58 protein-coding genes and 2 pseudogenes (2 of these 60 only partly in view) are annotated in these 55977 nt (G+C 55.1%); 42 read left to right on the top strand and 18 right to left on the bottom strand.

The features are described 5' to 3' along the window. The 12 genes and pseudogenes from ACQG1K_RS10200 to ACQG1K_RS10145 all read left to right on the top strand — a co-directional run. Positions 1-281, top strand: partial view of a hypothetical protein gene (locus ACQG1K_RS10200; protein ID WP_367075154.1) — the 3' portion only. 172 nt of this gene lie to the left of the window's left edge; the window shows 281 of its 453 coding nt (coding positions 173-453); the start codon falls outside the window, past its left edge; the stop codon is at positions 279-281. 346 nt (positions 282-627) lie between these two features. Beyond that, positions 628-903 (top strand): hypothetical protein, encoded by a 276-nt coding sequence (locus tag ACQG1K_RS10195; RefSeq protein WP_367075156.1) that lies wholly within the window; start codon positions 628-630, stop codon positions 901-903. A gap of 14 nt (positions 904-917) precedes the next feature. Next, complete coding sequence (locus ACQG1K_RS10190; protein WP_367075157.1) at positions 918-1172, top strand: hypothetical protein; 255 nt, start codon at positions 918-920, stop codon at positions 1170-1172. 30 nt (positions 1173-1202) lie between these two features. Then, the gene (locus tag ACQG1K_RS10185) at positions 1203-1613 is read left to right on the top strand and encodes a hypothetical protein (protein WP_367075159.1); all 411 of its coding nucleotides are present in this window, start codon (positions 1203-1205) and stop codon (positions 1611-1613) included. Positions 1614-1692: 79 nt separating this feature from the next. Continuing rightward, the gene (locus tag ACQG1K_RS10180) at positions 1693-2901 is read left to right on the top strand and encodes a hypothetical protein (RefSeq protein WP_367075161.1); all 1209 of its coding nucleotides are present in this window, start codon (positions 1693-1695) and stop codon (positions 2899-2901) included. A gap of 89 nt (positions 2902-2990) precedes the next feature. Continuing rightward, positions 2991-3176: a hypothetical protein gene (locus ACQG1K_RS10175; protein ID WP_367075163.1), complete on the top strand. Its 186-nt coding sequence runs from the start codon at positions 2991-2993 to the stop codon at positions 3174-3176. After that, a complete protein-coding gene (locus tag ACQG1K_RS10170) occupies positions 3169-3441 on the top strand; it encodes a hypothetical protein (protein ID WP_367075165.1) in 273 nt (90 codons plus the stop codon). The genes ACQG1K_RS10175 and ACQG1K_RS10170 overlap by 8 nt, the downstream gene beginning before the upstream one ends. 242 nt (positions 3442-3683) lie before the next feature. Then, positions 3684-4712 (top strand): annotated as a pseudogene (locus ACQG1K_RS10165) (molybdopterin dinucleotide binding domain-containing protein); the annotation flags it as partial. A gap of 10 nt (positions 4713-4722) precedes the next feature. After that, entirely contained in the window at positions 4723-5340 is a 618-nt protein-coding gene (locus ACQG1K_RS10160; RefSeq protein WP_063929058.1) for a DMSO/selenate family reductase complex B subunit, read from the top strand. A gap of 1 nt (position 5341) precedes the next feature. Then, positions 5342-6196, top strand: a complete 855-nt coding sequence (locus ACQG1K_RS10155; protein ID WP_096217039.1) for a dimethyl sulfoxide reductase anchor subunit family protein — start codon at positions 5342-5344, stop codon at positions 6194-6196. 45 nt (positions 6197-6241) lie between these two features. After that, positions 6242-6856, top strand: a complete 615-nt coding sequence (gene dmsD, locus ACQG1K_RS10150) for a Tat proofreading chaperone DmsD (RefSeq protein WP_032624331.1) — start codon at positions 6242-6244, stop codon at positions 6854-6856. A gap of 108 nt (positions 6857-6964) precedes the next feature. After that, entirely contained in the window at positions 6965-7276 is a 312-nt protein-coding gene (locus tag ACQG1K_RS10145) for a YebG family protein (RefSeq protein WP_022647976.1), read from the top strand. A 56-nt stretch (positions 7277-7332) separates the two neighbouring features. Here ACQG1K_RS10145 and catA read toward each other — a convergent pair whose 3' ends face one another. Together catA and ACQG1K_RS10135 are read right to left on the bottom strand one after the other, a co-directional pair. Beyond that, on the bottom strand, positions 7333-7992 hold the full coding sequence (gene catA / locus ACQG1K_RS10140) for a type A chloramphenicol O-acetyltransferase (protein ID WP_023300000.1): 660 nt from the start codon (positions 7990-7992) through the stop codon (positions 7333-7335). 86 nt (positions 7993-8078) lie between these two features. Continuing rightward, the gene (locus tag ACQG1K_RS10135; RefSeq protein ID WP_367075168.1) at positions 8079-8963 is read right to left on the bottom strand and encodes a LysR family transcriptional regulator; all 885 of its coding nucleotides are present in this window, start codon (positions 8961-8963) and stop codon (positions 8079-8081) included. 114 nt (positions 8964-9077) lie between these two features. Between ACQG1K_RS10135 and ACQG1K_RS10130 the strand changes: the two genes are divergently transcribed. The 7 genes from ACQG1K_RS10130 (at position 9078) to clcB (ending at position 16357) form a co-directional block, all read left to right on the top strand. Further along, positions 9078-10205 (top strand): alpha/beta hydrolase, encoded by a 1128-nt coding sequence (locus ACQG1K_RS10130; RefSeq protein WP_367075170.1) that lies wholly within the window; start codon positions 9078-9080, stop codon positions 10203-10205. A gap of 299 nt (positions 10206-10504) precedes the next feature. Then, positions 10505-11248: a YoaK family protein gene (locus tag ACQG1K_RS10125; protein ID WP_063849261.1), complete on the top strand. Its 744-nt coding sequence runs from the start codon at positions 10505-10507 to the stop codon at positions 11246-11248. Between the two features lie 261 nt (positions 11249-11509). Then, positions 11510-12220: an osmoprotectant ABC transporter permease OsmY gene (gene osmY / locus ACQG1K_RS10120; protein ID WP_022647971.1), complete on the top strand. Its 711-nt coding sequence runs from the start codon at positions 11510-11512 to the stop codon at positions 12218-12220. 18 nt (positions 12221-12238) lie between these two features. Further along, the gene (osmX, locus tag ACQG1K_RS10115; protein WP_017694085.1) at positions 12239-13138 is read left to right on the top strand and encodes an osmoprotectant ABC transporter substrate-binding protein OsmX; all 900 of its coding nucleotides are present in this window, start codon (positions 12239-12241) and stop codon (positions 13136-13138) included. Positions 13139-13146: 8 nt separating this feature from the next. Further along, the gene (gene osmW, locus ACQG1K_RS10110; protein ID WP_063148135.1) at positions 13147-13794 is read left to right on the top strand and encodes an osmoprotectant ABC transporter permease OsmW; all 648 of its coding nucleotides are present in this window, start codon (positions 13147-13149) and stop codon (positions 13792-13794) included. Further along, a complete protein-coding gene (gene osmV / locus ACQG1K_RS10105; protein ID WP_022647969.1) occupies positions 13794-14942 on the top strand; it encodes an osmoprotectant ABC transporter ATP-binding protein OsmV in 1149 nt (382 codons plus the stop codon). Before osmW ends, osmV begins: the two co-directional genes overlap by 1 nt. 104 nt (positions 14943-15046) lie before the next feature. Then, positions 15047-16357 carry a voltage-gated ClC-type chloride channel ClcB gene (gene clcB, locus ACQG1K_RS10100; RefSeq protein ID WP_367075172.1) on the top strand — a complete coding sequence of 437 codons (1311 nt, stop codon included), beginning with the start codon at positions 15047-15049 and terminating at the stop codon, positions 16355-16357. Here the strand turns inward: clcB and bioD are convergent. From bioD to ACQG1K_RS10085, 3 genes are all read right to left on the bottom strand, one after another. Next, positions 16292-16987 (bottom strand): dethiobiotin synthase, encoded by a 696-nt coding sequence (bioD, locus tag ACQG1K_RS10095; protein ID WP_426760322.1) that lies wholly within the window; start codon positions 16985-16987, stop codon positions 16292-16294. The genes clcB and bioD overlap by 66 nt on opposite strands. A 131-nt stretch (positions 16988-17118) precedes the next feature. Continuing rightward, positions 17119-18339 carry a sugar metabolism global transcriptional regulator Mlc gene (mlc, locus tag ACQG1K_RS10090; protein WP_367075176.1) on the bottom strand — a complete coding sequence of 407 codons (1221 nt, stop codon included), beginning with the start codon at positions 18337-18339 and terminating at the stop codon, positions 17119-17121. 121 nt (positions 18340-18460) lie between these two features. Continuing rightward, positions 18461-19366, bottom strand: a complete 906-nt coding sequence (locus ACQG1K_RS10085) for a LysR family transcriptional regulator (RefSeq protein WP_367075178.1) — start codon at positions 19364-19366, stop codon at positions 18461-18463. A gap of 121 nt (positions 19367-19487) precedes the next feature. On the opposite strand from ACQG1K_RS10085, the gene ACQG1K_RS10080 reads away from it, so the two are divergent. The 5 genes from ACQG1K_RS10080 to ACQG1K_RS10060 all read left to right on the top strand — a co-directional run bounded on the left by ACQG1K_RS10080 (position 19488) and on the right by ACQG1K_RS10060 (position 23854). Beyond that, complete coding sequence (locus ACQG1K_RS10080; protein WP_022647964.1) at positions 19488-20741, top strand: MFS transporter; 1254 nt, start codon at positions 19488-19490, stop codon at positions 20739-20741. A 74-nt stretch (positions 20742-20815) separates the two neighbouring features. After that, positions 20816-22300, top strand: a complete 1485-nt coding sequence (locus tag ACQG1K_RS10075; RefSeq protein ID WP_023299993.1) for a carboxypeptidase M32 — start codon at positions 20816-20818, stop codon at positions 22298-22300. Between the two features lie 148 nt (positions 22301-22448). Continuing rightward, positions 22449-22754 (top strand): acid resistance repetitive basic protein Asr, encoded by a 306-nt coding sequence (asr, locus tag ACQG1K_RS10070; protein WP_022647962.1) that lies wholly within the window; start codon positions 22449-22451, stop codon positions 22752-22754. 92 nt (positions 22755-22846) lie between these two features. Then, positions 22847-22930, top strand: coding sequence for a hypothetical protein (locus tag ACQG1K_RS10065; RefSeq protein WP_057979992.1), 84 nt, complete (start codon positions 22847-22849; stop codon positions 22928-22930). A gap of 102 nt (positions 22931-23032) precedes the next feature. Further along, positions 23033-23854: a trypsin-like serine peptidase gene (locus ACQG1K_RS10060; RefSeq protein WP_426720868.1), complete on the top strand. Its 822-nt coding sequence runs from the start codon at positions 23033-23035 to the stop codon at positions 23852-23854. A 5-nt stretch (positions 23855-23859) separates the two neighbouring features. Here the strand turns inward: ACQG1K_RS10060 and mdtI are convergent, their stop codons facing one another. From mdtI to ACQG1K_RS10045, 3 genes and pseudogenes are all read right to left on the bottom strand, one after another. Beyond that, positions 23860-24189 (bottom strand): multidrug/spermidine efflux SMR transporter subunit MdtI, encoded by a 330-nt coding sequence (gene mdtI / locus ACQG1K_RS10055; RefSeq protein ID WP_022647960.1) that lies wholly within the window; start codon positions 24187-24189, stop codon positions 23860-23862. Then, a complete protein-coding gene (mdtJ, locus tag ACQG1K_RS10050) occupies positions 24176-24538 on the bottom strand; it encodes a multidrug/spermidine efflux SMR transporter subunit MdtJ (RefSeq protein WP_032622197.1) in 363 nt (120 codons plus the stop codon). The genes mdtI and mdtJ overlap by 14 nt, the downstream gene beginning before the upstream one ends. A 117-nt stretch (positions 24539-24655) precedes the next feature. Then, a pseudogene (locus ACQG1K_RS10045) lies at positions 24656-24826 on the bottom strand (hypothetical protein). Between the two features lie 132 nt (positions 24827-24958). Between ACQG1K_RS10045 and ACQG1K_RS10040 the strand changes: the two are divergent. Beyond that, positions 24959-25999 carry an AI-2E family transporter gene (locus ACQG1K_RS10040; RefSeq protein WP_367075181.1) on the top strand — a complete coding sequence of 347 codons (1041 nt, stop codon included), beginning with the start codon at positions 24959-24961 and terminating at the stop codon, positions 25997-25999. Here ACQG1K_RS10040 and ACQG1K_RS10035 read toward each other — a convergent pair. Both ACQG1K_RS10035 and ACQG1K_RS10030 read right to left on the bottom strand, forming a co-directional pair. After that, on the bottom strand, positions 25996-26943 hold the full coding sequence (locus tag ACQG1K_RS10035; RefSeq protein WP_367075183.1) for a zinc-dependent alcohol dehydrogenase family protein: 948 nt from the start codon (positions 26941-26943) through the stop codon (positions 25996-25998). The two genes, ACQG1K_RS10040 and ACQG1K_RS10035, sit on opposite strands and share 4 nt — an antisense overlap. Continuing rightward, entirely contained in the window at positions 26936-27970 is a 1035-nt protein-coding gene (locus ACQG1K_RS10030; protein ID WP_023299989.1) for an LLM class flavin-dependent oxidoreductase, read from the bottom strand. The genes ACQG1K_RS10035 and ACQG1K_RS10030 overlap by 8 nt, the downstream gene beginning before the upstream one ends. 208 nt (positions 27971-28178) lie before the next feature. On the opposite strand from ACQG1K_RS10030, the gene yajD reads away from it, so the two are divergent. After that, positions 28179-28526 carry an HNH nuclease YajD gene (gene yajD, locus ACQG1K_RS10025; protein ID WP_426720869.1) on the top strand — a complete coding sequence of 116 codons (348 nt, stop codon included), beginning with the start codon at positions 28179-28181 and terminating at the stop codon, positions 28524-28526. A 67-nt stretch (positions 28527-28593) separates the two neighbouring features. Here the strand turns inward: yajD and ACQG1K_RS10020 are convergent, their stop codons facing one another. After that, positions 28594-29040 (bottom strand): hypothetical protein, encoded by a 447-nt coding sequence (locus ACQG1K_RS10020; protein ID WP_367075185.1) that lies wholly within the window; start codon positions 29038-29040, stop codon positions 28594-28596. A gap of 255 nt (positions 29041-29295) precedes the next feature. Between ACQG1K_RS10020 and ACQG1K_RS10015 the strand changes: the two genes are divergently transcribed. From ACQG1K_RS10015 to pqqF, 7 genes are all read left to right on the top strand, one after another. Beyond that, positions 29296-30315, top strand: a complete 1020-nt coding sequence (locus ACQG1K_RS10015) for a dipeptidase (protein WP_038415974.1) — start codon at positions 29296-29298, stop codon at positions 30313-30315. A gap of 138 nt (positions 30316-30453) precedes the next feature. After that, the gene (pqqA, locus tag ACQG1K_RS10010; protein ID WP_002905689.1) at positions 30454-30525 is read left to right on the top strand and encodes a pyrroloquinoline quinone precursor peptide PqqA; all 72 of its coding nucleotides are present in this window, start codon (positions 30454-30456) and stop codon (positions 30523-30525) included. 55 nt (positions 30526-30580) lie between these two features. Beyond that, positions 30581-31498 (top strand): pyrroloquinoline quinone biosynthesis protein PqqB, encoded by a 918-nt coding sequence (gene pqqB, locus ACQG1K_RS10005; protein ID WP_038415973.1) that lies wholly within the window; start codon positions 30581-30583, stop codon positions 31496-31498. A 2-nt stretch (positions 31499-31500) separates the two neighbouring features. Next, the gene (pqqC, locus tag ACQG1K_RS10000) at positions 31501-32256 is read left to right on the top strand and encodes a pyrroloquinoline-quinone synthase PqqC (RefSeq protein WP_023306095.1); all 756 of its coding nucleotides are present in this window, start codon (positions 31501-31503) and stop codon (positions 32254-32256) included. 2 nt (positions 32257-32258) lie between these two features. After that, positions 32259-32537 (top strand): pyrroloquinoline quinone biosynthesis peptide chaperone PqqD, encoded by a 279-nt coding sequence (pqqD, locus tag ACQG1K_RS09995; protein ID WP_003857508.1) that lies wholly within the window; start codon positions 32259-32261, stop codon positions 32535-32537. Further along, positions 32524-33666: a pyrroloquinoline quinone biosynthesis protein PqqE gene (gene pqqE / locus ACQG1K_RS09990; RefSeq protein ID WP_367075189.1), complete on the top strand. Its 1143-nt coding sequence runs from the start codon at positions 32524-32526 to the stop codon at positions 33664-33666. Before pqqD ends, pqqE begins: the two co-directional genes overlap by 14 nt. A 5-nt stretch (positions 33667-33671) precedes the next feature. Then, on the top strand, positions 33672-35948 hold the full coding sequence (gene pqqF / locus ACQG1K_RS09985; RefSeq protein ID WP_367075191.1) for a pyrroloquinoline quinone biosynthesis protein PqqF: 2277 nt from the start codon (positions 33672-33674) through the stop codon (positions 35946-35948). A gap of 85 nt (positions 35949-36033) precedes the next feature. On the opposite strand, the gene ACQG1K_RS09980 is transcribed toward pqqF, so the two are convergent. Beyond that, positions 36034-38463 (bottom strand): glucose/quinate/shikimate family membrane-bound PQQ-dependent dehydrogenase, encoded by a 2430-nt coding sequence (locus ACQG1K_RS09980; protein ID WP_367075193.1) that lies wholly within the window; start codon positions 38461-38463, stop codon positions 36034-36036. A 634-nt stretch (positions 38464-39097) separates the two neighbouring features. Between ACQG1K_RS09980 and ACQG1K_RS09975 the strand changes: the two genes are divergently transcribed. Further along, on the top strand, positions 39098-39298 hold the full coding sequence (locus ACQG1K_RS09975; RefSeq protein ID WP_022647949.1) for a hypothetical protein: 201 nt from the start codon (positions 39098-39100) through the stop codon (positions 39296-39298). 46 nt (positions 39299-39344) lie between these two features. Here the strand turns inward: ACQG1K_RS09975 and ACQG1K_RS09970 are convergent, their stop codons facing one another. Continuing rightward, on the bottom strand, positions 39345-40211 hold the full coding sequence (locus ACQG1K_RS09970) for an aldo/keto reductase family oxidoreductase (RefSeq protein WP_023299981.1): 867 nt from the start codon (positions 40209-40211) through the stop codon (positions 39345-39347). Between the two features lie 144 nt (positions 40212-40355). Between ACQG1K_RS09970 and tcp the strand changes: the two genes are divergently transcribed. Then, positions 40356-42014, top strand: coding sequence for a methyl-accepting chemotaxis citrate transducer (tcp, locus tag ACQG1K_RS09965; protein WP_367075195.1), 1659 nt, complete (start codon positions 40356-40358; stop codon positions 42012-42014). A gap of 9 nt (positions 42015-42023) precedes the next feature. Here the strand turns inward: tcp and smrA are convergent, their stop codons facing one another. Continuing rightward, on the bottom strand, positions 42024-42587 hold the full coding sequence (gene smrA, locus ACQG1K_RS09960) for a DNA endonuclease SmrA (RefSeq protein WP_023299979.1): 564 nt from the start codon (positions 42585-42587) through the stop codon (positions 42024-42026). A gap of 350 nt (positions 42588-42937) precedes the next feature. Beyond that, positions 42938-43849 (bottom strand): LysR family transcriptional regulator, encoded by a 912-nt coding sequence (locus ACQG1K_RS09955; protein WP_046620072.1) that lies wholly within the window; start codon positions 43847-43849, stop codon positions 42938-42940. A gap of 175 nt (positions 43850-44024) precedes the next feature. On the opposite strand from ACQG1K_RS09955, the gene ACQG1K_RS09950 reads away from it, so the two are divergent. From ACQG1K_RS09950 to uspE, 6 genes are all read left to right on the top strand, one after another. Continuing rightward, positions 44025-45335 (top strand): M20 family metallo-hydrolase, encoded by a 1311-nt coding sequence (locus tag ACQG1K_RS09950; RefSeq protein ID WP_367075197.1) that lies wholly within the window; start codon positions 44025-44027, stop codon positions 45333-45335. Then, positions 45335-46780, top strand: a complete 1446-nt coding sequence (locus tag ACQG1K_RS09945) for a M20 family metallopeptidase (protein ID WP_154051202.1) — start codon at positions 45335-45337, stop codon at positions 46778-46780. Before ACQG1K_RS09950 ends, ACQG1K_RS09945 begins: the two co-directional genes overlap by 1 nt. Before the next feature lie 52 nt (positions 46781-46832). Next, a complete protein-coding gene (gene abgT / locus ACQG1K_RS09940) occupies positions 46833-48359 on the top strand; it encodes a p-aminobenzoyl-glutamate transporter (protein WP_367075199.1) in 1527 nt (508 codons plus the stop codon). 9 nt (positions 48360-48368) lie between these two features. Then, positions 48369-48884 carry a methylated-DNA--[protein]-cysteine S-methyltransferase gene (gene ogt, locus ACQG1K_RS09935; RefSeq protein ID WP_032622192.1) on the top strand — a complete coding sequence of 172 codons (516 nt, stop codon included), beginning with the start codon at positions 48369-48371 and terminating at the stop codon, positions 48882-48884. A gap of 183 nt (positions 48885-49067) precedes the next feature. Continuing rightward, the gene (fnr, locus tag ACQG1K_RS09930; RefSeq protein WP_000611906.1) at positions 49068-49820 is read left to right on the top strand and encodes a fumarate/nitrate reduction transcriptional regulator Fnr; all 753 of its coding nucleotides are present in this window, start codon (positions 49068-49070) and stop codon (positions 49818-49820) included. A 137-nt stretch (positions 49821-49957) separates the two neighbouring features. After that, the gene (uspE, locus tag ACQG1K_RS09925; RefSeq protein WP_003857535.1) at positions 49958-50908 is read left to right on the top strand and encodes a universal stress protein UspE; all 951 of its coding nucleotides are present in this window, start codon (positions 49958-49960) and stop codon (positions 50906-50908) included. 38 nt (positions 50909-50946) lie between these two features. Here the strand turns inward: uspE and ACQG1K_RS09920 are convergent, their stop codons facing one another. From ACQG1K_RS09920 to pntA, 3 genes are all read right to left on the bottom strand, one after another. After that, the gene (locus tag ACQG1K_RS09920) at positions 50947-52059 is read right to left on the bottom strand and encodes a mechanosensitive ion channel family protein (protein ID WP_022647940.1); all 1113 of its coding nucleotides are present in this window, start codon (positions 52057-52059) and stop codon (positions 50947-50949) included. 107 nt (positions 52060-52166) lie between these two features. Further along, positions 52167-53555, bottom strand: coding sequence for a Re/Si-specific NAD(P)(+) transhydrogenase subunit beta (gene pntB / locus ACQG1K_RS09915; protein WP_022647939.1), 1389 nt, complete (start codon positions 53553-53555; stop codon positions 52167-52169). 10 nt (positions 53556-53565) lie between these two features. Then, the gene (pntA, locus tag ACQG1K_RS09910; protein ID WP_367075203.1) at positions 53566-55095 is read right to left on the bottom strand and encodes a Re/Si-specific NAD(P)(+) transhydrogenase subunit alpha; all 1530 of its coding nucleotides are present in this window, start codon (positions 55093-55095) and stop codon (positions 53566-53568) included. 535 nt (positions 55096-55630) lie between these two features. Here pntA and ydgH point away from each other — a divergent pair. Next, positions 55631-55977, top strand: partial view of a DUF1471 family protein YdgH gene (ydgH, locus tag ACQG1K_RS09905; protein ID WP_022647937.1) — the start only. The gene runs 598 nt beyond the window's last position; only the first 347 of its 945 coding nucleotides appear in the window; the start codon lies at positions 55631-55633; its stop codon lies off the right edge, out of view.

Genomic DNA, 55977 nt, shown 5'->3' with positions numbered 1-55977 from the left:
ATAAAGATGAAATTCGTCTTATTCGAATGGGTGAATTAGGTTCCTCATGGCTGGCATCTCCTGCTGCTGCCTGTAACTTTGCCTCATGGTTAGATTTTGAGTATGGAATCTCTGTATCAAAAGCATTTATGGAAATGACCAATCTTGAAGCTGTCCAAGTGGCAGTTGCTGAGTCTGTTATTGAAGAGAATATTAAGACCTTTATAGCTGACCATAAAGAACGGGAGAAAGATAACCGCCAATATGCCCATTCTCGGTTAAAGAGACGTAATTGGAGTTAAAGCTCTGCGTTCCAGCGGTGAAATTTGCACGCTGAAAGTGGGTTAATCCGGGTAATCATTATGGGTCGATAGTTGGCCCTTAAACTCAAAGGACTATCAAAAGATGTGCTCAGTTTTGAGCGTATCTAATTTAATTGTCATCACTATTGGGAGACCATGAGAAAAACATTAAGATTACAGACATAGCCTTAACTCCTTCACTACTCATGGTCTCCTCCTTAAAATACTCTTGGCAATCGTCAGGAGTTCTTTAGCAATAAACGAACTAAAAGAACTTAATGAGCCTTAGAGTAAATCTCTGGGCTTCTTTCTGCATAAACGAATTAATCGAATAAGGAGGCTCTGAATGAAGACGCCACGTAGATATGACAATAAGAAACTTAGCATGGCGCTCCGCTCAGGCCGTGTCTCTGAAGCTCAAGTGATTGCAGCCTTCAACACCCTACACGGTGAGTCTGTCATGGTCGGAAAGCTCGTAGCTGACGCCCTGACCCACCTGGAGATTATCTCAGTCAAGACCATGCGTGACCTACACGGTGTTATTGCGACTGACCGTTATTACCAACAACTTTCCAAGATAACCCGTGAGACCGCCCAGGCTCTCAAAGTATCCATTAATTAAAAGGAGATAAATATATGTCCACCACTTTACGATTCAAAGTCAAGTCTTTTGTTAATAAAGACAAGACGACAGCTTACCGCTATTACTTCATTGATGATATATGTGCCATTACTGGTCTGACACCTCGCCAGATATTTCTCGCCTTCCCAACAAAGGGAATGACCAATATGGGCGGCATACAGACCCTCACCGAGGCATCCGTAAATCAATTGAAGCATGAACACCCCGAACTTATTGAAGCCTGCGAGAGCGCCTTGCAGGTTGACTAATAAACATCAATCAATAGAAGGAGAAATACTATGAAATACGGAATCACATTAGGTATTACAGAAGTAAACAAAGAGAAAGGCTCAATGATTGCTCATGGAATGAAATGGACTATCAAGGCTTTTGATGAACTGGTCATTGTTCCCATGCTCAACTCTATGACACCTGCCGATTCTGTGTGGGTGTTAAAGCAACTCGTGGATGCTGGCTTGCCTGTCCGTTGCTACAGCCAACATGTTCACGCTCTGGGTGAATACGTTCAGGAGAAAGCTGAGGCTGACCGCAAGGCCGCTCTGGAAGCTGACCGTGAGGCTCAACGTATCGCTGACCAGTTCGCTACACCTGAGCAAATCGCTAAGGCTAACGCTGAGCGTGAGGCTAATCGTCAGGCTGAAATTAAACGCGCTCGCTCTGTGATGGGTGGTGCTGGCGGCCTCTTTTAATAGCTGACCACTAAGAAACTTTAAGGCTCTGAGGGTGTTCCTCAGGGTCTCAATCAATTGAATAGAAGGAGAATAAATTATGGGTAACTTAAACGATGCAATGCCGGGTTCACAGTCTATGGGTATCAATCAGGGTAAAGGCAATAACACCACTGGAGACCGTCAGGCCGCTTTCCTGACCTCAGAGGCTGCTGCTCGTCAGGCTGCTAATCTGTCTCAGGGTCTCTCTTATGAAATCTCTGAGCATAACACTGGCGGCTCTATCAACTTTTCTACTCGTGACGGTCAAGGTGATGGCCTGATGGGTGACGCTCCGGCTCTGGTGACTGAAGACTACGTGAATGCTCTGGTAGAGTCACTGGATGACACCTTTAACTCTGATGACTGGAAAGATGCGCTGCTGTCTACTGGTATCAATTGTGAATGGCGTGAGATGAGAACTCAGCCTACCCCAATCACTAAGCACCAACTGAAACAGCGTACCGTTCATTTTGATTCCACTAAGCGATTCGTGGACGCTTCCAGTGCTCCCGCTGGTTCTGTGGGTTCCGGTAAGCTGGAAGCTGGTCAGGCCATTATGATGACCCCTGTTACCGATGGCATCCAGTTTAGTGCTGTGTCTCGTATCTATGACACCTTCCAGATGTCTGCTGGCTTCACTACTGGCTCACTGCTGACCGCCGTTAAGCTGGCCTGCGATGACATGAATGAGGCGATGTGTTCCGGTATCGTTGAGGTGCTGGATAAGTCACCGTCCCTGAAGACCATCAAGACACCTGTCCTGACTGGCTCTGACATGGCGGCTAAAGCTGATGCCATTCTCGACCTGATTGCTGAGAACATCCGGGCTACTGGCTTTACTGACCATATGTCTGATGCGGCTATCATCATTCCGAAAAACCTTGCGCCGTGTCTGGAGCGTCTTGCTCAACGTGCTGGCTACGGTTCCGGCCCTGAGGCTCTCAATGCGCTGATTGGTGGCACTTGTATGACCTATGACACCACTGAGGCAACCTCTACCAAAGGTAAGATTTATATCCTGCCTAAGTCCCTTGTGGGTCTGTCATTCCGGTCTCTGAAAGATGGCTCTGGGAAACAGTTCCATGTTCAGGCTACTCGTAACCCGTCTAAACAGGCGTGGGAAATTGAAATCACTGGCGCTGTGGATGTGCTGGCTCAGGCGTGGACTTCCGTTAAGGAAACCACTGGAGGCGCTACCAATACCGTAGACGCTACCATTCAGCATCTGCTGTGTCTGGACGTTGGCGCGACTGTTACCAATCCGTAAGAGGTAGACTCAAGGCTCTCTCTCGTTCCCCAAGACTCTTAGGGAGAGCCTTTATGACTGTCTTTTAACAACTTAAGGAGAAACACACTATGTCAATCTTAATTAACACACCTTCTGATTTTATCCGTATCAAAGCGGCCTACATCCTGACCGGGATTAATCCTGCTGAGATGGCTCCTCATGAGTTCGATAAGTTCGCCCAGGCGTTCAACTCGTTCACCTCTGAAGGTGCTGAGAGTTACGTTAAGGCTCTTGAGGCGGCTGACCATGAGTAATCGCTACATCCCGCAACCTACAGACCTCTCTCAGTATAACCTGAGGAGCTTAGGGATTTTCAATAATCGTCGTCAGCGTTTCATCAAGACTCATAAAGCTATCGCCGCTGGAGCGCCCTTAGAGTTGAGCCAGTTGAGAGCCTACGAGGATTGTCTTGAGTCCATGAAGAAAGCTATCTATGACATGAGCGAGGCTGAGTATGACCAGTTCCTCACTGAGTGCCTGTGTGTCGCTGAGTGGAGGATTGACCATGCGAAAGCCTAAGACTCATCCTGCTATCGCTAAGGTCACTCGTTATCGCTCCTATTGGTCATCTAAAAGATTCCCTGTGGTGAAATCTTCAGGACAATGACCCTGCCAGATTCTCAGAATCCACGTAGGAGCATCAATCTACTGACAACTGACGGTGACACAAAGTGGCTAATACTGACACAAATAGTGTTGACTTACCTGCCCAGTATGCCCAAGAATAGCGGTCTGCGGGACTTCTTTGTGTCTTCTGGTAGTTCATCTGGAACTATGCGGGTAATACCATCATCAACCAGCACTCTGATATCAACAAAACTCACGACATTTTGCAGGATGAGAGTAAGTGCGAAACGATCGTCGTTATCGACAACTTCATGACCTCGTCCGCGAAGTATGCCGATATTGTCCTGCCGGACCTGATGACCGTTGAGCAGGAAGATATCATCCCCAACGATTACGCCGGCAACATGGGATACCTGATTTTCCTCCAGCCGGTAACCGCCCCGAAGTTCGAGCGCAAGCCCATCTACTGGATCATGAGCGAAGTAGCGAAACGTCTCGGACCGGATGTCTATCAGAAATTCACCGAAGGCCGTACGCAGGAGCAGTGGCTGCGCTACCTTTACGCCAAAATGGTTGCCAAAGATCCGCTGCTGCCGTCCTACGACGCGCTGAAAAAAATGGGTATTTATAAGCGCAAAGATCCAAATGGACATTTTGTGGCCTATAAAAAATTCCGTGACGATCCGGATGCCAATCCGCTGAAAACCCCGTCGGGGAAAATCGAGATCTACTCCAGCAAGCTGGCGGATATTGCGGCAACCTGGGAACTGCAAAAAGACGAAACCATCACCCCGCTACCGGTCTATACCTCAACCTTTGAAGGCTGGGACGCGCCCGAGCGCAGCAAATTCCCGCTGCAACTGTTCGGTTTCCACTTTAAAGCCCGTACCCACTCCAGCTACGGCAACGTGGATGTGCTCCAGGCCGCCTGTCGCCAGGAGGTGTGGCTTAACCCTGTAGACGCCGAGAAGCGCGGCATTAAAAACGGTGACACGGTGCGCGTGTTTAACGATCGCGGCGAAGTGCGCATTGCCGCCAAAGTCACCCCGCGCATCATGCCTGGTGTGAGCGCGATGGGCCAGGGCGCCTGGCATGACGCCAACATGAACGGCGATCGTGTCGATCACGGCTCCTGCATCAATACCCTGACCACACACCGCCCGTCACCGCTGGCGAAAGGCAATCCGCAGCACACGAACCTGGTGCAGATCGAGAAGGCATAAGGATTAACCGATGACAACCCAGTATGGATTTTTTATTGATTCCAGCCGCTGCACCGGGTGTAAAACCTGCGAGCTGGCCTGCAAGGATTACAAAGATCTGACCCCGGACGTCAGCTTCCGTCGTATTTATGAATACGCGGGCGGCGACTGGCAGGAGGATAACGGCGTCTGGCATCAGAACGTCTTCGCCTATTACCTGTCGATTGCCTGCAACCACTGCGAAGATCCGGCCTGCACTAAGGTCTGCCCGAGCGGGGCAATGCACAAGCGAGACGACGGTTTTGTGGTGGTGAACGAGGATGTCTGCATCGGCTGTCGCTACTGCCACATGGCCTGCCCGTACGGTGCGCCGCAGTATAACGCGGCTAAAGGCCACATGACCAAGTGCGACGGCTGCCACAGCCGCGTGGCGGACGGCAAAAAGCCCATCTGCGTCGAGTCCTGCCCGCTGCGCGCGCTGGACTTAGGCCCGATTGAAGAGCTGCGCAAAAAACACGGCCAGCTTGCTGCGGTCGCGCCGCTGCCGTCTGCGCACTTCACGAAGCCGAGTATTGTGATTAAACCTAACGCCAACAGCCGTCCGACGGGTGACACCACCGGCTACCTGGCAAACCCGAAGGAGGTGTGAGATGGGAAGTGGATGGCATGAATGGCCGCTGGTGATCTTCACCGTTTTCGGGCAGTGCGTGGCTGGCGCATTAATCGTGATGGGCTTCGCCTGGCTGAATGAACGTGATGACAAGGCCAGAATACGCATCGTGCGCAGCCTGTTTTTTCTCTGGCTGGTAATGGGTATTGGGTTTATGGCCTCGGTACTGCATCTTGGCTCCCCGCTGCGCGCCTTCAACTCGCTTAACCGCGTGGGAACGTCAGCGCTGAGTAATGAGATCGCGGCGGGTTCGATCTTCTTTGCCGTGGGCGGTTTCTGGTGGCTGGTGTCGGTTATCGGTAAAATGCCCCCAGCTTTAGGCAAAATCTGGCTGGTTGTCAGCCAGCTCCTGGGTGTCGTTTTTGTCTGGGCTATGACCCGGGTCTATCAGATCGATACCGTACCGACCTGGTATACGGGCTACACCACGTTGGCCTTCTTCCTGACGATGGCTCTTACTGGCCCGCTGCTGGCCGCGCTGCTGCTGCGGGTCGCAAACGTGACATACAAAGGTACCCTTGCCGCGTCTGTCAGCGTACTGGCACTCATCGCCTGCGTGGCGGTCGTCGTGTTGCAAAGCAATACGCTGGGGACGATCCAGAGTTCTATCCAGCAGGCTAACGCCCTGCTGCCGGATTATGGTTCGCTTCAGGTATGGCGCATCGCGCTGCTGGCGGCGGGTTTAGGCTGCTGGATCTGTCCGCTTATTCGTCGTCAGGAACCGAAAACGCTCGGCCTGTTTGCAGGTTTCGTGCTGGTGGCGGGGGGTGAAATGATTGGCCGTGGGCTATTTTATGGTTTGCATATGACCGCAGGGTTAGCAATTGCAGGTTAACACAGGTGCGCGGGCTACCCCCGCGCACAAGTAAGGAAAGTTGTAATGAATGACGTCTCACACCGCGAATCGTTCGCGTTCAGCGCCCGGGTACTGGGCGCGCTGTTTTATTTTGCCCCTGACAGCGAGCAGACCGCACCGCTGGTGAGTGCCCTGACCGCAGGTGACTGGGTGCAGGACTGGCCGCTGGCGCAGGAAAGCCTGCAGCCCGTGGCCAGTATGTTTAAGAACCCGTCGGACGAAGCGTTGAAAGACGCCTGGCAGCGTCTGTTTATTGGCCCGTATGCCCTGCCCGCCCCCCCGTGGGGCTCCGTCTGGCTCGATCGCGAGTCCGTGCTGTTTGGCGATTCGACCCTTGCATTGCGCCAGTGGATGCGTGAAAACCATATCGCCTTTGAGATGCAGCAGAATGAGCCGGAAGATCACTTCGGAACGTTGCTGATGCTGGCGGCATGGCTTGCCGAGAACGGTCGCGACACAGAACGCGACCAGCTTATGGCCTGGCATCTGCTGCCGTGGAGCACGCGTTTCCTTAGCGTATTCGTTGAAAACGCGGCCCATCCGTTCTATACGGCGCTGGGTAAACTTGCCCAGCTGACGCTGGCAGAATGGCAGTCCACTTTGCTGATCCCGATTGCAGAAAAAACGCTGTACCGATAACAGCTCCTGGCTTGTACATCCGTTGTGTAAGCCAGGTTCGGACATTTTTGCTGCAACGCAGATCCGGAACTGCTATACTGTATATAATTACAGTGCTGGAGGTGCAAAATGGCTGTTGAAACAAAATTCGTGGTCGTAAGAAAAGGTGAAGAGAAAATGACTTTTGCCAGTAAGAAAGAGGCTGACGCTCACGACAAACTGCTCGACATGGCAGAAGCGTTCACCGACTGGCTGCTGCAAAGCGGAATGCAGATGGATGAAACGCAGGCGGAAAACCTTGGTCTGTATCTTGCCGAGCAGAAAGAGTCCGTGCAGCATATCCTGCGTACCAGCAAGCTTCCCGAGCTCAATGCTGCAACGGATAAAACAGCGCCAGAGGCGGATAGCAGCAAAAAAATCCGGGCCGTCAAAGCCGCCTGATCGTCAGAACGACTCATCACCTGTCCTGCTGCCGCGGGCCGGAAACGGCTCGCGGCTTAATAGTGCGGTAAATTATCACACAACTCTTGCAACTCGTTGATTAGTCTGGCCACATGGAAACCATCACAGACAGAATGATGAACCTGAACGGCGAAAGGCAACAAGACTTTTCCATCCTGGTTAAAGTATTTTCCAAACGTGAACATGGGCGCAAAAAAGTTCTGCATGTTAGCCACGTTGATATTAAAACTGGTAAAACTGACCCACGGAATATCCGATATGAAGAATATATTTTCCCGGTACTCTTCTTTGGGCCAGTAGGCAAGATTATCACCATAGCGAGAAACGTCTTCTGCATAAACGTTCTGAAAGTGATGAATATTCCCGTCGAAGTGACTCCATAATGATGAAAACGTCTCCGTCTCTTTATGGAAAAGGGTATAGCTGGGATGCACCTCATTCCATATTACAAGCTCATTATCCTTCATAGCCATACGGAACTCAGAATGGCGGTTAACGACTGTCGAAATAAGGGAAATAATCGAAGGATAAAATTTCCAGCCAACCTGTTTGATATGTTTCAGCAGCGCAGTGATATCCAGCTGAACCGTTTGGTTAATCGTGCATTGAGCAAAGCTCTGAAAGACTTCAAAATGTTCTTTCCTTGCCCAACTCGATAAGTCTACAGCCGTATATTCTGGCGTTATTTTTGTCATTTCTTTGCCTTAATTAAGCAGCGCTATATAAAATAGTAGCGTACCACAAACCCAGGAGCTGTATAGACCGTCGAGCAGAGGCTGCCTTAAATTTTCAACGTATCAATAACCGCTCTCAGCGCCGGGGACACGTTGCGGTGCGGATAATAGAGGTAAAGCCCGTCCATCCGCAGGCTGTAGCGCTGTAAGACGCGTATAAGCGTGCCACGCTCCAGATCGTCAGCCACCAGCTCAACCGGGACATAGGCCAGCCCGAGTTCCAGCCGGGCCGCTTCGGCCTCCATGTAGCTGTCGGAAAAGGCCCATTGCCCCTCAGGCCGGTGCGTAACTCGTTTCCCGTCCTGAACAAGCTCCCATTGATAGTGGTTACCGTCTGCAAACTGGTAGGCAATGCAGGGATGAGCATCCAGATCGGCGGGCGTCTGCGGGAAACCATAGCGCCGAAAATGCGCCGGGGCGGCAACCACAGCCATCTCCATATCGGGCGTGATGCGCACCGCAATCATTCCTTGTCCCACCTCCGGTCCCAGCCGGACGCCCGCGTCGAATCGCTCGGCAATGATATCCACGAACCGGCTCTCATTCATCAATTCCAGACGGATATCCGGGTAACGCTGTTTGAAGATAGCGAGCTTTGGCAGCAGACATTTCTCGATGGCGTGCTGGCTGGCATTAATGCGCACCGTGCCGGACGGCGTCTGACGGTAATGCGCCAGTCTGGTCAACCCGGTATCAAGCGCATCAAAGGCGGAACCGGCGGTCTGGTAAAGCTGTTCCCCGGCGTGTGTCAGCGACAGCTTGCGCGTAGTGCGCACCAGAAGCTGAACGCCCAGCCGCTCTTCCAGCTCGCGAACCGATCGGCTGATCCCGGATTGCGCCAGCCCGAGCAGCTGTGCGGCTGCCGTGAAGCTTCCCTCCCGCACCACCTGGATAAAGAGATACAGTTCATTATAGTTTTCCCGCTTCGCCATCATGCCTCGTCAATTCATATCAAATTGATATTAATCCTAGCAGCTTTTGGCCTCTAATCAGCACTATTTCTGCTAACTATAATGGCCTCATTACAACAACACACGGTACCTCTTATGAAAACATTCACCCAAAAACTGTCCGTTGCGCTGCTGTTATGCGCATCATTAAGTGGAGTGACAACAATGAGTTATGCAGAAACGCTAAATCCTAACGCCCCCGTTTCGATGGTGACAACCTGGGATAAAACCTTCGCCGAGAGCAATAAAGTCAACCACCGCAAAGTGACGTTCCAGAACCGGTACGGGATCACTCTGGTGGGCGATCTGTACATTCCCAGGAACCACGGCGACCAGAAACTGGCGGCGATAGCCGTCAGTGGGCCGTTCGGTGCGGTTAAAGAACAATCCAGCGGTCTGTACGCCCAGACTCTGGCTGAGCAGGGGTTCGTGGCCCTGGCCTTCGACCCATCCTACACGGGGGAAAGTGGCGGCCAGCCGCGTAACGTTGCCTCCCCTGACATCAACACCGAAGACTTTAGCGCCGCTGTGGATTTCCTGGGGTTACAGAAAGAAGTCGACCGTAACCGTATCGGCATTCTTGGTATCTGCGGCTGGGGCGGTATGGCGCTGAACGCGGCATCCATGGATACCCGCGTGAAGGCGGTCGCCATCAGCGTAATGTACGATATGAGCCGCGCGATGGGTCACGGCGTGGGCAACGGGAAAGATCGCTATTCAGCGGCCGATCGTCGGGCCGTGTTGCAGTATCTGAACGCGCAGCGCAGGAAAGATGCTGAAAGCGGCACTTTCGCCCATGGCGGCCACGATATTAATGTCGATGAGAATGGCAAGGTGACGGCGGCCGAGCGCATTCTGCCGGAAGCACTGCCCACCGATCCGCATCCGGTACTGAAAGAGTTCTATGATTACTACCGTATGCCGCGCGGTTTCCATGCCCGTTCCGTAAACTCCACCGGCGCGTGGACTGCGACCATGCCGTTATCCTTTATGAATATGCCGCTGCTGAGCTATGCCGGGGAGATCACTATCCCAACGCTGATTGTGACCGGTGAAAACGCACACTCTCGTTATTTTGCGGAGGATGCGTTCAAGGCCGTCGGCAGCAAAGAGAAAGAGCTGGTGATTGTTCCCGGTGCAAACCATGTTGATCTCTACGATAACGTCGCAGGAAAAATCCCGTTCGCGCAGTTTGAGCAGTTCTTCAAAACCAGTCTGAAATAACACTCTAAGCCCCCGGAAATCACGGGGGCATCTCTTCTCATCGTCGTGAATGACACCTATGTCTACACTGAATCAAATCCCATACCGCTACAGCGGGCGTACACACTGGGACGGTATTTTTGCCCGTCAGTCTGCTCGTGGCATTAGCAATAAGGCATTATATTAACAGGGTTATTTTATTTAATTACAAAACCTCGAATACCTCCCGTTGAAATAATAATTAAGCAATATCCTGGTCAGTCGGCGACATCGCTTTGTTAGCTTGAGAAGTCAGGCAAAGCTCAAACTGGAGGTATTCTTTGCTGATTAAATTAAAGAAAGAACGAACGCATCAGGAGGATCGTCGTCTTGCACTCTGGCTGGCGACCTCCGCGGGACTGCTGAATGCCATTGCGCTGGGCGCGTTCGGCTTTTTCCCCTCTCATATGACGGGTAATACATCGCAGTTATCCAGCGAAGTTTCCTCCACCGATCTCAGTGATATTCTTTTTTTTGGCGCCATTATTCTGTCGTTTGTCGCTGGCGCCATTGTTGCGCGGATTATTGTTATCTGGGGAATTATCCATAACGTCAGGCTGATATTCAGCCAGGTTTTATTTGTTGAAGGGCTATTACTTGCCGGGGTATCCCTTTATGAAATGTATTTTCACTCCTTCGCCACGAATCAGGAGATTATTCTTTTCCTGTGCGGTTTGATGGGAATTCATAACTCCACCTCAACTCAGCTTTCCGGCGGTCGGGTGAGATCCACGCACATTACCGGTACGCTGACCGATGCCGGCATTTCGCTGGCCTCCGTTATGGTCGCCATGCTGCGCCGGGATTATTCCAAAGACACGGCCGCGCAAAAGAGCCAGCTCAAAACCCATTTAACCACCCTTTTCTCGTTTATTACCGGCGGGATTGCGGGGCTGATCCTCTTCAGAGAGTTTGGATTCCACGCGATGCTGGCACTGGGCCTGATGCTGGTGTTTATCGCCGCCTTTTCAATCGTTCGTATCTCGTGGCGCGTTCGAAAGGTACGCGCCGCGCTTAGTCGATAGGGTGATCAGCACGCCTCAAGTGACGTTGTCACTTGAGGCGTGCTTCTTTAAGACTATTCTGCCTTCCCACTGACAGCCCTTACGCCATAAGGCTTAACTCAGGTTGTCACTAATTTCATAGGGTTACTGTTTTACCCCCTTTGCTGGAACCCTTCCGTTTCGCTTGCTATAGGTGAAGTACCCCTGCCGAAACATGGCATAACAACAGGCAACCGCAACAGGTGGTTGCTATAACGCATGCGCACAGGGAGACACACCGCAATGCACCCATTACTTAAACGTTCGCTGCTTTTTGTCGGCGCGATTATCGTGGTCCTCGCTCTCCTCACCTGGGGAATTGGACTGGAGACAATTAAGGCGCGCCAGGTTGACCTGCTCTACCTCGGTCAACAGCACCTGATTCTGGTCTTTTCATCAATGTTCTTTGCCCTGCTGGTGGGCATTCCAAGCGGTATTCTGCTGAGCCGTCCGGCGGCACGGGGTATCGCCGAATACGTGATGCAAATCTTTAACGTGGGCAACACCCTGCCGCCGCTGGCCGTTCTGGCGCTGGCGATGGTGGTGATTGGCATCGGTGATAAACCGGCCATTATCGCCCTCTTTCTCGCTTCTTTGCTGCCAATTGTGCGTAACACCTATGCCGGGCTGTGCTCTGTTCCCGCGTCGTTGCTGGAAGCGGCAAACGGCATCGGCATGACCAAATGGCAGCGCCTGCATCAGGTCGAAATTCCTAACGCCTGGCCGGTGATGCTTTCCGGTATTCGCATTGCCACTGCGATTAACGTCGGTACCGCACCGCTGGCATTCCTGATTGGCGCCAGCAGCTACGGCGAGCTGATTTTCCCGGGGATCTATCTGAATGACTTCCCGACGCTGATCCTGGGCGCGGCGGCCACCGCCCTGTTCGCCCTGATTCTGGATACGCTGCTGGCGGCACTGGGTCGACTACTGAGCCCGCATCTCGCGCGATAATTATAACAAGGAGCTTCTATGAGACTGTTTTCCGGCCTGACGGCGCTGTGCGCCGCCGCGCTCTTCACCAGCCAGGCGCTCGCCGCGCCGCTGATCCTGGCAACAAAGAGCTTTACCGAGCAGCACATTCTCTCGGCCATGACCGTACAGTATCTGCAAAAGAAAGGATTTCAGGTGCAGCCGCAGACTAATATTGCGACGGTGATTTCCCGTAACGCGATGATTAACAAGCAGATTGATATGACCTGGGAGTACACCGGCACGTCGCTGATCATCTTCAACCATATCAACAAACGCATGTCGCCGCAGGAGTCATACGAGACGGTGAAACGCCTCGACGCAAAGCACGGTCTGGTGTGGCTTAAACCTGCCGATATGAACAATACCTATGCCTTTGCCATGCAGCGCAAGCGCGCCGAGGCTGAACATATCAATACCATGTCTGAGATGGTGGCAAAGATTGAGCAGATCCGTAAAACCGATCCAGATAACAACTGGCTGCTGGGCCTTGACCTGGAATTTGCCGGGCGTAGCGACGGGATGAAACCGTTGCAGGCGGCCTACAACATGGAGCTGGACCGCCCGCAGATCCGCCAGATGGATCCGGGGCTGGTCTATAACGCGGTGCGCGACGGGTTTGTCGATGCCGGGCTGATCTACACCACCGACGGGCGCGTGAAGGGCTTCGATCTTAAAGTGCTGGAAGACGATAAAGGCTTCTTCCCGAGTTACGCCGTGACGCCAGTTGTTCGAAAAGACACGCTGGAGGCTAACCCGGGGCTGGAGGAGGCGCTGAATACCCTCTCAGCCCAGCTCAACAACGACGTTATCACCGAACTGAATAAGAAGGTGGATATCGACCATCAGTCACCGCAGCAGGTCGCCCGTGATTTCCTGCGTAGCAAACAGTTGCTGTAGGAGGCGCTATGGAGACGATTCACTATATTCTCGACAACTGGGACTATCTCTTAACCCTGACGCTGCAACACCTCTGGCTGGTGGCACTCGCCGTGGGCATGGCGATTGTTATTGGCGTGCCGCTGGGCATTTTAATTGTCCGCCATAAATGGCTGGCAACGCCGGTGCTGGGGATTGCCACCATTGTGCTCACCATCCCGTCAATTGCGCTTTTCGGCCTGATGATCCCGCTCTTTTCGCTGATCGGTCAGGGCATTGGCGCCCTGCCCGCGATTACGGCGGTGTTCCTCTATTCACTGCTGCCGATTGTGCGCAACACCCACACGGCGCTCGACAGCCTGCCACCCGGCCTGCGCGAAGCGGGACGCGGCATCGGCATGACCTTCTGGCAGCGTCTGCGCTGGGTGGAAATCCCAATGGCGCTGCCGGTCATTTTTGGCGGCATCCGCACCGCCGTGGTGATGAACATCGGCGTCATGGCGATTGCTGCCGTGATTGGCGCGGGCGGTCTGGGCCTGCTGCTGCTTAACGGTATTGGCGGGAGTGATATTCGTATGTTAATTGCGGGCGCGCTGATGATTTGTCTTTTAGCGATTGTGCTCGACTGGTTGCTGCACCGTTTGCAGGTGGTACTGACTCCGAAGGGGATTCGATAATGATAAAACTGGAAAACCTCACTAAACAATTTTCACAGAAGCACGGCCAGACGTTTAAGGCCGTCGACAACGTCAACCTGAACGTGCCTGAAGGGGAAATGTGCGTGCTGCTCGGCCCGTCCGGCTGCGGGAAAACCACTACCCTGAAGATGATTAACCGTCTCATTACGCCAAGCAGCGGGACGATCCTGATTAACGGCGAAGACACCAGCGGGATGGACACCGTGACCCTGCGCCGCAACATTGGCTACGTGATCCAGCAGATTGGCCTGTTCCCGAACATGACTATCGAAGAGAACATTACCGTCGTGCCGCGCATGCTGGGCTGGGACAAAGCGCGCTGTAAATCCCGTGCCGAGGAGCTGATGGATATGGTGGCAATGGATCCACATAAATTCCTTCACCGCTATCCGCGCGAAATGTCCGGCGGTCAGCAGCAGCGTATCGGCGTCATCCGCGCGCTGGCAGCGGATCCTCCAGTCCTGCTGATGGATGAACCATTCGGCGCGGTTGACCCGATTAACCGTGAGGTGATCCAGAACCAGTTCCTGGAGATGCAGCGCAAGCTGAAAAAGACCGTGATGCTGGTGAGCCACGATATTGACGAAGCGCTGAAGCTGGGCGACCGTATTGCCGTCTTCCGTCAGGGGCGTATTGTTCAGTGCGCCAGCCCGGACGAGCTGCTGGCGAAACCCGCCAATGAGTTTGTCGGCTCGTTTGTTGGTCAGGACCGGACGTTGAAACGCCTGCTGCTGGTATCCGCGGGCGACGTCACCGACCAGCAGCCGACGATTACGGTACGCGAATCGACGCCGCTGCCAGAGGCCTTCGCCACCATGGATGACAACGATATTCGCGCCATTACCGTGGTTGATGATCTCGGCAAACCGCTGGGCTTTGTGAAGCGCCGCGAAGCGCGTAATGCCAGCGGCAGCTGCGGTGATATTCTGCATCCGTTCCGCATGACAGGAAAGGCCGAGGATAACCTGCGCGTGGTGCTTTCTCGCCTGTATGAGAGCAACACCAGCTGGATGCCGATTGTGGACGAGGACGGACGCTATAACGGCGAGATATCCCAGGATTATATTGCGGAGTATTTGAGTTCCGGGCGTACGCGCCGGGCATTGAATATTCATAGCGAGAGTTAAGCATTCAGGCCGGGTACTGCCCGGCCTTTTTCCGCACGCATACCTTTTGCTAACCTCACGTTTTCCCGCCACAATATCGTATCGTCCCCGTTAATCACGACTTCATGCAACGTCTTCACGCATACCCCGACATCCGCGCGATGTTTCGCCGTCTCCTGATTGCTACCGTCACCGGCGTGCTGGCAGCGCTGGCCGTTGCGGTGTTCCGCCACAGCATGTATCTGCTGGAGTGGTTGTTTCTCAGCAACGAAAGCGGAAGCCTGGTGAACGCCGCTGCCGCGTTATCGCCCTGGCGGCGGGCGCTCACGCCTGCGCTGGGTGGTCTGGCCGCGGGAGTGCTACTGTGGGGATGGCAGCGCATGACGGCACAACGTCCCCACGCCCCGACCGATTATATGGAGGCGCTGGAGACGGGTGATGGCCAGTTTGATTACGGCGCCAGCCTGGGGAAATCCCTCGCCTCGTTGCTGGTGGTCGCCAGCGGCAGCGCCATCGGCCGGGAAGGCGCCATGATCCTGCTTGCCGCCCTCGCTGCCTCCTTTTTTGCACAACGTTGTACGCCGAAATCCGAATGGAAACTGTGGATCGCCTGCGGTGCCGCCGCCGGGATGGCCAGCGCCTATCATGCGCCGCTGGCGGGCAGCCTGTTTATCGCAGAGATCCTGTTTGGCACACTTATGCTGGCCTCCCTCGGCCCGGTGGTGATTGCCGCTGTGGTGGCTCTGCTGACCACGCGCCTGTTAAGTCCCGGCGCGAATACACTTTATGATGTCCATCTCAGCGAGATGCTTACGGCGGTGGATTATTTCCTGATCGTTGGCGTGGGTCTGCTGGCTGGCGTTTGCGGCCCGCTGCTGATGTGGCTGATGGCGGCCAGCCACAGGCTGTTTCTGCGTCTCAAACTTTCACCGCCGTGGCAGCTGGCGCTGGGGGGGCTGATCGTCGGGCTGCTGTCGCTGCTGACGCCGAAGGTATGGGGGAATGGCTACAGCGTGGTTCAGGCGTTTTTGCAGTCGCCGCCGCTGCTGTCGGTAATTGCCGGCGTCTTTATCTGCAAGCTCCTGGCGGTGCTGGCAAGCAGCGGGTCCGGCGCACCGGGAGGCGTGTTTACGCCAACCTTGTTCGTTGGTATGGCAACGGGAATGCTGTTTGCGCAGATCTTTGCGCTGTGGTTTCCTGGCTCTGAGACGGCGATCCTGCTTGGGCTGGCGGGTATGGCGACGCTGCTCGCCGCCACAACGCATGCGCCAATCATGTCGGCCTTGATGGTATGTGAGATGACCGGGCAGTATTTTTTACTTCCCGGTTTGCTGGTTGCCTGTGTTGTGGCGTCGGTATTGTCGAGAACGCTACGCCACGACTCGATCTACGGCCAGCATACCGCCGAAAGCCGAGAGATCGATATAGTGCGCTAATTCGCGCTGCTCGGCGCGGGGCAGATAAGGCAGTTCGCCTGCCAACGGGCCAGGCAGCTTTTTGCTCAGCACGTCGATGATTTCTGCGTAGTGCGCAAGGCCCGGGTTAATACGGTTCGCCACCCAACCAATCAGTGGCAGGCCGTCATTAGCGATAGCCTGCGCCGTCAGCAAGGCATGGTTGATGCACCCTTCCTGAATGCCCACGACCATAATCACCGGCAGCTGCTCCTGCACCACCCACTCGGAAAGGGGACGTAAATCGTTCATCAGGCTGCGCCAGCCACCGGTCCCTTCAACGACAACGTGATCAACCTTTTCACTCAGATTTGCCAGGCCATCAGAAAGCAGGCTGTAGTTGATAAGCCCACTGTGAGCGACGCTGCTTTCCTCTTCGCTTAACGCGATAGGATTGACGGCATCATAAGGCAGTTCCAGAGACGAGACGCTTTGCAGAATCAGGGCGTCCTTATTGCGCAGCCCTTCTGGCGTCTCTTTACTGCCTTTTGCTACCGGCTTGTATCCTGCAACGCGTTTACCGCTTGCCGCCAGGGCCTGAAGTAACGCGCGGGATATGACGGTCTTCCCGACAGACGTATCCGTACCAGTAATAAAGAAACGCTTAAGCATGACTCATTCCACCTCTTGGGTATGCTTCAAAAAATATAAACCAGGTAAATAATTCAGTGGGGAAAGTCTACGGGAAGCGTGCGCTACCCGGCTTGAGATAGCGCAATTTTTCGTACATCTATGGAAAAGAGTTAGCCCTGAAGCAAACGAATCAGTAACGAGCCGTTGTACATCGCATCTTTTACCAGCGCGGCGCCAGCCATCGTACCCTGGTTGGAAAATTGCGTACTTTCGACCACGATGTTTTTACTATACGCGGGAAGCGCCTGCTGGTTGATGCAGGCGGAAATTGCCGGAAAGAGGATATCCGCCGCCTGGCTGAGCGGGGAGCCGATCAGTATTTTTTGCGGGTTAAACAGGTTCACCATAATGGCCAGAATGCGCCCGACATTATTGCCCACGCCGGTAATGATGTCCTTCGCCAGCAGATCGCCCTGTCTTGCCGCTCTGCACAATGCTTCGACGCTCAACGGTTGACCGTGCAGCGTGGAGCTCATTGACTGGCTGAGCCGCACCTGCGCCAGCTCCAGCACGCTTTCGACGCTGGCAATCGTCTCCAGACAACCATGATTACCGCAGTAGCAGCGTTTTCCGTACGGATCGACCTGCGTATGGCCAATCTCCACCAGGCTACTGCTGCCAGCATGCAACAGACGCCCGTCGGTGATCACACCTGCGCCAACGTTATGATCAATCACCACCTGAATCACGTCGCGCGCGCCCCGGGAAGCGCCAAACAACGCCTCCGCCATCGTCCAGGCGCTGATATCATGCTGAATGTAGACCGGCACACCGGTGTGGTTTTCCAGCACGTCGCCCAGCGGCATCTCTTTGACGTTTTCATAAAACGGCATGCGGTGCACAATGCCATTTTCGGTATCAATAATTCCCGGCAGGGTGATCGCAATCGCCGTTAAACGTTCAAGGCGCTGCTGGTGACGAATAAAGAACTGGTCGATGTGGGTCAGAATGGCATCGAGAAGTGGTTGCTCTGCATCGAGCGGGAGTTCCAGCCGGTCTTCCACCACCAGCTTGCTGCTGAGGTCGCGCAGCGCGAGGAAGATTTCCCCGCGGCTAATTCGCAGCGACAGGTAGTGCCAGGCTTCCGTTTCCACCACCAGCCCTACCGCCGGACGGCCACGACTGCCCGGCTCCTGAATTTCTGTCTCCTGAACCAGATGGGCTTCCAGCATTTCGCGGACAATCTTGGTAATACTGGCGGGTGCCAGTTGTGCCAGGCGCGAAAGATCGATACGCGAAACCGGACCCAGCTGATCAATCAGGCGATAAACGGCGCCCGCGTTGGTCTGCTTGATCTGATCGATATGCCCTGGCTGACTATCAGCAACCACCTCGTACTCCCTTATTTTCGAGCTTCGAAATAAACTGAGGGCTATGGTGAAGCACTTCAATGGCTGACGTCAAATTTTTACTTAGCCATGTGATTTACTGCACATTTTCGCCCGCTTTTCCCTATAAATAACGCCCGTGAGAAGCGGTAATTAATTGTTCTTTGAAACGCTGTGCCGCATGGCTCTGTTCATGATGTTTAGACCACACCAGCCACATCTCTGAGACTGCATCCTGCTCGGCTATCTTCACCCAGCGCATTTCCGGCAATTGTACCCGTTTAAACGAGGCCGGGAGAATCGACACGCCAAGCCCTGCGGCAACGAGACCAATGATCGTCATGGCTTCCCCCACCTCCTGCGCGATAGTCGGGACAAGGCCATATCGCCGCATCAGACCAAGAATATCGTCATACAACCCGGTACCCACCTGTGGGTCAAAAAAGACAAATGGCTCTTTCGCCAGTTCAGCCAGCGTGACGCTGTGCTGCGCGGCGAGCGGATGATCCCGGGGGATCATCGCCATCAGCGGTTCGCGGAGGATCACCTGCCACGCCAGGGTATCAGGCAACTGCGTGTTACGCATTAGCCCCAGGTCGAGCGATCCTTCATTAAGCGGCGATATTTGCTCCCGGGTATTTATTTCGCGCGTCTGAATATGCACATCCGGAAAGTTACTGCGAAACGAGGATAGCGTTTGTGAAACAGCGCTGATGAAGGGGGCCGACGAGGTAAACCCGATGCGCAGCTCTCCCGTCTCCCCGAGATGAAGCCGTTCCGCTCTGGCGGCGGCGTCCACCACCATACTCAGGATCTGTCGGCTATCGGCGAGAAACTGTTTTCCCGCCGCCGTCAGGCTCACGCTGCGGTTGGTTCGCGCCAGCAAACGCGCCCCAACCTGCTGCTCAAGGATCTGGATCTGGTGGCTCAGCGGTGGCTGGGAGATATTCAGCCTTGCCGCAGCACGACCAAAATGGAGCTCTTCAGCGACGGCGACAAAATAGCGCAGATGGCGCAGCTCGATATTCATATTTTTAAAGTATCATTTGAGATTATTAATATATTAGACAGAATATTTACATTTTCCTACCCTAATCTTGTGGTCATACCCGTCACCAGAAACCACGGGGAAGTTTAAGCAAGGATTATGTGTGAGCCGTACAACGACCGTTGATATCGCGCCGGCCAGCGACATTGATGATTTACCCGCAGTACCGCAGCCGGTTCAGTTTATAAAACGTGGTACCCCCCAGTTTATGCGCGTCACGCTGGCGCTCTTTTCAGCGGGTCTCGCCACTTTCGCCCTGCTCTACTGCGTTCAGCCGATCCTGCCGGTTCTGTCGCATGAATTTGGCGTGTCGCCAGCCAGCAGCAGTATTTCGCTCTCCATTTCAACCGGGATGCTGGCGATCGGTCTGCTGTTCACCGGGCCACTTTCAGATGCCATCGGGCGTAAGCAGGTCATGGTAACGGCGTTAATGCTGGCCTCCGTGTGTACCTTGCTTTCCACCATGATGACCAGCTGGCACGGCATTCTGGTCATGCGCGCGCTGATTGGGTTATCCCTCAGCGGCGTGGCGGCGGTCGGGATGACCTATCTCAGCGAGGAGATCCACCCGAGTTTCGTGGCCTTCTCCATGGGGCTGTACATTAGCGGGAATTCTATCGGCGGGATGAGCGGACGCCTGCTCAGCGGTGTGTTTACCGATTTCTTTAACTGGCGCATTGCGCTGGCCGTAATCGGCTGCTTCGCCCTCGCTTCGGCGCTAATGTTCTGGAAAATCCTGCCGGAATCGCGCCATTTCCGCCCGACTTCTCTGCGTCCGAAAACACTGTTTATCAACTTCCGTCTGCACTGGCGCGACAAAGGTTTGCCGCGACTGTTTCTGATGGGATTCCTGCTGATGGGGTCATTTGTCACGCTGTTTAACTATATTGGCTACCGGCTGATGCTCTCGCCGTGGCATCTTAGCCAGGCATTGGTGGGTTTGCTCTCTGTGGCGTATCTCACCGGGACATGGAGTTCGCCAAAAGCGGGCGCCATGACCGCGCGCTTCGGCCGTGGTCCGGTGATGCTGGTGTCCACAGCTGTGATGTTGTTCGGACTGCTGATGACGCTTGTCTCTTCCCTGTGGCTGATTTTTGCCGGAATGCTGCTCTTCTCTGCGGGCTTCTTTGCCGCGCATTCCGTTGCCAGCAGCTGGATTGGCCCACGCGCGCGCCGCGCTAAAGGTCAGGCTTCGTCACTGTATCTGTTCAGTTACTATCTTGGTTCCAGCATAGCCGGTACGCTCGGCGGGGTGTTCTGGCATAACTACGGCTGGAACGGCGTGGGCGGATTTATCGCGCTGATGCTGTGCGCGGCACTGCTGGTGGGCGCGAGCCTGCATAAACGACTGCATTAACATTCAGCCCTCTTCGTGTTTAAATCGAGCCGATGCTAATTTTTGTCATCGGCTGATTCAGACACGAGGACTTCATGAAAAACAATAACTATCAACAACTCACCCGCACCTTCCAGCGTCTCTCCCGCTTCTCTCACCTCTCCTCCATCGCCAGCTGGGACATGTTTACCATGATGCCGCCCGGCGGCAGCGCCGCGCGCGGTGAAGCGCTGGCGGAGATGAGCGTCCTGCAACATCAGATCCTGACCGATAAAAAAGTGGGTGAATGGCTGGCGGCGGCAGCAGAAGAAGATCTGAACGACGTTGAGCAGGCCAACCTGCGTGAAATGACGCGCCACTACCAGCAGGCCACTTTACTGCCGGAATCGCTGGTAGAGGCCAAATCGCTGGCGGGCAGCAGGTGTGAACACGCCTGGCGTACTCAGCGTCCGGCCAACGACTGGCAGGGCTTTTCAGCCAACCTGAAAGAGGTGGTGAAACTCAGTCGTGAAGAGGCCCGCCTGCGCGCCGAGGCTAAAGGCTGCACGCCTTACGACGCGCTGCTGGATATCTTTGAACCCGACATGACCAGCGCTCGCCTGGATGTGCTGTTCGGCGATCTGAAGTCCTGGCTGCCGGAGCTGCTGGCAAAGGTTGTGGAAAAACAGGCTCAACGATCGTTCGTTCCGCCACAGGGTCCCTTCCCCACCGCCACCCAGCGCGAGCTGGGCCTGGAAGCGATGAAAATGCTTGGCTTCGATTTTAACGGCGGTCGTCTGGACGTTAGCGCCCACCCGTTCTGCGGCGGCGTTCCGGAAGATGTGCGTATCACCACGCGTTACGATGAAGACGAGTTGCTCAGCGCGCTTTTCGGCGTGATCCACGAAACCGGACATGCCCGCTACGAGCAAAACCTTCCGCGAGCGTGGGCCGGCCAGCCCGTTGCGCTGGCGCGCTCTACGGCGATCCATGAATCCCAAAGTCTGTTCTTTGAAATGCAGCTGGGCCGCAGTGAGGCTTTCCTGAAGCATCTGCTTCCGGCGGTCCATGCCCGTTTCGGCAGCCAAGCGGCATTCAGTGAAGATAATTTTATTGCCTGGAATCAGCGCGTGAAACCGGGCTACATCCGCGTTGATGCAGATGAAGTGAGCTATCCGGCGCATGTGGTATTGCGCTATGAGATTGAGCGCGCGCTGATCAATGGCGAAATCGAAGTGGATGATATCCCCGCGTTATGGGATGAGAAAATGCAGGCCTGGCTTGGATTATCCACCAAAGATAACTACCGCAACGGCTGTATGCAGGACATCCACTGGACCGACGGCGGTTTTGGCTACTTCCCGTCTTACACGCTGGGGGCAATGTATGCGGCACAGCTGTTTCATGCCGCCAAAACTGCGCTGCCCGGGTTGCAGGCATCCATTGCCGGGGGCGATTTCTCGGCGCTGTTTGACTGGCTGCGTCAGAATATCTGGCAGCACGGCAGCCGTTTCAGCACGTCGCAGCTCATCACCCAGGCCACGGGTGAAGATCTGAATATCCGCTACTTCCGCGAACACCTGACGTCCCGCTACCTGTAACCAAACGCGCCGGGGGCCACCCCGGCGTTGTACATATGGTTACACGCCGATACCAATCACTCACGGAAACCCCGAATTTACAGGGATATAGTTATTTCAACGGCCCCGCAGTGGGGTTAAATGAAAAACCAAATTCGAGGGTATGAAAATGAAAAAAGTATTAGCTCTGGTTGTTGCCGCTGCTATGGGTCTTTCTTCCGCTGCATTCGCGGCTGAAACTACCGCCACCGCAGCGCCTGCGGCATCCACTGCTGCTCCGGCCAAAACGGTTCACCATAAAAAACATCACAAAGCGGCTAAACCAGCGGCAGCACAGAAAGCGCAGGCCGCGAAAAAGCACCACAAAAAAGCGGCAAAACCTGCGGTAGAGCAGAAAGCCCAGGCGGCTAAAAAGCATCACAAAAAAGCGGCAAAACACGAAGCGGCTAAACCTGCTGCACAGCCAGCAGCGTAAGAGTACAAGCTTAACCGTGCCCTTCGGGGCACGTTGGTAAACCGGCGCTGAACGGGATTGCGGTCAGCGCCGTTTTTTTATCCGGAGGGCGTATGCTGCGGCGCTATCGGTTTGAGTTCATTCTTATCCTGCTAATTTTATGCGCGCTCATCGCCAGCCACTTTTATCTTTCCTGAATGTAGCACGCTGATTTTACTCCCACTTTCTCGCCGTCGCGTCTATAGTATTTTCATAGGGTTCACTTTTAATAATCATAATTACCCCCACCAGAGTGTGATATGCGTAAATCTGTTGTGTTGTTACTGGGAACGTTTAGCCTTTTTGCAGGCTTTTCACATGCGGATGAGGGCGACGATGACGCCATCAGCGCCAAAGAGGTAAAGACGCTGTTTTTTGGTCATGACGATCGTACGCGTGTCACCGATCCTACCGAAGCGCCCTGGGATGCCATCGGGCAACTGGAAACCGCCAGCGGCAATCTATGTACCGCAACTCTCGTAACGCCACGCCTTGCGCTGACGGCGGGTCATTGCCTGTTAATGCCGCCCGAAGGCAAACCGGGTAAAGCGATCGCCCTGCGCTTTGTCTCGCAGAAAGGGATTTGGCGCTACGAAATTCACGGTATTGAGGGGCGGGTGGATCCGTCGCTCGGGAAACGCCTGAAACCGGATGGCGATGGATGGATTGTGCCGCCCGGGGCGGCATCCTGGGATTTCGGTCTGATCGTTTTACGTTATCCGCCGTCCGGGATCGCTCCGCTACCGCTCTTTGATGGTGACAAAGACGCGCTCACCGCCGCCCTGAAAGCCGCCGATCGAAAAGTGACGCAGTCAGGCTACCCTGTTGATCACCTCGATTCGCTGTACACCCATACGGACTGCGTGGTGACGGGCTGGGCGCAAAACAGCGTGCTTTCGCATCAGTGCGATACGCTACCGGGTGATAGCGGATCGCCCCTGATGTTAAAAACCGTTAACGGCTGGCAACTGATTGGCGTTCAGAGTTCTGCTCCGGCAGCGAAAGACCGCTGGCGCGCCGATAACCGAGCGTTAGCGGTGACCGGTTTTCGCGACCGGCTGGAAGCCCTGGCGCAGCAGTAGGTCACTCAGGCCAGTTTAATCATGATCATGCCAGCGAGCAGTAATACCAGCCCTATCCAGCCTTTATGGTTTAAACGCTGCCCGAACATAATCCAGCCTGCCGCCAGGGTGGCGGCAATACCGAAGCCGCCCCACAGCGCGTAGGCCACGGAAAGATCGATGCCTTTCACCGCCTGCGACAGGGCGCTAAACGCCCCCAGAACCGCGGCAATCGATAACAGGCCGTAGGCTTTGCGACGAAAGCCGTCGGAGAACTTCAAAAAGACGTTCGCAATAATTTCCAGAACGATGGCGAAAGCCAGCCAGGCCGCGTGGATCCATTCAAACTGCTGCATGGGTCTGCTCCTTCTGCTGTTTGGCTGGTTTGCGCGTACCCGATTTAATCAGCACGATACCTGCGACCAGGGTCGTCAGCCCGGCAATTTTCATTGTCGTCAGGGTTTCATCAAATATCATGACGCTGAACAGCGTGATCAATAAAATACCAACACCTTCCCACAAAGCGTATGCCACGCCCAGCGCGATTTTTTTAACCGCGAAAGAGAGGAATATATAGGAAAGTGTAATCATGACCAGCATCAAAATAAATCCGGTGTTGCCGTCACTCACGCTCGCCCATTTCATCGACAAGGTGCCGGTAATTTCAGCAACGATAGCCAGAGCTAATAAAATCCAGTAAAACATGTTTTTCTCCTGCTTGAGAATATAATCCATCGAGGCTCGCTGCGAACAGCAAACCAAAAAAGTGGGAATTAAATCAGTTAGCTAAGCGCATAGCGCCAGCTCAGGCAGAAGACGTGACTATAGCGCGGAACGCCAGTGTTGTTCACCGGAAAGCGTGCAGAGGGAGGTAGAAAACAGAGCAGAGTTGTTTGAAAAATACGTCCTGAACAAATTGTCCATAAAATTACAATTATCCGCGGTGTTGCTTCTCGTCTTTGCGGATGAAAATTGTCCTCAGTAGTTGAACACGCCTGATTTGTATCATAAGCCAGGAATTTACTTAAAGCCTTTTCATTTCTTTACCCAGTCTGTTTGATTTTGGTTAGTTTTTTTAATCCGCTTTCCCCTCTATTATAAATAAAAAACTGTTCAGGAACGTCCATGGCCAAACCCATTATCACCCTCAACGGGCTTAAGATCGTCATCATGCTGGGCATGCTGGTGATCATTCTGAACGGCGTTCGTTTTGCGGCCGATATCATCGTGCCCTTTATCCTGGCGCTTTTTATCGCGGTGATCCTCAATCCACTGGTGCAGCGAATGGTGCGGCTGCGCATCCCGCGTGTGCTGGCGATAAGCCTGCTTATCAGTATTATTATCGTTGCGATGGTGCTGTTAGTCGCCTATCTGGGAACCTCCCTGAACGAGCTGGCGCGGACGCTGCCGACATACCGCTCTTCCCTGGCGACCCCGCTGCTGCAAATTGAACCCTGGCTGCAACGCGCGGGTATCGAAGTCTCGGTTGAGGAACTGCTTAAATACATCGATCCGAATGCCGCCATGACGATTGTCACCAGCCTGCTGGCACAGCTCTCCAACGCCATGACCTCGATTTTCCTGCTGTTCCTGACGGTTGTGTTTATGCTGCTGGAAGTTCCACAGCTGCCTGCAAAACTCCAGCACATCATGGTGCGTCCGGTAGAGGGAATGGGTGCTATTCAGCGCGCGCTCGACAGCGTTTCACGCTATCTGGTGCTGAAAACGGCCATCAGCCTCGTGACGGGATTAGTGGTCTGGGGGATGCTCGCCGCGCTGGATGTGCGTTTTGCCTTCGTCTGGGGGCTGCTGGCCTTTGCGCTCAACTATATTCCTAACATTGGCTCCGTGCTGGCGGCGATCCCCCCTATCCTTCAGGTGCTGGTTTTCAGCGGTTTGTATGATGCCCTGATTCTGCTGGCAGGCTATCTGGTGATTAACCTTGTCTTCGGGAACATTCTCGAACCACGGATAATGGGACGCGGGCTGGGGCTTTCAACTCTTGTTGTGTTCCTGTCCCTGATTTTCTGGGGCTGGCTGCTCGGGCCTGTCGGCATGCTGCTCTCCGTTCCGCTGACAATTATTGTCAAAATTGGCCTGGAGCAGACCGCCGGTGGACAAAGTATCGCTGTACTGCTGAGCGACATGAGCCATAAGGCCGATTAATTGTCCATCGACAGCATAGGCTTGCCCGTTCTTCCCGCTTCGCGGTAGTTGCCCACTGCCCGCTGCCATTCCGACAGCGGGTAGAGGGTAACATCGCTGCACTGGCTGGCGCGCAGTTTAGGCCAGATGCGCCGAAACTCCGCCTGCCACGCCTCAGCGCTCAGCGCGTCCAGATAGTTACGAATGTGAAACCACGCCACGCGCGGCAACGGCCGCAGCTGCCGGAAGGTCTGCCCGGAGAGTAGCCCGTAGCAGACAAAGGTACCGGTTTCGGGCATCACGCTCAGGATCGCCTCCGCCAGGCTGCCGCCCGTGGCGTCGTACACCACCTCCGCTTGCGCGGCGGCAGCGTTGACGGCGGCCGTATCATCTTGCGCAATCGGGACGATCCCCATTTCAGCCAGACGTTGAGCGTGCACGGGCGAGCGATGGATCCCGTAAACCGCCTCTGCACCCGCCTGGCGTGCCCATTGCCCGAGCAGAACGGCGCAGTCAGAACCGGCAGCGGTGAGCAGCACCGTTTTCCCGATCGGAGGATAGCGGTCCAGCATCATCTGAGCGGCAAGCGGGTTGATATACGCCCGCGCGGCAAGAAGCGAGTCGACGTCGTCCGGGACGGGAACCGCATACGCCACCGGGCAGTCGACATAGCGCTGCCAGGTTCCCTGCCCCCGTAACGGCAGAACCCGCTTGCCCAGCAGCGCCGGGTAAGCGGCGGGCGTTTCGGTCACTATTCCGACCCCTTCATAACCGGCTATTGCGGGCAGCGGCGTGCGATGGCGATATGCCCCGGTGATGGGGATGAGATCGGAGGCGTTCACCGGAGAAAAAAGCATGCGCACACGTATCTCTCCCGGCTGTCGCGGTGACAATGGTGTGGTTTCCGCTTGCAGTACCGATTCAGGCTCACCAAACCGGCGATACCAGAGGGCCAGATTACGCATTGCGATCGCGCCATCCCATTTCCGGTGCGACATGTTTCAGGATGGACTCGATCACATGTGCGTTGTATTCCACGCCCAGCTGATTCGGCACGGTAAGCAACAGCGTATCCGCTTCCGCGATCGCTTCATCCTTTCTCAACTGTTCAATCAGCTTGTCTGGCTCTGCGGCATAGCTGCGTCCGAAAATGGCCCGCGTTTTCTCATCCAGATAGCCAACGCTGTCGCTCTCATTGCGGCTTGAACCGAAATACATCCGGTCGCGATCGTCCATCAGGGCAAAAATACTGCGGCTGACCGAAACGCGTGGCTGACGGGTATGCCCTGCCTCGGCCCAGGCCTGTCGGTAGGCACGGATCTGTTTTGCCTGCTGAATATGGAACGGCTCGCCGGTTTCATCATCTTTCAGCGTTGAGCTTTGCAGGTTCATCCCCAGTTTTGCCGCCCATACTGCCGTTGCATTGGAGCCAGCCCCCCACCAGATACGATCGCGTAAGCCCTCTGAATGCGGCTCCAGACGCAACAATCCCGGCGGGTTTGGGAACATCGGCTGTGGGTTAGGCTTCGCAAACCCTTCACCGCGTAATACATCAAGCAGTACCTCAGTGTGACGGCGCGCCATATCAGATTCGTTTTCCCCGTCCTGCGGCACGTAACCAAAATAACGCCAACCATCAATCACCTGCTCCGGGGAGCCCCGGCTGATACCAAGCTGTAATCGTCCACCGGAGATGAGATCTGCCGCGCCAGCATCTTCCGCCATATACAGCGGATTCTCGTACCGCATGTCGATCACGCCCGTACCGATTTCGATGCGTTTGGTTTTCGCGCCTATCGCAGCCAGCAAGGGGAATGGCGAACTGAGCTGGCGGGCAAAGTGGTGCACGCGGAAATAAGCCCCGTCCGCGCCCAGCTCTTCAGCGGCGACAGCCAGATCGATGGACTGCAGCAGCGTGTCAGCTGCGGTTTGCGTGCCGGACTGGGAAGACGGCGTCCAGTGACCAAACGACAAAAATCCGATCTTTTTCATAGTGGAGTATCCTGATAAAGCATTGCGTTATCCCTACTCTACGCATTAACCGATGAGAATAAATGGTGATTATTTAACGGAATGCTTCAAATAAACTGACAGAAATACGCAAATCGCACGCTGCCTTCCCGCAGAGGAGGCATTCTCCTGGCATCTCAAAATGGGATATAGTGTGAACTGTTCTCTTTTTTAACAGGTAACATCAGCAATGGCTCTGATCCCCAAAAACTACGCACGGCTGGAAAGGGGCTACCGTGAAAAAGCGCTAAAAATTTACCCGTGGGTCTGTGGACGCTGCTCGCGGGAGTTTGTGTATTCGAATCTTCGTGAACTCACGGTCCACCATATCGACCACGATCACACCAATAATCCGGAAGATGGCAGTAACTGGGAGTTGTTGTGCCTGTTTTGCCATGACCACGAACACTCAAAGTACACCGAAGCGGATCAGTATGGCACCACCGTTGTCGCAGGTGAGGATGCGCAAAAAGACGTGGGTGTCGCCACGTTTAACCCCTTTGCCGATCTCAAGGCGATGATGAACAAGAAGAAGTAATATCTGCAGCTTTACTGCCCATACCTGCCGTATGGGCAGTCAGAAAGATAAAGGTAATGTATTCCTGTCACAGATTGAACAAGGAGACGGCCTTAATATCGGCTTCAGGATTCACGCGTTTTACAACCTCTAAAAACGCAGCAAAGTTTTGATTAAACACCGTCAGATTATTATAAAATTGCACCTGTTTTTCACGGGCTCCCTCAAGATAGCTCACAGACCAGATCCGCCTGTTATTTACCACTGTCGAGCCCGGCTTAATTTTTACGATAGCCGCCAGCTCAATTTTACGGGTGACGCTATTTATGACCTCGTATAAATACTGCTCATCATAAAAGTAGGTTTTACCTGACGATCCGCCAAACCAGGAAGGATGGGTAGAGATTTTTTTCATTCCCCGGCTGTCGGCAACGATGCGCTTTGGATGCCGAATACGCCTGATGAAAAAGCGCATCAGCATAATCAGTGCCGTGAAAAACAGCACCACGAAAATAAAATTAATGCTCTCCCGCATATTTCGTTACCTGCCACGCATAACTCAAAGTGGCGAAGTATAGCGTAGCCCTGTAGCTCAGGGAACGTACGCGATGCAATCGCAGATGGAACGGGAAATGCTCTTACCTCGCCACGCAACATGATGTGCGGATCTCCTCACGGTTAAGTGATATTAACAATTGCTGCTAAGTTGTAAGTTTCTCCTTGCCGGACAGGACAAATCAGTTATCGTGCCAGGCAACTTTTTCAGCAATAAAAAACAGTGGGATGCGCTATGGCGATTTTTGATGGTCACAATGACCTGTTGCTTAATTTATGGCTTCACCATCGCCAGGATCCGGTAACGGCCTTCTTCTCCGGCATTGAGAACGGACACCTCGATTATCCGCGCATGCAGCAAGGCGGATTTTCCGGCGGGCTGTTCGCGCTGTTCGTGCCGCCGCAGGAGTATATCGCCCGCATGGCGCCGCACTACGCCAGCGAGCCGTGGCAACCGATCGACATTCTCTGGCAGCAGTTGACGATCCTCAAGCAGCTTGTCGCACACTCCGATGGGCGGGCGCGATTGTGCCTGAGCGCGGCAGATATCGAACGCTGCCGTCAGGATAAGGTGCTGGCGATGGTGGCGCATATTGAGGGTGCGGGCGGTTTTGACGGCGAGGGTGGCGATCTACAGGCTTTCTATGCCGCTGGCGTGCGCAGCATTGGGCCTTTCTGGAACATTGCTAACCGTTTTGGCACCGGCGTTAACGGGGCTTTTCCCGGCAGCCCGGACAGCGGCCCAGGGCTTACAGCAGAAGGTATCGCCCTTATTAAGCACGCTAACGCCCTGAACATGCTGATTGACGTTTCTCATATGAATGAAAAGGCGTTCTGGGATACTGCTCGTCATTCCTCTTCACCGCTGGTCGCCACCCATTCCAACGCCCATACGCTGTGCCCGCAACCGCGTAATCTGACCGATCGGCAACTGCTGGCTATCCGCGACAGCGGCGGCGTGGCAGGGGTCAATTTCGGCAACGCCTTTCTGCGCGCCGACGGTAAACGCGATAGCGATACCCCGCTGAGCACAATCGTTCGCCATATCGACTATCTTATTAACATCATGGGCGAAGATCATGTTGCGCTGGGCTCCGATTTTGACGGCATCACGTTACCTGATGATTTGCATGATGTGAGTGGTTTACCGCGGCTAATCAGCGCGTTGCGTGACAGCGGCTATGATCAATTTGTGCTGAATAAGCTGCTGTGGGGCAACTGGCAAAAGGTATTGCAAAATGTTTGGCAACAATAGGTTACGTTGTAAACATTACGTTAATTCCTTACATCTTTCGGGTTGAGCTTTGCCCCACTGTGACGCATTATTTGATGACCATCACAAAACTGGCACAAACAATGGTGTTGGTGCTGCATTTTTAAAGAGGAAAATACGATGTGGAAGAAACCTGCTTTTATTGATTTACGTCTTGGCCTGGAAGTGACGCTGTACATTTCCAACCGCTAATCGCTCAGCCCGCCATCCGTGCGGGCATTTTTGTTTTACTACCTGGCCTATCTTCATGTTTATTAAAGTCCTCGGTTCCGCCGCCGGCGGCGGTTTCCCTCAGTGGAACTGTAATTGCGCCAACTGTCAGGGTTTGCGCAACGGTACCCTTCAGGCGACCCCCCGCACCCAGTCGTCGATCATCGTCAGCGATAACGGCGAAGAGTGGATACTGTGTAACGCCTCGCCCGATATCAGCCAGCAGATTGCCCATACGCCAGAATTGAATAAGAAAGAGGTTCTGCGCGGCACGCATATTGGCGGCATTATTCTCACCGACAGCCAGATTGACCACACCACCGGGCTGCTCAGCCTGCGCGAGGGGTGTCCGCATCAGGTATGGTGTACGCCGGAGGTGCATGAAGACCTTTCCAGCGGATTCCCGATTTTTACCATGCTCCGGCACTGGAACGGCGGCCTGATTCATCATCCGATCGCACCGCTCGCCGCCTTTAGCGTGGAAGCCTGCCCTGATTTGCAGTTTACCGCTGTCCCCATCGCCAGTAACGCACCGCCCTATTCGCCGTGGCGCGACCGCCCGCTGCCGGGGCATAACGTGGCGCTGTTTATCGAAAACCGCCGCAACGGTCAGACGCTGTTCTACGCGCCGGGTCTCGGTGAACCCGATGACGACATCCTGCCGTGGCTTAAAAAAGCGGACTGTCTGCTGATTGACGGCACCGTCTGGCAGGACGATGAACTGCAGGCCGCTGGCGTCGGGCGCAATACCGGCCGCGATATGGGCCATCTGGCGCTCGGCGATGAACACGGCATGATGGCGCTGCTGGCCTCACTGCCGGCAAAGCGCAAGATTCTGATTCACATTAATAACACTAACCCGATCCTTAACGAGCAGTCGCCGCAGCGTCACGCCCTCACGCAGCAGGGAATTGAAGTGAGCTGGGACGGGATGACCATCACGCTTCAGGACTAACTATGCACATTCGTGAAACGCTCTCGCCGCAAGAGTTTGAACACGCCCTCCGGGCGAAAGGCGCCTACTATCATATTCACCATCCGTACCATATCGCGATGCATAACGGCGAGGCCAGCCGCGAGCAGATCCAGGGCTGGGTAGCGAACCGGTTTTACTACCAGACGACGATCCCGCTGAAAGACGCGGCCATTATGGCGAACTGCCCGGATCCGCACACGCGTCGAAAATGGGTGCAGCGGATCCTCGATCACGACGGCAGCAACGGTCATGACGGCGGGATCGAAGCCTGGCTACAGCTGGGCGAAGCCGTAGGGCTTAGCCGCGACGACTTAATCAGCGAACGCCACGTGCTGCCCGGCGTCCGTTTCGCCGTGGACGCTTACGTTAACTTCGCCCGCCGCGCCAACTGGCAGGAGGCGGCATGCAGTTCGCTCACCGAACTGTTTGCCCCGCAAATTCATCAGTCGCGTCTCGACAGCTGGCCGCAGCACTATCCGTGGATCAAAGAGGAAGGCTATTTTTATTTCCGCAGCCGCCTCAGCCAGGCCAGCCGCGACGTTGAACACGGTCTGGAGCTGGCGAAGAGTTACTGCGATAGCGCAGAAAAGCAGAATCGGATGCTGGAGATCCTTCAGTTCAAACTCGATATCCTGTGGTCGATGCTCGACGCGATGACCATGGCCTACGCGCTACAGCGTCCGCCTTATCACACGGTCACCGACAAAGCGGCCTGGCACACAACCCGACTGGTATAAGCATGCAAAAAAACTCCATCGTCGCCTTTCGTCGCGGCTATCGCCTGCAATGGGAAGCCGCTCAGGACAGCCATGTCATCCTTTATCCGGAAGGCATGGCTAAACTCAATGAGACCGCGGCCGCAATCCTCGAACTGGTCGATGGCCAACGCGACGCGGCGGCCATCATTGCCATACTCAACGAACGGTTCCCGGAAGCCGGCGGCGTGGATGACGACGTCGTAGAATTCCTGCAAATCGCTTATCAACAGAAGTGGATTATTTTCCGTGAGCCAGAATAAACCCGCCGTCAATCCACCGCTGTGGCTGCTGGCGGAGCTGACCTATCGCTGTCCGCTACAGTGTCCTTACTGCTCTAACCCGCTGGACTTTGCCCGGCAGGATCAGGAGCTGACCACTGAACAGTGGATTGAGGTTTTCCGCCAGGCGCGGGCGATGGGCAGCGTGCAGATAGGTTTTTCCGGCGGCGAACCGTTGACGCGTAAAGATCTGCCGGAGCTGATCCGCGCCGCCCGCGATCTCGGTTTTTATACCAACCTGATCACCTCGGGAATTGGCCTGACGGAAAGCAAGCTCGACGCGTTCAGCGAGGCCGGTCTGGACCATATCCAGATTAGCTTCCAGGCCAGCGATGAAGTGCTCAACGCTGCGCTGGCGGGGAATAAAAAAGCCTTCCAGCAGAAGCTGGCGATGGCCAAAGCGGTCAAAGCGCGCGATTACCCGATGGTGCTGAATTTCGTCCTGCACCGGCACAACATCGACCAGATCGATAAAATCATCGAGCTGTGCATCGAACTGGACGCCGACGACGTCGAACTTGCCACCTGCCAGTTCTACGGTTGGGCGTTCCTTAATCGTCAGGGCCTTTTGCCGACGCGAGAACAGATCGCCCGCGCGGAACGCGTGGTTGCCGACTATCGGCAAAAAATGGCCGCCAGCGGCAATCTGACCAACCTGCTGTTCGTCACCCCTGATTATTACGAAGAGCGACCAAAAGGCTGTATGGGCGGCTGGGGGTCGATTTTCCTCAGCGTGACCCCGGAAGGCACGGCGCTGCCCTGCCACAGCGCGCGCCAGCTGCCGGTGGAGTTCCCCTCGGTGCTTGATCAGAGTCTGGAATCCATCTGGTATGACTCTTTCGGCTTCAACCGCTATCGCGGGTTTGACTGGATGCCGGAGCCGTGCCGCTCCTGCGATGAAAAGGAGAAGGACTTCGGCGGCTGCCGCTGCCAGGCCTTTATGCTCACCGGGAATACGGATAACGCCGATCCGGTGTGCAGCAAATCGCCGCATCATCATAAAATTCTGGACGCGCGACGCGAAGCAGCCTGTAGTGATATGAAGATCGGTCAGCTTCAGTTCCGCAACCGTACCCGTTCGCAGCTTATCTATAAAACCCGGGAACTGTAACAATAATGACCACCCGCATCGTGGAACTGGCAGGCGGTTTACGCGCAACGCTGGTGCATCAGCCGCAGGCGACACGCGCGGCGGCGCTTGCGCGCGTGAGTGCCGGAAGCCATCACGAGCCACCGCGCTTCGCCGGTCTTGCGCATTTACTTGAGCACCTGCTGTTCCGCGGTAGCCAGCGCTATCAGGGCGACGATCGACTCATGGCCTGGGTCCAGCGTCAGGGCGGTAGCGTCAATGCCACCACGCTGGCTCGCCACAGCGCATTTTTCTTCGATGTGGCCGCCGATAACCTGTCCGACGGCATCGTACGACTGCGGGATATGTTGCAGGCGCCGCTGCTTTCATGCGATGACATACAGCGCGAAGTGGCGGTCATTGATGCGGAAAACCGGCTCATCCAGCAGCATGATTCCGCCAGGCGCGAAGCGGCGGCACGCCACGCGATGGAAGAACCCACAGTTTTTCGCCGTTTTCAGGTAGGTAGCCAGGATTCTCTGGGGCAGGACACGGGATCGCTGCAAACCGCGTTGCGCGACTTTCATCGGCGCTATTATGTGGCCGGACACCTGCAATTGTGGCTGCAAGGGCCGCAAACGCTGGATGCGCTGGCCGAGCTTGCCCATACGTTTGCGTCCGGTTTTGCTTCTGGTGGCATGCCTGAAACCGCTCCCCCGTTGCGTCTTAGCGCTGAGGGAGATTTTCAGCTGGCAGTGACAGAGCGACCCGCACTGTGGCGTTGTCCGTTAATTCGAAAAAGTGACAGCGTCACCTTATTTCGGGAGTTTTTACTGGACGACGCCCCCGGAAGCCTGATTGCCGGGCTGCGGGCGCGAGGGCTGGCAGAAGATGTCGCCCTGAACTGGCTTTATCAGGATAACGATAACGGCTGGCTGGCGCTAACGGTTGATAGCGAACGACCCGAGGAGATTGACCCGCATATTACCCACTGGCTACGGGCGCTACAGCAAACGACGGATGAGCAGCAGCGGCATTATTATCGGCTGGCACAGCAGCGTTTTAGCGCCCTGCCGACGCTGGAGCAGCTGCGCCAGCGGGCGTTCGGTTTTGCGCCCGGTGCGGCGCCCGTAAGTTTTTCCGCCTTTTGTGCCGATTTACTGGCGGCGCCCACCTCGTATCTGGCCTGCAAAAAAATTGAAACCGCTGAAATTATCGCCAGCCAGGGGTTTGCTCTGCCGCTTAGCCATTGGCGTCGCCAGCCGGTTGCAGATGATAGCCCCATCGCGTTTTCCTTCTACCCGCAGACTGCCAGGTATGTTACGCCAGCCCCGACGTCAGAAGCCGCTCCGCTGCTGCATTTGTCGGCGCAGACACAACCGCCAACGCTGATCCTGCGCAGGCCTTTTTATTCGTGCGTGGAACGGGCGCAGGGGGTGGCGATGGGCAAACAGTTACGCCCTCTTCTTGCTGAACTGCGCCATATTGACGGCAGCGGCGAGTGGCAAACGGTTGACGGTAGCTGGCAGCTCACCCTGCGGCTTCCTGACGCCGTAGCTACGGCGGAACACATCATCGGGGCGATAATCGATCGCCTCTCCCACCCCGCCCCGGCTCTTACGCCAGTGCCAGAAGGCATTGCCATCCGTGAGCTGCTTCAGCAATTGCCTGAACGTCTGGCATCGGATCCGCCACGGGACGGCTGGCTGGCGGCGCTAGTTGGCGGCAGCGTCGCACACGCGCACGGGTTAGCCCGGCAGCTTGGCCTGCTCCGGGCGCCGGTTAACGCTAAGCCGACGCCATTAAGCGGTTGTCCCAGCGGGATCGAACACATTCCGCACGCCAGCGCGGATTCGGCGCTGCTGGTGTTTATTCCCCTGCCGCCGGGCGCGTCGCTCGCCGCGCTGCGGCTGCTGGCATTATGCTGCGAACCGCAATTTTTCCAGCGCCTGCGCGTGGAACAGCAGATTGGCTACGTGGTCAGCTGTCGTTATCAGCGTATTGCCGATCGCGATGGCCTGCTGCTGGCGTTACAGTCGCCTGACCGCTCTCCCGTGAACCTGTTGGGTTGCTGCAAACAATTTTTGCGTGAGCTGACTCTGTGCGATGAGACGGCGTTCAGCGTATTGCGACAGCAGCTGGCGATGCAAATCCGGTCACCGATGAATGCCAGCGCCACGGCAGTAGCCGCCCTGCGCCAGCGCTATGGTTTACCGGTGTTAACACCGCAGGCTGTTGATGCCCTGCAACATGACGAGATAATCGCACTATGGCGCGAGATGACTCGCCATCGCCGTCGCTGGCGGGTGCTTTTCACGGGCTGACCGGACCCGCCGCTTTCTTCATATCCGTGGTTTTTAGTCAAAAAAAGCCCCGTACTTCGACGGGGCCAGGTTGCTTATTTCGCTGTTATTTATCCAGCGCGTAGGCAATCACGTAGTCACCACGATCCGGCGACTGGCGTGCTCCGCCAGCAGAGATCAGAATGTACTGTTTGCCGGTTTTCGGTGATACATAGCTGATAGGTCCGCCCTGGCTACCCACCGGAAGACGCGCTTTCCACACTTCTTCCCCCGTAGAGGAATCAAAGGCGCGCAGGTAGTAATCCTGGGTTCCCGCAATGAAGACCAGACCGCCCTGCGTGGCCAGCGTACCGCCCAGCGTCGGCATACCGACAGGCACTGGCATACGCATTTTTACCCCAAACGGACCGGTATCCTGTACGGTACCGACCGGCACCTGCCAGACGATTTTCTGCGTTTTCAGGTCAATGGCGGAGAGAGAGCCAAACGGTGGTTTCTGGCACGGAATGCCCAGCGGTGACATGAAACGGTTTTTGTTGACCGAATACGGCGTTCCTTTCATCGGAACGGCGCCCATCCCGGCGTTCACGGCTTCACCGCCCGTGTTTGCCACCGCGCTCTGCGGATCTTGCTTAATCAGCTGAACCCACAGGCCCAGACGCATGTCATTGACGAAGATATACTGGTTGTTCGGATCGGTGGACAAACTGCCCCAGTTCATCCCCCCCAGCGAGCCCGGGAAGCTCAGGGAAATATCGGTTCCCGGCATCGTGTACAGACCGTCATAACGCATTGATTTGAAGCTGATACGACAGGCCAGCTGGTCAAACGGCGTCGCCCCCCACATATCCGATTCTTTCAGGGTTTCAGCGCCAATCTGCGGCATCCCCACAGAGCGAGGCTGCGTTGCCGGGTACTGTTCACGTGGAATATCCGCTGGTTTTACCGGAACCTCTTTCACTTCAGTGAGCGGTTTACCCGTCAGGCGATCGAGAACGTAAATTTGCCCCGCTTTAGTGCCCACCACCACCGCGGGCTTGTTGCCCTCTTTCGTTGGGAAATCAACCAGGCTCGGCTGCATCGGGATATCGAAATCCCAGAGGTCGTTATGCACGGTCTGGTATACCCACTTCTCTTTCCCGGTAGTCGCATCCAGCGCGAGAATTGAGGTGGCGTATTTGTGATCTTCCGGAATACGGTCAGCGCCCCACAGGTCGACAGAGGAACTTCCCATCGGGATAAACACGGTATTCATCGACGCATCCCAGGACATAGGGGCCCAGGAGTTTGCGGAGCTGCGTTTGTAGTGTTCGCCCGGCTTCAGAACATAGTTCGGATCCGGATTACGCGGATCGAACGCCCAGCGCAGCTGGCCGGTGATCACGTCATAACCACGTATTACGCCGCCCGGCATATCGGTGCTGACGTTATCCGCAACGCGGCCGCCAACCACGACCGTGGTACCCGCCAGCGTCGGGGCCGACGTCAACACATAGGTTGGATCTGACGCGTCGCCCATTCCTTCATGCAAGTTAACGCTGCCGTTAGTACCGAAGTCCGGGCAGAATTTGCCGTTATCGGCGTCTAACGCGATCAGCTTACCGTCAATGGTATTCATCAGGATACGGCGCTGGCATGCCGCGCCCGGTGCGACCTGCGCTGGCAGAACCGGTGTGGAGCCGGCTACCGTTGGCTGTGCCAGCGGTTTGGTGGCATCAAAGTACGCCAGGCCACGGCAGCGCATCCAGATTGCAGACTTAGCGTTGATTTCCGCTTTCCAGATCTCTTTCCCGCTATCGGCATCCACGGCGATCACGTTGTTATGCGGCGTACAGAGGAAGACACGATCGCCTACCTGTAGCGGCGTTTGCTGATCTTCTGCGCCATTGCCATCCGGACTTTGCGGAATATCACCGGTATGGTAGGTCCAGACCGGTTTCAGGTTTTTCACGTTGTCACGGGTTATCTGGTCCAGCGCCACAAAGCGACTACCGCCAGCCGTATTACCGTAGTGATCCCAGTTCTGCTGTTTCGCCTCTTCTTTTACCGGCACCAGCGGGCGCTTTTCGCCGCTAAACGGCACGGTCGGATGGGGTTGAAACATCTGAACAAAGGTGACGCCCATGCCGATAATAAGGACCGCGCAGACCGCCATCGCCCCTTTCGTGGAGGACGGTTTTCCTTCACGCTTACGCAATGCAGGCCAGGTGGCTGCTGCCAGCACCATCAGCCCGGCGGGTACCATTAATCGGGAAACCAGGGGCCAGAAGTCGAGTCCGGCATCGAAAAATGCCCAAATCAGGGTGCCAAGAAACACCAGAGCAAACAGCCCTACGGCAGAGGATTTGCGGCGGAAAAACTGAATTGCAGAGAGCAGCGTGAAAACCCCGGCAATGAGAAAGTACCAACTCCCCCCTAGGGAAGCCAGTTTAAAACCGCCGATGGCAAAAAACAGCCCCGTCACAAGAAGTACCACACCCACCAGCAGGCACCACGGGCCTAACCAGCCCAATGGGCGGGGATTATTGTCTGACATAAAAATGAATCTCCTGATTACTTTATATAAAGCAGGGTTTTATTAACTGCCACGATGTTAAAACCCTGCACAACGCTAATTGTTCGTATGCGAAGCATAAATTAAAAAGAGACCGTAGACAAAATCTATTATGTCGGAAGAAATGAAAACCAGCGCAATTGCATGGGTTTAACAGGGTTAAAATAGCGAATATCGCTAACTACGTCACCGAGGCTGGAATATATGACCAGCCGGAAGTTGCTTAAAGGATTAATATCAGGATTCCCCCAAGGCCGGTCTTATAGCGTCAGATTTTTACAGCTGAGCCTTCAAACAGAAGATTTAATTAAGCAATAACCATGAATAAGCACAGGGATAAACCTGAGTTAAGTTTCAGGAAGAAATTATCAATAATTTTAGAGCGTCTGGTGCGTTGAACATTCCGTCATTATCAGCACTGAAAATGTGACTTTCCGCATCAAAGCGGACTCACAGCGTGACAATACAAACACTATCAAATCACTTAATGAAGTCTTGAATCGCAGAAAAGCCAAACAGTAATTCACTGTGCTTTCACTACACGTTGACTTTTCACCAAGACTAGCGCATATTTTACAGCACAAATTAACAAGACAATTTTTGGAGGACGTTTTCTATGCCAGCCCGTGATTATCCCGACAAGCGTGTTGCTCGCGGTGTAGCAAAGGAGGCCGATCTCAGGATGTTAAGTGCGCGCATCGATCCAGCGCTGATGGAGTACATCCGCATTACTGCGTATGAAACACGGAAAAGTAAGCAGGAAATCGTGGCGGAAGCGTTAGCACTTCACCGCCAAAGGAATCAGATTGCGTCATAAACAGCAAAAGCCCGAAAAATCCCCCGGGCTTTTGCTGCTGTCTGGATTACTCCACCAGCGTATTTAACGTCTCCAGCGCCTCAGGCGGCAATACCAGATCGGCTGCCGCCAGGTTTTCACGCAGATGCGCCACCGAAGAAGTACCCGGGATCAAGAGGATATTTGGCGAGCGTTGCAGCAGCCATGCCAGCGCCACCTGCATAGGCGTCGCATCCAGTGAATCTGCCACCGCCTGTAGTCCGGAAGATTGCAGTGGCGTGAAACCACCCAGTGGGAAGAACGGCACCCAGGCAATCCCCTGCTGCGCCAGCGAATCTACCAGCGCATCGTCACCGCGATTCACCACGTTGTACATGTTCTGTACGCATACCACGGAAACCATCTTCTGCGCTTCAGCCACCTGCGAAGCGGTGACGTTGCTCAGCCCAATATGGCGAACCAGCCCCTGTTGTTGCAGCTCCGCGAGGGTGCTTAGCGGCGCGGCAATCGAGCCTTCCGCTGGTCCGTGGGCGCTAAACATGATCCGCAGGTTAACCACGTCCAGCACATCTCGCTTCAGGTTGCGCAGGTTGTCATGCACCGCCTGCGTCAGCTCCTGGGCGGAAAACGCCGGCAGCCAGGAGGCGTCCTCGCCGCGTCGGGCTCCGATCTTGGTCACAATCGTAAGGTCATCCCGGTACGGATGAAGCGCCTCGCAGATAAGCTGGTTGGTCACATGGGGGCCGTAAAAATCGCTGGTATCAATGTGATTTACCCCCGACTCTACCGCTTCACGCAACACCGCCAGCGCCGCATTTTTGTCTTTTGGCGGACCAAAAACGCCAGGTCCGGCAAGCTGCATCGCGCCATAGCCAAACCGTTTAACCGTACGCGTTCCGAGCGTGAATGTTCCGCATTTATCTATGCTGCTCATGCTGACCTTCCTCATAAAAATGATCCGGGTTTACAACAGGTTCCGCAACGAAACCATTAGTTAAGCAATAGTAAAATTAAAGTTTAAATTCGCTACGACGATAGTATTGATGTAACCCTGCCTCTTCTATTACGGATGACCGCCATGCTGAAAAATCTGCACGTGATTACCGGTATTATCTTTGCCCTCACCATATTCTGTCTGCTGCAAGTTGTCACGGGAGGGTTGTTCTACTCTGCCGTTAACAACGATCGTCACAACTTTCAGAACTCCGGGTTGCTTAATGCCCAGCAGGAGAGCCTGAGCGACAGTGTGAACACCCTGGTGAAAACGCGCGTTACCGTCACCCGCGTGGCGATCCGCTACCTGAAAAACCAGCGTGACCCGGCCTCTCTCGCGGCAATCAATACGCTGCTGGGCACCGCGAACGGTTCGCTGGCCAAAGCCGAAGACTATTACAAAAACTGGCAGGCGATTCCGCAGGTGAAGGGGCAAAATGCCGCGCTCACCGAAGAGATGCAGAAAGCCTGGAAGAACATGCACGAGGTAATGCGCTTGTCCATTGCGTACTTGCGCGCCGATAACTATCAGGCCTATGGCGACCTGGACGCCCAGCAGGCGCAGGATGAGATGGAGGCGGTCTATACCCGCTGGCGCGCGGAAAACAACGTGCTGCTGAAAGCCGCCGCCGAAGAGAACCAGAACAGCTTTACCCAGATGCAGTGGACGCTGGCGGCGATCTTCCTGACCGTTATCGCCGTGCTGGTGGTGATCTGGCAGGGTTTACAGCACCTGCTCCTGAGACCGCTCAACGCCATCATGAACCATATTCGCACCATCGCGAGCGGCGATCTGACGCAAAACGTCGCGATTACCGGGCGCAACGAAATGGGCCAGCTGGCCGCCGGTCTGCATGAGATGCAACAGTCGCTGGTCAGCACCGTCAGCGCCGTGCGCGGCAGCACAGATTCTATCTACACGGGCGCAGGAGAAATTGCCGCCGGGAGTAACGACCTTTCCGCCCGAACCGAGCAGCAGGCAGCCTCGCTGGAAGAGACCGCCGCCAGCATGGAAGAGCTGACGGCCACGGTGAAACAGAACTCGGATAACGCTCGTCAGGCGACGCTGCTGGCAAAGAATGCGTCTGAAACCGCCGCACGCGGCGGCCAGGTGGTGAATAATGTAGTGCGTACCATGAATGACATTGCCGACAGTTCTCAGCAAATTGCGCATATCACCGGCGTTATCGATAGCATTGCCTTCCAGACCAACATTCTGGCGCTCAACGCGGCGGTTGAAGCCGCCCGTGCCGGCGAACAAGGCCGCGGCTTTGCGGTGGTGGCAGGCGAAGTACGGACGCTGGCCAGCCGCAGCGCGGAGGCGGCAAAAGAGATCAAAGGGCTTATTGAAAACTCCGTCAGCCGGGTGAATACCGGCTCGGAACAGGTGAGCGAGGCGGGTGCGACCATGAAAGAGATCGTCGCGGCCGTGACACGCGTAACCGATATTATGGCTGAAATCTCGTCGGCGTCTGACGAGCAAAGCCGCGGTATTGAACAGGTCAGCCTGGCGGTCTCGCAGATGGACAGCGTAACGCAGCAAAACGCCGCGCTGGTACAGGAGTCGGCAACGGCGGCGGCGGCGCTGGAAGATCAGTCTGAACAGCTGCGCCAGGCCGTGGCGGCATTCCGGCTGAACATGCAGGAAAACACCGCTCCGCGGCCAAAAAATACAAAAGCACCGCAACTGTTGCGTCCCGCCACGGTCAGTGCCTCAGGTGACACAAACTGGGAGACGTTCTAGGCCTTACCGTTAACGGCTGCGCTTGGCGTGACGTTCCCAGTTCTCCTGTTTCGCCTCATCGGATTTTCGGAGTGAAACATAACATGCCCCGCTGCCGCCGTGATGCGGCAGCGCCACGCAGAAAGCCTGCACGTCCTCGAACTCAGTTAACCAGCGGGCAAGATAACTGCGCACCACGTTCGGGTGCGAATTCTGCTCGCGGCCCTTCCCGTGAATGATAATCAGGTTACGTAAACCGTCGCGGCTGGCCTGGCGAATGAAGGCGTACAGCATCTGGCGGCAGCGTTCGGCGGGCTGACGCAACAGATTTAAGCTGGCCTGTCGGGCGTATTTACCCGAGCGCAGCTTGTCAATAACGCCCTGCTGAACGCCCTCGCGCTGGAACATCAGCGGCTCTTCAAGCGGCAAGAGTTCCAGGAAACCCAGTGTGAGAAAGTTGTCGAGCTGCTCGGTATCGATCTCCTGGCGAACCCGGGTATTACGGCTTTGCTGCCAGTGGATATCGGTGCAGCGTTTCAGGGGCTGGACATCCTCCATGGCGTCAAGAAAAAGTGATTTGTCGTCAGGGTTCATGGAAATCCTCCGGGCACATCGGGGCTTGTACTATACCTGCACAGGGCAGGGGCCTCAATAACCCTTACCGCAAGGGACAAGTTAAATATTAATCTGATGAATATATATAGCTACCATTAAAGTTATTTAAATATTACTTAACTAAAGCTACAGCAGAGTTAAAATAAGTGATTTGCGTTGAAATTTTGTAAAACCAATGACGTGCCGCCTTTCTTTTTTCAGGAAAGATGTTATACCTAAATATACCTGCCTCATGGATATAATACCCAGGATTTGCGAAAGGACGCACTGCTGTGTGTACTGTAGGGTCTGTCTGATGTCGGACAGGCTCTATTTTTTCTTTGGCAATTTCACGATAAAACTATTTTTCTCGCTTCCCTTCTGAATTGTGTAATTAATGATTCAGCCAGGGGCGTCTGGCGTGCATCACGGCGCTGAATTAAATAATAGGCCGCTCTGGGAAGTGTTTCCACAACCGGCAGCATGACCAGCCGGTGCGCCAGCAGCGGGTCGCAGCCCAGCTCCTGCGGCAGCACGCTCAGGAAGTCACTTTGTGCGACAAGGCTAATACAGGACGAAAAGGTTTCGCAAACGACGCCAATACGCGGTATCTGCGAGCGATGATGAAATATATCCTCAAGCTGCTTATAATAACTTCCCCGCGGCGTTGGCATTGTCCAGTTATAATGAAGAAGTTCATTAATAGAGGTAGCCCCCAACGCCGGATGTCCTTCCCGACAAAATACCGCAAAAGGTTTCTCAAAGAGTTTTTCAAACGTAAATTCGTGATCGTAAGGCCCCTGATAATAGGTGTTGATGGTAAAGTCCAGCTCACCCTGGCGTAATTCATTGATCATTGATACCAGCTGACCTTCCATAATCCGCACCTTGATCTGAGGATGCTGCGCATGAAAACGGGAGATAACGGCGGGCATCAGGCTGCGCGCCACGCTGGCACCCATCCCAATATTGATCTGCCCGGTCAGCTCCCCCTGACGCTGACGGATATCATCCTGCGCTGCGCGAAGCTCTTCCAGAATCAAATTAGCGCGGTGATAAAACCCTTCCCCGCACTCGGTCAGGGCGACACCTTTACTCCGGCGCACAAACAGCTGTGCCGCCATGCCCTCTTCCAGCTCTTTAATGGATTTAGTCAGCGCGGGCTGCGAAAGATTCAGCACCCGGCTGGCTCCGCGAATACTGCCCTGACGCGCCACTTCAACAAAAGCCCGAATTTGATGAAATTTAATCTGAAATGACATAGCCCGACCGATAACCGTTGTTTATCAGAGTAAAGAAACTGTCATCTACTTTAATGGAATTGGATGTGCGAGGGTAATTCCTGAACGGTTAAAACTGTGAAAAATCGCTTAGTGATAAGTAAAAACTATCACAGCGTGAAGCAGTTCACATATTTTAATGATGACAGGAAAAGATATGAACGCACTGGCGCAGTACATCCATACATTAGCCCCCCAACTGAGCGCATGGCGTCGCGATTTTCACCATTTCGCGGAATCCGGCTGGGTGGAGTTTCGCACTGCCGCGAAAGTCTCGGAGATCCTGGACTCGCTGGGTTACGAGCTGGCGATGGGTCGCGATGTCGTGGATGCCGAAAGCCGGATGGGGTTGCCCGATGACGCAACCCTGGCGCGGGAATTTGCCCGCGCCCGCGCGCAAGGCGCACCGGAAAAATGGCTCGCGCCGTTCGAAGGCGGGTTCACCGGCATTGTCGCGACCCTGAATACTGGTCGCCCCGGCCCGACGCTGGCCTTTCGCGTGGACATGGATGCGCTTGATCTGAGCGAAGCGCATGACGACAGCCACCGGCCGTACCGCGACGGTTTTGCCTCCTGCAACCCGGGCATGATGCACGCCTGCGCGCACGACGGCCACACCACCATTGGTCTGGGGCTGGCGCAGGTGCTTAAGCAGTATGAAGCCCAGCTCAACGGCACCATCAAACTGATCTTCCAGCCTGCCGAAGAGGGTACGCGCGGCGCCCGCGCTATGGTCGCTGCAGGGGCGCTGGACGACGTGGACTACTTTACCGCCATTCATATTGGAACTGGCGTTCCGGAAGGGACGGTGATCTGCGGCAGCGATAACTTCATGGCGACCACCAAATTTGACGTGCGCTTTACCGGCGTTGCCGCACACGCTGGTGGTAAACCGGAAGAGGGCCGTAACGCCCTGCTCGCGGCGGCCCAGGCCGCAATCGCGCTGCATGGCATCGCGCCACACAGCGAAGGCGCGTCCCGGGTTAACGTCGGAGTCATGCAGGCGGGCAGCGGACGCAACGTGGTTCCGGCTGATGCGTTGCTTAAGGTTGAAACCCGCGGTGAAAGCGAGGCAATTAATCAGTATGTCTTCGATCGCGCGCAGGCGGTGATTACCGGCGCGGCAGCACTCTACGGCGTAACAGCCGGGATAAACCTGATGGGGGCGGCGACCTCCAGTGCCCCCTCCCCGGCCTGGGTCGATTATCTGCGCGAACAGGCAAGCCAGGTGCCCGGCGTGACTCATGCCATTAATAAGGTCAAAGCGCCTGCGGGCTCCGAAGATGCCACGCTAATGATGGCCCGCGTGCAGCAGAACGGCGGCATGGCCTCGTATATGGTCTTCGGCACCGAACTGAGCGCCGGACATCACAACGAAAAATTCGATTTTGATGAGCAGGTGATGAACGTTGCCATCGAAACACTGGCGCGAACTGCGCTTAATTTCCCGTGGACGCGAGGTGTGTAATGCAGGAGAACTACGCTTTTATCGCTGATGCCATCGACACGCGATGTCAGACGTTTACCGATATTGCCGACGACATCTGGGATCATCCCGAAACGCGCTTTGAAGAGTTCTGGTCCGCCGAACGGCTTGCCAGCGCGCTGGAAGCCGAGGGCTTTACCCTGATGCGGGAAGCCGGAGGCATTCCCAACGCCTTTATTGCCAGCTACGGCAGCGGCAAGCCCGTTATCGCCCTTCTGGGCGAATACGACGCCCTGGCCGGGTTGAGCCAGCAGGCGCACTGCGCGACGGCGCAATCCGCCACCCCGGGGGCTAACGGCCATGGCTGCGGGCATAACCTGTTGGGTACTGCTGCCTTTGCCGGTGCGGTGGCGGTGAAAAGCTGGCTGGAACAGCACGGCGGCAGCGGAACGGTACGATTTTACGGCTGCCCCGGCGAGGAAGGCGGCTCTGGTAAAACCTTTATGGTGCGTGAAGGATTATTTGACGACGTGGACGCTGCCGTGACCTGGCATCCGGAAGCCTTTGCCGGGATGTTTAACGTCAGCACGCTGGCCAATATTCAGGCCGCCTGGCGGTTTAAGGGGATCGCCGCCCACGCCGCAAACTCCCCACATCTGGGACGTAGCGCGCTGGATGCCGTGACGTTGATGACCACCGGCACAAACTTCCTCAACGAACACATCATTGAAAAAGCGCGCGTTCATTACGCCATCACCGATACCGGCGGAATTTCGCCTAACGTGGTGCAGGCCCAGGCAGAAGTGCTGTACCTGATCCGCGCCCCGGAGATGGCCGATGCGCAGCAGATCTACGCGCGCATCGAGAAAATCGCCAAGGGCGCGGCGATGATGACCGAAACCACAGTCGAGTGTCGCTTTGATAAAGCCTGCTCCAGCTATCTGCCGAACCGTACGCTCGAAGCGGCCATGTACCGCGCATTGCAGCATTACGGCACGCCGGACTGGACGGAAGAAGAACGCGAATTTGCCCGTGAAATCCGCGCCACGCTCACGGCAAACGACCTGCAAAACAGCCTGAAAAACATTGCCGCAACGGGAGCCGAAGAGGGAAAAGCCTTTGCCCGACGCCATCAGGAGACGCTGCTGGTGGATGAAGTTGCCCCTTACGCCATCACCGATAACGTGCTGGCTGGCTCCACCGACGTGGGGGATGTCAGCTGGAAGATGCCTGTCGCACAGTGCTTTAGCCCCTGTTTTACCGTCGGCACCCCGCTGCATACCTGGCAATTGGTGGCGCAGGGGCGTACCTCTATTGCCCATAAAGGCATGCTGCTGGCCGGAAAAGTGATGGGCGCGACCGCGCTGCATCTGCTTCAGGATGCCGACCTGCTGCGAAAATGTCGGGAAGAATTTGAACAACACATAACACAAAAACCGTACGAGTGTCCGATCCCGCAGGACGTGACACCGTCACCTTTAAAATAAAAAAAACACAACACAACACAACACAACACAACAACAGTCCCGAGGAACGCCCATGAGTATGTCATCCATACCTTCGCATTCCCCATCCGGTAAGCTCTATGGCTGGGTTGAAAGGATCGGTAATAAAGTGCCGCACCCTTTCCTGCTTTTTATCTATTTAATTGTCATCCTGATGGTCGCGACAGCCGTGCTGTCCGCCTTTGATGTGAGCGTGCGCAGCCCGGCCGACGGCAGCATGGTGGCCGTAAAAAATCTGCTCAGCGTGGAGGGGTTGCACTGGTTTTTGCCGAACGTGATTAAAAACTTCAGCGGTTTTGCGCCGCTGGGCGCCATCCTGGCGCTGGTGTTAGGCGCGGGTCTGGCCGAACGCGTGTGTCTGCTGCCCGCGCTGATGGTGAAAATGGCCTCGCACGTCAGCGCGCGTTATGCCAGCTATATGGTGCTGTTTATTGCCTTCTTCAGCCATATCTCGTCCGACGCGGCGCTGGTGATCATGCCGCCGATGGGGGCGCTGATTTTCCTCGCCGTTGGCCGTCATCCTGTTGCGGGCCTGCTGTCGGCGATCGCGGGCGTCGGCTGTGGGTTTACCGCTAACCTGCTTATTGTGACCACCGATGTGCTGCTCTCCGGCATCAGCACGGAGGCAGCCAGCACCATCGATGCGGCCATGCACGTCAGCGTCATCGACAACTGGTACTTTATGGCCACTTCGGTGATTGTCCTGACGATTGTCGGGGGGCTGATTACCGATAAGATCGTTGAGCCGCGCCTGGGTAAATGGGAAGGCCGGAGCGATGAAAAGCTGGAGACGCTGAGCAAAGAGCAGCAGTTCGGCCTGCGCGTCGCAGGGATCGTCTCGCTGGCGTTCATTGCGGCTGTGGCGCTGATGGTGGTGCCGGAGAATGGCGTGTTGCGCGATCCGATCAAACACACCGTACTTCCCTCGCCGTTTATTCAGGGTATTGTGCCGCTGATAATTCTCTTCTTCTTCGTCGTTTCGCTCGCCTACGGCATCGCTACCGGTAAAATCCGCCGTCAGGGAGATCTGCCGCACCTGATGATCGAGCCGATGAAGGAGATGGCGGGTTTTATCGTGATGGTGTTCCCGCTGGCGCAGTTTGTGGCCATGTTTAACTGGAGCAACATGGGCAAATTTATGGCCGTGAGCCTGACGGACGCGCTGGAGGCGGCGGGGTTGAGCGGGGTTCCGGCGTTTGTCGGCCTGGCGCTGCTGTCGTCCCTGCTGTGCATGTTTATTGCCAGCGGGTCGGCCATCTGGTCGATTCTGGCCCCCATCTTTGTCCCCATGTTTATGATGCTCGGCTTTCATCCGGCGTTCGCCCAGATCCTGTTCCGTGTCGCCGATTCTTCGGTGATCCCGCTGGCGCCCGTGTCACCCTTCGTTCCGCTGTTTTTAGGCTTCCTGCAACGCTACAGACCGGAGGCTAAGCTGGGTACCTACTATTCGTTGGTCTTGCCCTATCCGCTTATCTTCTTAGGGGTATGGCTGGTGATGCTGGTGGCGTGGTATCTTGTCGGCCTGCCGATTGGACCGGGTATTTACCCGAGGCTGAACTAAGGAATACTGATGCTGAGATTACTCGAAGACAAGATTGCGACACCGCTGGGGCCGCTGTGGGTTATCGCGGATGAAGCGTTCAATCTTCGCGCTGTTGAGTGGGAAGAGCACAGCGACCGGATGGTTGAGCTGCTCAACATTCATTATCGCGCCGAGGGTTACGAGCGTATTACAGCCCGTAATCCTGGCGGGCTGAGCGATAAACTGGCGGCCTACTTCGAGGGCGATCTCAGCATTATTAATACCCTGCCAACCGCCACGGCGGGTACCCCTTTTCAGCGTGAGGTGTGGCAGGCGCTGCGTAACATTCCCTGCGGGCAGGTGATGCACTACGGTCAGCTGGCAGAGCAGCTTGGCCGTGCCGGCGCGGCGCGCGCAGTCGGTGCGGCGAATGGCTCAAATCCCGTCAGCATTGTGGTGCCTTGCCATCGCGTGATCGGGCGCAACGGCACCCTCACCGGCTATGCCGGGGGAGTACAGCGTAAAGAGTGGCTGCTGCGTCACGAAGGGTATTTTCTGCTGTAATTCCCAGGCTTTTTGTGCTTAATTTTCTTCCTGTTAGGCTAATAATCCTTAATCATTCTGTGGAATTTCAAGGAGATGGCAGCTCGCTGCCGTCTCTTGTCTTTATTGGGGGTTTGCCAGACTTACGTCCTTACCAAAAAGATGTTAAAATTGACCAATATCAATTAAGGCTTGAGCAAACCTATGATCCCGGAAAAGCGAATTATACGACGCATTCAGTCTGGCGGTTGTGCTATCCATTGCCAGGATTGCAGCATCAGCCAGCTCTGTATCCCGTTTACTCTGAATGAGCATGAACTCGATCAGCTTGACAATATCATCGAGCGCAAAAAGCCTATTCAGAAAGGGCAGACGCTGTTTAAAGCGGGAGACGAACTGAAATCGCTCTATGCTATCCGTTCTGGCACCATCAAAAGCTACACCATTACCGAACAGGGCGACGAGCAGATCACTGGCTTCCATCTGGCGGGCGATTTAGTCGGCTTTGACGCCATCGGCAGTGGCCATCACCCGAGTTTTGCTCAGGCGCTGGAAACCTCTATGGTTTGTGAAATCCCGTTTGAAACGCTGGACGATCTGTCCGGTAAGATGCCGAACCTGCGTCAGCAGATGATGCGTCTGATGAGCGGTGAGATCAAAGGCGATCAGGATATGATCCTGCTGCTTTCCAAAAAGAATGCCGAAGAGCGTCTGGCCGCCTTTATCTATAACCTCTCCCGCCGTTTCGCGGAACGTGGCTTCTCCCCACGCGAATTCCGTCTGACCATGACGCGTGGCGATATTGGTAACTATCTGGGCCTGACCGTGGAAACCATCAGCCGTCTGCTGGGTCGTTTCCAGAAGAGCGGAATGCTGGCGGTTAAAGGTAAGTACATCACCATTGAAAACGGTGAAGCCCTGGCCATTCTGGCGGGTCACTCACGTAACGTGGCATAACTCTCCCGGATATCTTATGCCAGGTCGATAAATTTTCATGATTATTGATATGGCAAAAACTTCCCCCCTGTTTCATTCAAGATATATAGGTTACTCTTTTACTTACAGACTGTGGTGACAGTAGTAAGGAGACCTGTATGGCAAAGTATCAAAATATGCTGGTGGCTATCGATCCGAATCAGGACGATCAGCCAGCATTACGACGTGCTGTGTATTTACATCAACGGATTGGTGGCAAAATTAAAGCCTTTTTGCCGATTTATGACTTCTCATACGAGATGACCACCCTTCTGTCGCCTGACGAGCGCACCGCTATGCGTCAGGGAGTGATCAGCCAGCGTACCGCGTGGATCCGCGAGCAGGCGAAGTATTATCTGGAAGCGGGCGTACCTATCGATATCAAGGTGGTCTGGCACAACCGCCCTTTCGAAGCCATTATTCAGGAAGTGGTGGCCGGTGGGCATGACCTGCTGCTGAAAATGGCGCACCAGCATGACAAACTGGAATCCGTGATTTTCACCCCGACCGACTGGCACCTGCTGCGCAAATGCCCTTGTCCGGTATGGATGGTGAAAGATCAGCCGTGGCCTGAGGGCGGGAAAGCCGTCGTGGCGGTCAATCTGGCCAGCGAAGAGGATTATCACAATTCGCTGAACGAGAAGCTGGTGAAGGAGACCCTTCAGCTTGCCGACCAGGTTAACCATACCGAAGTCCATCTGGTGGGAGCCTATCCGGTTACGCCAATCAATATCGCCATCGAGCTGCCTGAATTTGACCCGAGCGTGTATAACGATGCGATTCGCGGTCAGCATCTGCTAGCCATGAAAGCGCTGCGCCAGAAATTCAGTATCGATGAGAACATGACCCACGTAGAAAAAGGGTTACCGGAAGAGGTTATTCCGGATCTGGCGGAGCATTTGCAGGCCGGGATTGTGGTGCTGGGCACCATTGGCCGGACCGGTATTTCTGCCGCGTTCCTGGGTAATACCGCCGAGCAGGTGATCGACCATCTTCGCTGCGACCTTCTGGTTATCAAGCCGGATCAGTATCAGACGCCGGTTGAACTGGACGATGAGGAAGACGATTGACCCCAAAATGAAAGCCCGCCGGTAACGGCGGGCTTTTTTTATTGCGCTTCGCTCAACCGTTGCGCCGGTGCCTCGTCGCCAGCATTCATCCAGGGCGCGTGCAGAACCATGCTCGGCAGCGCCAGCTTGATCTCCTGCTGGTTCAGCCCCTCCAGAATACGAATATTGATCTCCTGCTGAATATCCATGTACTTGTTGTAATCCGCCGTATTAACGATATGGACCACCTCGAAGGTCAGGCGATCGCGATCGAAGCCCAGGAAATGGGCGCGGTCAAACTTCGTTTCCCCGACGTCGGTAATGATCTGTTTGACCATATCACCCACTGAACGCAGTTTTTCCGGCGCCGTGTCGCTGGCGACCCCGAAGGTAAAGACGATCCGGCGCGTTTGCATCCGCTTGTAGTTATGCAGCGTCTGTTGCAGCAGGATAGCGTTCCCACAGACAATTTGCTCCCCGCTCAGGCTACGGATACGAGTGGTTTTCAGGCCGATGTGCTCTACCGTCCCGGCGACATCGTTAAACACCACAAAATCGCCGATTTCGAACGGCTTATCAAAACCGATGGAGAGCGATGCAAACACGTCGCTCAGGATCGTTTGCACCGCGAGGGCGATAGCAATACCCCCTACCCCAAGGCTGGCAACCAGAGCAGTGATGTTGACGCCCGCGTTAGCAAGAATAGACAGCAGCATCACTGACCAGACAATGGCACGGAGGATAAGCCCCGTGATCACCAGCGTCACCGGGTTTTTATGGCTTCCCGGCGCCAGCATGACGTGACGAAGCCACGACACCACCCCCTGATCCATCCACAGCGCCACCTGGATAGCGAAGACCAGGAACCAGGCGTGGCTCACGGTACCAAAGAGATGATCCGGTAAGTCGACGAAACGCAGGCTGAACAGCAGCGCCACGACAAAAAGCAGGAAGCGGCTGGTGCGGTTAAGCATATCCGTCAGGATAAAACGCATCCGGTTGGTGGTGGGATGCTTGTCGCCCCAGGTGGTGATCCCTTTCTTAACAAAGGCGATCAGGCGCGTCAGCAGCCAGTACACCAGCAGAGTTACAAAGACTACCGTGGCGACGCCAATCCAGAATGATGGCGTCATCATCAGCGCGATGATGTCAAAGCGGGACAGAAATTGCATTACACCTCCTCGTATTACACAAAGGGTAAAGTATAGACAGAGGAGAATGGCTGACCGCAGAAATAAGAAAACCGCCCCCAGGGGCGGTTTGACAGGATGAAGCGGAATTAAAGAGATTTCAGAATCGCATCCACGCTGGCCTTGGCGTCGCCAAACAGCATGTGGGTGTTATCTTTAAAGAACAGCGGGTTCTGCACGCCAGCATAGCCGGTGTTCATAGAGCGTTTGAAGACAATGACGTTCTGCGCCTTCCACACTTCGAGAACAGGCATACCCGCAATCGGGCTGCGCGGATCGTCCTGCGCCGCCGGGTTAACGGTGTCGTTGGCGCCAATCACCAGCACGGTGTCGGTGTCGGCGAAATCATCGTTGATCTCGTCCATTTCCAGAACGATGTCGTAAGGCACCTTCGCTTCCGCCAGCAGCACGTTCATGTGGCCTGGCAGACGCCCCGCCACCGGGTGAATACCAAAGCGAACCTTGATACCGCGCGCGCGCAGTTTCTCGGTGATTTCCGCCACCGGATACTGCGCCTGCGCCACCGCCATGCCATAGCCCGGGGTGATGATAACGGAATGCGAGTTTTTCAGCATCTCTGCGGTGTCCTCCGCACTGATTTCACGGTGTTCACCCACTTCCTCATCAGAACCGGTTGATGAACCGTCAGAACCGAAGCCACCCGCGATGACGCTGATAAACGAGCGGTTCATCGCCTTACACATGATGTAAGACAGGATCGCACCGGAAGAACCGACCAGCGCACCGGTGACAATCAGCAGGTCGTTGCTCAGCATAAAGCCTGCTGCTGCCGCTGCCCAACCGGAGTAGGAGTTCAGCATGGAGACGACTACCGGCATATCTGCCCCGCCGATAGACGCCACCAGATGCCAGCCGAAGGCTAGCGCGATGATGGTCATCACCAGTAACGCCAGCACCTGCAAGCCTACGCTTTCGGTACGCACGAAGACCACCAGCAGCACAAAGGAAACGACCAGCGCCGCCAGATTCAGCTTGTGGCGGTTAGGCAGCATCAGCGGTTTGGAAGAGATCTTCCCGCGCAGTTTGCCGAACGCCACGATTGAGCCGGTGAAGGTCACCGCACCAATGAAGATGCCGAGGAACACTTCGGTCAGGTGGATGTTCACCAGAATCGGTTCCAGACCCGGTTCGTGGTACAGATAGCTGTTGAAGCCCACCAGCACCGCGGCCAGACCCACGAAGCTGTGCAGAATAGCAACCAGCTCCGGCATCTCGGTCATTTCAACGCGTTTTGCCAGACGAATACCAATCGCACCACCGATGATCATCGCCACCAGGATCCACGCCACGTTGCCGGTGTCCGGCCCAAAGATGGTGGCAATCAGCGCAATCGCCATCCCGGCGATACCAAAGTTATTTCCCTGCTGAGACGTTTCGTGTTTGGAAAGCCCCGCCAGACTGAAAATAAACAGGATTGCAGCAACAATGTATGCGGCTGTAACTAATCCTCCAGACATATGCTACCCCTTAGCCTTTACGAAACATTTTCAGCATGCGCTGAGTCACGGTGAAACCACCGAAAATATTGATACTGGCGATCAGCACTGCAATGAAGCTCAGGAAGCTGATCCAGCCGCCATGACCAATTTGCAGCAATGCCCCAACCACGATAATCCCGGAGATGGCATTGGTAACCGACATCAGCGGGGTATGCAGCGCATGGGAAACGTTCCACACGACGTAGTAACCCACCACGCAGGAGAGCGCGAAGACGGTGAAGTGGCCAAGGAACTCTTTTGGCGCGACGTCCGCCAGCCAGCCAAACAGGATAATGACCAGCGCCATGATGGCGTATTTGCGCCACGGCGACGCAGGTTTCGCTGGTTCTGCAGGCTCAGGCGCCGCTTTCTGCGCAGCCTGAGGCTGAGCGGAAACCTGTATCGGCGGTGCAGGCCAGGTGATTTCCCCTTCACGCACCACGGTCACGCCGCGCACCACCACATCATCAAAATCAACGGTGATGTTGCCGTCTTTCTCTTTGCAGAGCAGCTTCAGCAGATTAACGAGGTTCGTGCCGTACAGCTGAGAGGACTGGGTTGGCAGACGTCCTGGCAGGTCGGTATAACCGATCACCTTCACGCCGTTCGCGGTCGTCGTGACCTGATTTGGCACGGTATACTCACAGTTACCGCCGTTTTGCGCCGCCAGATCGACAATCACGCTGCCCGGCTGCATGGAATCCACCATCTCACGGGTGATCAGCTTCGGCGCCGGTTTACCCGGAATAAGCGCGGTGGTGACAATGATGTCCACCTCTTTTGCCTGCGCCGCAAAGAGCGCCATTTCCGCCTTAATAAAGGCTTCAGACATGACCTTCGCGTAACCATCACCGCTGCCCGCTTCTTCCTTGAAGTCCAGCTCAAGGAATTCGGCGCCCATACTCTGCACCTGCTCCTTCACTTCCGGCCGGGTATCAAACGCACGAACAATAGCGCCCAGGCTGTTTGCGGCCCCAATAGCGGCAAGACCTGCCACACCGGCACCAATTACCATCACCTTCGCGGGTGGTACTTTGCCTGCGGCCGTAATTTGACCGGTAAAGAAGCGACCAAACTCATGCGCAGCTTCGACAATGGCGCGATAGCCGGCAATGTTTGCCATAGAACTCAGCGCATCCAGAGACTGCGCGCGCGAAATACGCGGCACGGAATCCATCGCCATCACGGTGACACCGCGTGCCGCCAGCTTCTCCATCAGCTCCGGGTTTTGGGCTGGCCAGACAAAGCTCACAAGCGTCGTGCCCGCGTTCAGCAGTTCAATTTCACTCTCTTCCGGTGCGTTTACCTTCAGAATAATGGGTGATTGCCAGACCTCAGCACCGTCCACTACGTCCGCGCCAGCCTGAGTAAAGGCCTCGTCATCGAAACTCGCCAGTTTGCCCGCGCCGCTTTCAATCGCGACGGTAAAACCCAGTTTAAGCAGTTGCTCCACCGTTTTTGGTGTTGCCGCTACGCGGGTTTCATTGGCTAACCGTTCTTTTGGTACCCCAATACGCATAGTTTTCCCTTCCATCGGTTTGTGATGATGGTTTGTCGATAATTGCCCGCGGTTCGTATCAATTTTCACCATCGCGATAACGACGGAGAATGATTAACCCCGGAAAATAAAACAGTAACAAACTTTCTATAACCTACTGAAAATAGCGCCCGTGATCTACCGCCAGAAAACACTATTTCTTATTTTATCTGTGAAAAATAAGCGATCGGGCTCACTGACAGAGATATTTACCTTAAATTCGCCTTCAGGACCGATAAATCGCGCAAGCGAAGCGGTAAAAACATGATATAGCGCCATAAAAGAACAACTCATTAACATTAAATTAACTTGTAAAAGTCATATGCTTAATCAGTTTTTCTTGTGAAACGCCTGTTTTTTCCACATATCACAAAATGTTATCGAATTAGATCCTTTGCTGAGCACAGGCTGTGAAAAATGCCGCAGACAGCGACGGGTGTTAAATGCCATAATCGGAACCGTCTCAAATTAACAACAACACCAGTACATGGTTTGCGCAAGGCGAAGGATTATTTTTATGAAGCTTAAGAACACACTCCTGGCGTCCGCACTTCTTTCCGCGACCGCCCTGTCAGCGAATGCTGCGACAGAGTTGACGCCGGAGCAAGCGGCAGCGTTAAAACCTTTTGACCATACGGTCATTGTGGGTCGGTATAATTCCATTGGCGATGCCGTCGCCGCCGCATCAAAAGCCGCCGATAAAAACGGCGCTGCCTCGTTTTACGTTGTTGACCAGTCCGATCAGGGCAACAGCGGTAACCAGCGCGTGACTGTTGCGCTGTACAAAGAGAATGCCCCAAAGGCAGATGAACAGAAAAACCGCGTGATTAACGGCATTGTTGAACTGCCGAAAGATCAGGCTGT

Source organism: Enterobacter cloacae complex sp. 402C9 (assembly GCF_050030745.1).
Taxonomy (GTDB): Bacteria; Pseudomonadota; Gammaproteobacteria; order Enterobacterales; family Enterobacteriaceae; genus Enterobacter; species Enterobacter intestinihominis.
This window is presented reverse-complemented; position numbering and strand designations above follow the sequence as displayed.

What these genes read in the sequence shown, in the direction of transcription:
- ACQG1K_RS10020 (WP_367075185.1), bottom strand. Translation starts at nt 29,040, where the DNA reads ATGCGGGAGAGCATTAATTTTATTTTCGTGGTGCTGTTTTTCACGGCA.
- pqqC (WP_023306095.1), top strand. Translation starts at nt 31,501, where the DNA reads ATGCACATTCGTGAAACGCTCTCGCCGCAAGAGTTTGAACACGCCCTC.
- ACQG1K_RS10155 (WP_096217039.1), top strand. Translation starts at nt 5,342, where the DNA reads ATGGGAAGTGGATGGCATGAATGGCCGCTGGTGATCTTCACCGTTTTC.
- pqqB (WP_038415973.1), top strand. Translation starts at nt 30,581, where the DNA reads ATGTTTATTAAAGTCCTCGGTTCCGCCGCCGGCGGCGGTTTCCCTCAG.
- ACQG1K_RS10075 (WP_023299993.1), top strand. Translation starts at nt 20,816, where the DNA reads ATGAAAAACAATAACTATCAACAACTCACCCGCACCTTCCAGCGTCTC.
- fnr (WP_000611906.1), top strand. Translation starts at nt 49,068, where the DNA reads ATGATCCCGGAAAAGCGAATTATACGACGCATTCAGTCTGGCGGTTGT.
- pntB (WP_022647939.1), bottom strand. Translation starts at nt 53,555, where the DNA reads ATGTCTGGAGGATTAGTTACAGCCGCATACATTGTTGCTGCAATCCTG.
- osmY (WP_022647971.1), top strand. Translation starts at nt 11,510, where the DNA reads ATGCACCCATTACTTAAACGTTCGCTGCTTTTTGTCGGCGCGATTATC.
- ACQG1K_RS10065 (WP_057979992.1), top strand. Translation starts at nt 22,847, where the DNA reads ATGCTGCGGCGCTATCGGTTTGAGTTCATTCTTATCCTGCTAATTTTA.
- asr (WP_022647962.1), top strand. Translation starts at nt 22,449, where the DNA reads ATGAAAAAAGTATTAGCTCTGGTTGTTGCCGCTGCTATGGGTCTTTCT.
- ACQG1K_RS10135 (WP_367075168.1), bottom strand. Translation starts at nt 8,963, where the DNA reads ATGGCGAAGCGGGAAAACTATAATGAACTGTATCTCTTTATCCAGGTG.
- osmX (WP_017694085.1), top strand. Translation starts at nt 12,239, where the DNA reads ATGAGACTGTTTTCCGGCCTGACGGCGCTGTGCGCCGCCGCGCTCTTC.
- ACQG1K_RS10180 (WP_367075161.1), top strand. Translation starts at nt 1,693, where the DNA reads ATGGGTAACTTAAACGATGCAATGCCGGGTTCACAGTCTATGGGTATC.
- pqqF (WP_367075191.1), top strand. Translation starts at nt 33,672, where the DNA reads ATGACCACCCGCATCGTGGAACTGGCAGGCGGTTTACGCGCAACGCTG.
- pqqD (WP_003857508.1), top strand. Translation starts at nt 32,259, where the DNA reads ATGCAAAAAAACTCCATCGTCGCCTTTCGTCGCGGCTATCGCCTGCAA.
- ACQG1K_RS09955 (WP_046620072.1), bottom strand. Translation starts at nt 43,849, where the DNA reads ATGTCATTTCAGATTAAATTTCATCAAATTCGGGCTTTTGTTGAAGTG.
- yajD (WP_426720869.1), top strand. Translation starts at nt 28,179, where the DNA reads ATGGCTCTGATCCCCAAAAACTACGCACGGCTGGAAAGGGGCTACCGT.
- ACQG1K_RS09970 (WP_023299981.1), bottom strand. Translation starts at nt 40,211, where the DNA reads ATGAGCAGCATAGATAAATGCGGAACATTCACGCTCGGAACGCGTACG.
- osmV (WP_022647969.1), top strand. Translation starts at nt 13,794, where the DNA reads ATGATAAAACTGGAAAACCTCACTAAACAATTTTCACAGAAGCACGGC.
- smrA (WP_023299979.1), bottom strand. Translation starts at nt 42,587, where the DNA reads ATGAACCCTGACGACAAATCACTTTTTCTTGACGCCATGGAGGATGTC.
- ACQG1K_RS10190 (WP_367075157.1), top strand. Translation starts at nt 918, where the DNA reads ATGTCCACCACTTTACGATTCAAAGTCAAGTCTTTTGTTAATAAAGAC.
- clcB (WP_367075172.1), top strand. Translation starts at nt 15,047, where the DNA reads ATGCAACGTCTTCACGCATACCCCGACATCCGCGCGATGTTTCGCCGT.
- ACQG1K_RS10035 (WP_367075183.1), bottom strand. Translation starts at nt 26,943, where the DNA reads ATGCGTAATCTGGCCCTCTGGTATCGCCGGTTTGGTGAGCCTGAATCG.
- uspE (WP_003857535.1), top strand. Translation starts at nt 49,958, where the DNA reads ATGGCAAAGTATCAAAATATGCTGGTGGCTATCGATCCGAATCAGGAC.
- ACQG1K_RS09980 (WP_367075193.1), bottom strand. Translation starts at nt 38,463, where the DNA reads ATGTCAGACAATAATCCCCGCCCATTGGGCTGGTTAGGCCCGTGGTGC.
- bioD (WP_426760322.1), bottom strand. Translation starts at nt 16,987, where the DNA reads ATGCTTAAGCGTTTCTTTATTACTGGTACGGATACGTCTGTCGGGAAG.
- mdtI (WP_022647960.1), bottom strand. Translation starts at nt 24,189, where the DNA reads ATGCAGCAGTTTGAATGGATCCACGCGGCCTGGCTGGCTTTCGCCATC.
- ogt (WP_032622192.1), top strand. Translation starts at nt 48,369, where the DNA reads ATGCTGAGATTACTCGAAGACAAGATTGCGACACCGCTGGGGCCGCTG.
- ACQG1K_RS10130 (WP_367075170.1), top strand. Translation starts at nt 9,078, where the DNA reads ATGAAAACATTCACCCAAAAACTGTCCGTTGCGCTGCTGTTATGCGCA.
- ACQG1K_RS10175 (WP_367075163.1), top strand. Translation starts at nt 2,991, where the DNA reads ATGTCAATCTTAATTAACACACCTTCTGATTTTATCCGTATCAAAGCG.
- ACQG1K_RS09975 (WP_022647949.1), top strand. Translation starts at nt 39,098, where the DNA reads ATGCCAGCCCGTGATTATCCCGACAAGCGTGTTGCTCGCGGTGTAGCA.
- osmW (WP_063148135.1), top strand. Translation starts at nt 13,147, where the DNA reads ATGGAGACGATTCACTATATTCTCGACAACTGGGACTATCTCTTAACC.
- ACQG1K_RS10015 (WP_038415974.1), top strand. Translation starts at nt 29,296, where the DNA reads ATGGCGATTTTTGATGGTCACAATGACCTGTTGCTTAATTTATGGCTT.
- ACQG1K_RS10085 (WP_367075178.1), bottom strand. Translation starts at nt 19,366, where the DNA reads ATGAATATCGAGCTGCGCCATCTGCGCTATTTTGTCGCCGTCGCTGAA.
- ACQG1K_RS09920 (WP_022647940.1), bottom strand. Translation starts at nt 52,059, where the DNA reads ATGCAATTTCTGTCCCGCTTTGACATCATCGCGCTGATGATGACGCCA.
- ACQG1K_RS10185 (WP_367075159.1), top strand. Translation starts at nt 1,203, where the DNA reads ATGAAATACGGAATCACATTAGGTATTACAGAAGTAAACAAAGAGAAA.
- ACQG1K_RS09950 (WP_367075197.1), top strand. Translation starts at nt 44,025, where the DNA reads ATGAACGCACTGGCGCAGTACATCCATACATTAGCCCCCCAACTGAGC.
- ACQG1K_RS10145 (WP_022647976.1), top strand. Translation starts at nt 6,965, where the DNA reads ATGGCTGTTGAAACAAAATTCGTGGTCGTAAGAAAAGGTGAAGAGAAA.
- catA (WP_023300000.1), bottom strand. Translation starts at nt 7,992, where the DNA reads ATGACAAAAATAACGCCAGAATATACGGCTGTAGACTTATCGAGTTGG.
- abgT (WP_367075199.1), top strand. Translation starts at nt 46,833, where the DNA reads ATGAGTATGTCATCCATACCTTCGCATTCCCCATCCGGTAAGCTCTAT.
- pntA (WP_367075203.1), bottom strand. Translation starts at nt 55,095, where the DNA reads ATGCGTATTGGGGTACCAAAAGAACGGTTAGCCAATGAAACCCGCGTA.
- dmsD (WP_032624331.1), top strand. Translation starts at nt 6,242, where the DNA reads ATGAATGACGTCTCACACCGCGAATCGTTCGCGTTCAGCGCCCGGGTA.
- ACQG1K_RS10060 (WP_426720868.1), top strand. Translation starts at nt 23,033, where the DNA reads ATGCGTAAATCTGTTGTGTTGTTACTGGGAACGTTTAGCCTTTTTGCA.
- tcp (WP_367075195.1), top strand. Translation starts at nt 40,356, where the DNA reads ATGCTGAAAAATCTGCACGTGATTACCGGTATTATCTTTGCCCTCACC.
- ACQG1K_RS10030 (WP_023299989.1), bottom strand. Translation starts at nt 27,970, where the DNA reads ATGAAAAAGATCGGATTTTTGTCGTTTGGTCACTGGACGCCGTCTTCC.
- ACQG1K_RS10195 (WP_367075156.1), top strand. Translation starts at nt 628, where the DNA reads ATGAAGACGCCACGTAGATATGACAATAAGAAACTTAGCATGGCGCTC.
- ACQG1K_RS10170 (WP_367075165.1), top strand. Translation starts at nt 3,169, where the DNA reads ATGAGTAATCGCTACATCCCGCAACCTACAGACCTCTCTCAGTATAAC.
- ACQG1K_RS10040 (WP_367075181.1), top strand. Translation starts at nt 24,959, where the DNA reads ATGGCCAAACCCATTATCACCCTCAACGGGCTTAAGATCGTCATCATG.
- ACQG1K_RS10160 (WP_063929058.1), top strand. Translation starts at nt 4,723, where the DNA reads ATGACAACCCAGTATGGATTTTTTATTGATTCCAGCCGCTGCACCGGG.
- ACQG1K_RS09945 (WP_154051202.1), top strand. Translation starts at nt 45,335, where the DNA reads ATGCAGGAGAACTACGCTTTTATCGCTGATGCCATCGACACGCGATGT.
- mdtJ (WP_032622197.1), bottom strand. Translation starts at nt 24,538, where the DNA reads ATGTTTTACTGGATTTTATTAGCTCTGGCTATCGTTGCTGAAATTACC.